The 57233-nt window shown below is 70.1% G+C and carries 51 protein-coding genes and 2 tRNA genes (2 of these 53 running past the window's edge); 17 read left to right on the top strand and 36 right to left on the bottom strand.

Features of this window, described 5'->3' with window-relative positions; translation table 11 throughout:
* Positions 1-405, top strand: the 3' end of a protein-coding gene (locus tag A3CE_RS0132155) for a helix-turn-helix transcriptional regulator (RefSeq protein WP_020644216.1). 594 nt of this gene lie to the left of the window's left edge; only the last 405 of its 999 coding nucleotides appear in the window; its start codon lies beyond the left edge, outside the window; its stop codon occupies positions 403-405.
* Between the two features lie 310 nt (positions 406-715).
* On the opposite strand, the gene A3CE_RS0132150 is transcribed toward A3CE_RS0132155, so the two are convergent.
* From A3CE_RS0132150 to A3CE_RS0132140, 3 genes are all read right to left on the bottom strand, one after another.
* A tRNA-Glu gene (locus A3CE_RS0132150) sits at positions 716-788 on the bottom strand.
* A 101-nt stretch (positions 789-889) separates the two neighbouring features.
* A tRNA-Gln gene (locus A3CE_RS0132145) sits at positions 890-961 on the bottom strand.
* Positions 962-1010: 49 nt separating this feature from the next.
* The gene (locus A3CE_RS0132140) at positions 1011-1745 is read right to left on the bottom strand and encodes an HAD family hydrolase (protein WP_043792765.1); all 735 of its coding nucleotides are present in this window, start codon (positions 1743-1745) and stop codon (positions 1011-1013) included.
* Between the two features lie 566 nt (positions 1746-2311).
* Between A3CE_RS0132140 and A3CE_RS0132135 the strand changes: the two genes are divergently transcribed.
* On the top strand, positions 2312-3550 hold the full coding sequence (locus A3CE_RS0132135) for an FAD-dependent oxidoreductase (RefSeq protein WP_043792763.1): 1239 nt from the start codon (positions 2312-2314) through the stop codon (positions 3548-3550).
* A 62-nt stretch (positions 3551-3612) separates the two neighbouring features.
* Here A3CE_RS0132135 and A3CE_RS0132130 read toward each other — a convergent pair whose 3' ends face one another.
* The 6 genes from A3CE_RS0132130 to A3CE_RS0132105 form a co-directional block, all read right to left on the bottom strand.
* Positions 3613-4383 carry a fumarylacetoacetate hydrolase family protein gene (locus A3CE_RS0132130; protein ID WP_020644213.1) on the bottom strand — a complete coding sequence of 257 codons (771 nt, stop codon included), beginning with the start codon at positions 4381-4383 and terminating at the stop codon, positions 3613-3615.
* Positions 4384-4476: 93 nt separating this feature from the next.
* Positions 4477-6081, bottom strand: coding sequence for a citramalate synthase (gene cimA, locus A3CE_RS0132125; protein WP_020644212.1), 1605 nt, complete (start codon positions 6079-6081; stop codon positions 4477-4479).
* Between the two features lie 480 nt (positions 6082-6561).
* Entirely contained in the window at positions 6562-7599 is a 1038-nt protein-coding gene (locus A3CE_RS0132120) for a 3-isopropylmalate dehydrogenase (RefSeq protein WP_026469085.1), read from the bottom strand.
* A gap of 228 nt (positions 7600-7827) precedes the next feature.
* On the bottom strand, positions 7828-11181 hold the full coding sequence (locus A3CE_RS0132115; protein WP_020644210.1) for a S8 family serine peptidase: 3354 nt from the start codon (positions 11179-11181) through the stop codon (positions 7828-7830).
* A 237-nt stretch (positions 11182-11418) separates the two neighbouring features.
* Positions 11419-13017 carry a phosphoglycerate dehydrogenase gene (gene serA / locus A3CE_RS0132110; RefSeq protein ID WP_020644209.1) on the bottom strand — a complete coding sequence of 533 codons (1599 nt, stop codon included), beginning with the start codon at positions 13015-13017 and terminating at the stop codon, positions 11419-11421.
* A 127-nt stretch (positions 13018-13144) separates the two neighbouring features.
* Positions 13145-13708, bottom strand: a complete 564-nt coding sequence (locus A3CE_RS0132105; RefSeq protein ID WP_026469084.1) for a TetR/AcrR family transcriptional regulator — start codon at positions 13706-13708, stop codon at positions 13145-13147.
* 87 nt (positions 13709-13795) lie between these two features.
* Here A3CE_RS0132105 and A3CE_RS0132100 point away from each other — a divergent pair, with 87 nt between their 5' ends.
* From A3CE_RS0132100 to A3CE_RS0132085, 4 genes are all read left to right on the top strand, one after another.
* Positions 13796-14695: a TIGR03620 family F420-dependent LLM class oxidoreductase gene (locus tag A3CE_RS0132100; RefSeq protein WP_020644207.1), complete on the top strand. Its 900-nt coding sequence runs from the start codon at positions 13796-13798 to the stop codon at positions 14693-14695.
* Positions 14692-15504: a TIGR03620 family F420-dependent LLM class oxidoreductase gene (locus tag A3CE_RS0132095; RefSeq protein WP_020644206.1), complete on the top strand. Its 813-nt coding sequence runs from the start codon at positions 14692-14694 to the stop codon at positions 15502-15504. Before A3CE_RS0132100 ends, A3CE_RS0132095 begins: the two co-directional genes overlap by 4 nt.
* Before the next feature lie 354 nt (positions 15505-15858).
* Positions 15859-17112: an ankyrin repeat domain-containing protein gene (locus A3CE_RS51955; protein WP_020644205.1), complete on the top strand. Its 1254-nt coding sequence runs from the start codon at positions 15859-15861 to the stop codon at positions 17110-17112.
* A 69-nt stretch (positions 17113-17181) separates the two neighbouring features.
* The gene (locus A3CE_RS0132085) at positions 17182-18063 is read left to right on the top strand and encodes a nuclear transport factor 2 family protein (RefSeq protein WP_020644204.1); all 882 of its coding nucleotides are present in this window, start codon (positions 17182-17184) and stop codon (positions 18061-18063) included.
* Here the strand turns inward: A3CE_RS0132085 and A3CE_RS0132080 are convergent.
* The 4 genes from A3CE_RS0132080 to A3CE_RS0132065 form a co-directional block, all read right to left on the bottom strand.
* Positions 18060-18341: a DUF397 domain-containing protein gene (locus tag A3CE_RS0132080; RefSeq protein WP_020644203.1), complete on the bottom strand. Its 282-nt coding sequence runs from the start codon at positions 18339-18341 to the stop codon at positions 18060-18062. The two genes, A3CE_RS0132085 and A3CE_RS0132080, sit on opposite strands and share 4 nt — an antisense overlap.
* 109 nt (positions 18342-18450) lie before the next feature.
* Complete coding sequence (gene ilvC / locus A3CE_RS0132075) at positions 18451-19464, bottom strand: ketol-acid reductoisomerase (RefSeq protein ID WP_026469083.1); 1014 nt, start codon at positions 19462-19464, stop codon at positions 18451-18453.
* Positions 19465-19499: 35 nt separating this feature from the next.
* Entirely contained in the window at positions 19500-20006 is a 507-nt protein-coding gene (gene ilvN, locus A3CE_RS0132070) for an acetolactate synthase small subunit (protein ID WP_003080760.1), read from the bottom strand.
* A gap of 2 nt (positions 20007-20008) precedes the next feature.
* Positions 20009-21889: an acetolactate synthase large subunit gene (locus A3CE_RS0132065; protein WP_043791192.1), complete on the bottom strand. Its 1881-nt coding sequence runs from the start codon at positions 21887-21889 to the stop codon at positions 20009-20011.
* A gap of 334 nt (positions 21890-22223) precedes the next feature.
* On the opposite strand from A3CE_RS0132065, the gene A3CE_RS0132060 reads away from it, so the two are divergent.
* The gene (locus tag A3CE_RS0132060) at positions 22224-22673 is read left to right on the top strand and encodes a PH domain-containing protein (protein ID WP_020644200.1); all 450 of its coding nucleotides are present in this window, start codon (positions 22224-22226) and stop codon (positions 22671-22673) included.
* A gap of 102 nt (positions 22674-22775) precedes the next feature.
* Entirely contained in the window at positions 22776-24620 is a 1845-nt protein-coding gene (gene ilvD / locus A3CE_RS0132055; protein ID WP_020644199.1) for a dihydroxy-acid dehydratase, read from the top strand.
* A gap of 234 nt (positions 24621-24854) precedes the next feature.
* On the opposite strand, the gene A3CE_RS0132050 is transcribed toward ilvD, so the two are convergent.
* Positions 24855-25430, bottom strand: a complete 576-nt coding sequence (locus A3CE_RS0132050) for a DoxX family protein (RefSeq protein ID WP_020644198.1) — start codon at positions 25428-25430, stop codon at positions 24855-24857.
* Between the two features lie 44 nt (positions 25431-25474).
* The gene (locus A3CE_RS0132045) at positions 25475-26383 is read right to left on the bottom strand and encodes an NAD(P)-dependent oxidoreductase (protein WP_020644197.1); all 909 of its coding nucleotides are present in this window, start codon (positions 26381-26383) and stop codon (positions 25475-25477) included.
* A 65-nt stretch (positions 26384-26448) separates the two neighbouring features.
* On the opposite strand from A3CE_RS0132045, the gene A3CE_RS0132040 reads away from it, so the two are divergent.
* Positions 26449-27657 carry a PQQ-dependent sugar dehydrogenase gene (locus tag A3CE_RS0132040; RefSeq protein ID WP_020644196.1) on the top strand — a complete coding sequence of 403 codons (1209 nt, stop codon included), beginning with the start codon at positions 26449-26451 and terminating at the stop codon, positions 27655-27657.
* Positions 27658-27785: 128 nt separating this feature from the next.
* On the opposite strand, the gene A3CE_RS0132035 is transcribed toward A3CE_RS0132040, so the two are convergent.
* The 8 genes from A3CE_RS0132035 to gatC form a co-directional block, all read right to left on the bottom strand.
* On the bottom strand, positions 27786-28928 hold the full coding sequence (locus tag A3CE_RS0132035; protein ID WP_020644195.1) for a Gfo/Idh/MocA family protein: 1143 nt from the start codon (positions 28926-28928) through the stop codon (positions 27786-27788).
* Positions 28925-29680, bottom strand: coding sequence for a cupin domain-containing protein (locus A3CE_RS51950; RefSeq protein WP_020644194.1), 756 nt, complete (start codon positions 29678-29680; stop codon positions 28925-28927). The genes A3CE_RS0132035 and A3CE_RS51950 overlap by 4 nt, the downstream gene beginning before the upstream one ends.
* Positions 29677-30597: a DUF6807 domain-containing protein gene (locus A3CE_RS0132025; RefSeq protein ID WP_020644193.1), complete on the bottom strand. Its 921-nt coding sequence runs from the start codon at positions 30595-30597 to the stop codon at positions 29677-29679. The genes A3CE_RS51950 and A3CE_RS0132025 overlap by 4 nt, the downstream gene beginning before the upstream one ends.
* Positions 30594-31688, bottom strand: a complete 1095-nt coding sequence (locus tag A3CE_RS0132020; protein WP_020644192.1) for a Gfo/Idh/MocA family protein — start codon at positions 31686-31688, stop codon at positions 30594-30596. Before A3CE_RS0132020 ends, A3CE_RS0132025 begins: the two co-directional genes overlap by 4 nt.
* A gap of 294 nt (positions 31689-31982) precedes the next feature.
* Entirely contained in the window at positions 31983-32519 is a 537-nt protein-coding gene (locus A3CE_RS0132015; RefSeq protein ID WP_020644191.1) for a hypothetical protein, read from the bottom strand.
* An 8-nt stretch (positions 32520-32527) separates the two neighbouring features.
* Positions 32528-34033, bottom strand: a complete 1506-nt coding sequence (gene gatB, locus A3CE_RS0132010) for an Asp-tRNA(Asn)/Glu-tRNA(Gln) amidotransferase subunit GatB (protein WP_026469082.1) — start codon at positions 34031-34033, stop codon at positions 32528-32530.
* Complete coding sequence (gene gatA, locus A3CE_RS0132005) at positions 34030-35547, bottom strand: Asp-tRNA(Asn)/Glu-tRNA(Gln) amidotransferase subunit GatA (RefSeq protein WP_020644189.1); 1518 nt, start codon at positions 35545-35547, stop codon at positions 34030-34032. The genes gatB and gatA overlap by 4 nt, the downstream gene beginning before the upstream one ends.
* Positions 35544-35843: an Asp-tRNA(Asn)/Glu-tRNA(Gln) amidotransferase subunit GatC gene (gene gatC, locus A3CE_RS0132000; RefSeq protein ID WP_020644188.1), complete on the bottom strand. Its 300-nt coding sequence runs from the start codon at positions 35841-35843 to the stop codon at positions 35544-35546. Before gatC ends, gatA begins: the two co-directional genes overlap by 4 nt.
* A 236-nt stretch (positions 35844-36079) precedes the next feature.
* On the opposite strand from gatC, the gene A3CE_RS0131995 reads away from it, so the two are divergent.
* Positions 36080-36733, top strand: a complete 654-nt coding sequence (locus tag A3CE_RS0131995; protein ID WP_026469081.1) for an ACT domain-containing protein — start codon at positions 36080-36082, stop codon at positions 36731-36733.
* A 52-nt stretch (positions 36734-36785) separates the two neighbouring features.
* On the opposite strand, the gene A3CE_RS0131990 is transcribed toward A3CE_RS0131995, so the two are convergent.
* The 4 genes from A3CE_RS0131990 to A3CE_RS0131975 all read right to left on the bottom strand — a co-directional run bounded on the left by A3CE_RS0131990 (position 36786) and on the right by A3CE_RS0131975 (position 41291).
* Entirely contained in the window at positions 36786-37280 is a 495-nt protein-coding gene (locus A3CE_RS0131990; RefSeq protein ID WP_020644186.1) for a GNAT family N-acetyltransferase, read from the bottom strand.
* Entirely contained in the window at positions 37273-39453 is a 2181-nt protein-coding gene (gene ligA / locus A3CE_RS0131985; RefSeq protein ID WP_020644185.1) for an NAD-dependent DNA ligase LigA, read from the bottom strand. The genes A3CE_RS0131990 and ligA overlap by 8 nt, the downstream gene beginning before the upstream one ends.
* An 11-nt stretch (positions 39454-39464) precedes the next feature.
* On the bottom strand, positions 39465-40169 hold the full coding sequence (locus A3CE_RS0131980; protein WP_020644184.1) for a hypothetical protein: 705 nt from the start codon (positions 40167-40169) through the stop codon (positions 39465-39467).
* Between the two features lie 84 nt (positions 40170-40253).
* Complete coding sequence (locus A3CE_RS0131975; protein ID WP_026469080.1) at positions 40254-41291, bottom strand: methionine synthase; 1038 nt, start codon at positions 41289-41291, stop codon at positions 40254-40256.
* Between the two features lie 134 nt (positions 41292-41425).
* Here A3CE_RS0131975 and A3CE_RS0131970 point away from each other — a divergent pair, with 134 nt between their 5' ends.
* From A3CE_RS0131970 to A3CE_RS0131950, 5 genes are all read left to right on the top strand, one after another.
* Entirely contained in the window at positions 41426-42250 is an 825-nt protein-coding gene (locus tag A3CE_RS0131970; RefSeq protein WP_020644182.1) for an LURP-one-related family protein, read from the top strand.
* A gap of 104 nt (positions 42251-42354) precedes the next feature.
* Entirely contained in the window at positions 42355-43398 is a 1044-nt protein-coding gene (locus A3CE_RS0131965; RefSeq protein WP_020644181.1) for an MBL fold metallo-hydrolase, read from the top strand.
* A 78-nt stretch (positions 43399-43476) separates the two neighbouring features.
* On the top strand, positions 43477-43878 hold the full coding sequence (locus A3CE_RS0131960; protein ID WP_026469079.1) for a GNAT family N-acetyltransferase: 402 nt from the start codon (positions 43477-43479) through the stop codon (positions 43876-43878).
* A 10-nt stretch (positions 43879-43888) separates the two neighbouring features.
* Positions 43889-44341, top strand: coding sequence for a GNAT family N-acetyltransferase (locus A3CE_RS0131955; protein WP_020644179.1), 453 nt, complete (start codon positions 43889-43891; stop codon positions 44339-44341).
* Positions 44342-44636: 295 nt separating this feature from the next.
* The gene (locus A3CE_RS0131950) at positions 44637-45836 is read left to right on the top strand and encodes a DUF222 domain-containing protein (protein WP_020644178.1); all 1200 of its coding nucleotides are present in this window, start codon (positions 44637-44639) and stop codon (positions 45834-45836) included.
* Between the two features lie 7 nt (positions 45837-45843).
* On the opposite strand, the gene mnmA is transcribed toward A3CE_RS0131950, so the two are convergent.
* The 4 genes from mnmA to A3CE_RS59385 form a co-directional block, all read right to left on the bottom strand.
* Positions 45844-46935, bottom strand: a complete 1092-nt coding sequence (gene mnmA, locus A3CE_RS0131945; RefSeq protein WP_020644177.1) for a tRNA 2-thiouridine(34) synthase MnmA — start codon at positions 46933-46935, stop codon at positions 45844-45846.
* A 4-nt stretch (positions 46936-46939) separates the two neighbouring features.
* Positions 46940-48136 (bottom strand): cysteine desulfurase family protein, encoded by a 1197-nt coding sequence (locus tag A3CE_RS0131940; protein WP_020644176.1) that lies wholly within the window; start codon positions 48134-48136, stop codon positions 46940-46942.
* 64 nt (positions 48137-48200) lie between these two features.
* Positions 48201-49568, bottom strand: a complete 1368-nt coding sequence (locus A3CE_RS0131935; RefSeq protein WP_026469077.1) for an MFS transporter — start codon at positions 49566-49568, stop codon at positions 48201-48203.
* Between the two features lie 43 nt (positions 49569-49611).
* The gene (locus A3CE_RS59385; protein WP_020644174.1) at positions 49612-50895 is read right to left on the bottom strand and encodes a helix-turn-helix transcriptional regulator; all 1284 of its coding nucleotides are present in this window, start codon (positions 50893-50895) and stop codon (positions 49612-49614) included.
* Positions 50896-51051: 156 nt separating this feature from the next.
* Here A3CE_RS59385 and A3CE_RS0131925 point away from each other — a divergent pair, with 156 nt between their 5' ends.
* Positions 51052-51954 (top strand): NADP-dependent oxidoreductase, encoded by a 903-nt coding sequence (locus A3CE_RS0131925; protein ID WP_020644173.1) that lies wholly within the window; start codon positions 51052-51054, stop codon positions 51952-51954.
* 308 nt (positions 51955-52262) lie between these two features.
* On the opposite strand, the gene A3CE_RS0131920 is transcribed toward A3CE_RS0131925, so the two are convergent.
* The 4 genes from A3CE_RS0131920 to A3CE_RS0131905 form a co-directional block, all read right to left on the bottom strand.
* Positions 52263-53147 carry a lysophospholipid acyltransferase family protein gene (locus tag A3CE_RS0131920; protein ID WP_020644172.1) on the bottom strand — a complete coding sequence of 295 codons (885 nt, stop codon included), beginning with the start codon at positions 53145-53147 and terminating at the stop codon, positions 52263-52265.
* Complete coding sequence (locus A3CE_RS0131915) at positions 53144-53926, bottom strand: GNAT family N-acetyltransferase (protein WP_020644171.1); 783 nt, start codon at positions 53924-53926, stop codon at positions 53144-53146. Before A3CE_RS0131915 ends, A3CE_RS0131920 begins: the two co-directional genes overlap by 4 nt.
* A gap of 160 nt (positions 53927-54086) precedes the next feature.
* On the bottom strand, positions 54087-55046 hold the full coding sequence (locus A3CE_RS0131910; RefSeq protein ID WP_020644170.1) for an electron transfer flavoprotein subunit alpha/FixB family protein: 960 nt from the start codon (positions 55044-55046) through the stop codon (positions 54087-54089).
* Between the two features lie 30 nt (positions 55047-55076).
* The gene (locus A3CE_RS0131905; RefSeq protein ID WP_020644169.1) at positions 55077-55862 is read right to left on the bottom strand and encodes an electron transfer flavoprotein subunit beta/FixA family protein; all 786 of its coding nucleotides are present in this window, start codon (positions 55860-55862) and stop codon (positions 55077-55079) included.
* A gap of 244 nt (positions 55863-56106) precedes the next feature.
* Between A3CE_RS0131905 and A3CE_RS0131900 the strand changes: the two genes are divergently transcribed.
* Positions 56107-56952, top strand: coding sequence for a DegV family protein (locus tag A3CE_RS0131900; protein WP_020644168.1), 846 nt, complete (start codon positions 56107-56109; stop codon positions 56950-56952).
* Here the strand turns inward: A3CE_RS0131900 and A3CE_RS0131895 are convergent.
* On the bottom strand, positions 56930-57233 hold the 3' portion of the coding sequence (locus tag A3CE_RS0131895; RefSeq protein ID WP_020644167.1) for a hypothetical protein. 122 nt of this gene lie beyond the right edge of the window; 304 of the gene's 426 nt are visible here — the last part of the coding sequence; its start codon lies beyond the right edge, outside the window — the gene reads right to left on this strand; it ends in the stop codon at positions 56930-56932. The genes A3CE_RS0131900 and A3CE_RS0131895 overlap by 23 nt on opposite strands.

Genomic DNA, 57233 nt, shown 5'->3' with positions numbered 1-57233 from the left:
CGCACCTACCGGCTGTCGCGGGTGCTGGCCGCCGAAGACCTCCCCGAACCGGCCGAGCGGCCGAACCGGGTCGACCTGGCCCGGATCTGGCACCGGCGCTGCGCCCGGTTCCTCGCCGACGGCCACCTCACCGTGCTCGTCCGGGTGCACCCGGACCGGCGGGAGGACCTGCTGAACACCGCGGTGGCCGTCCGCGCCGAGGAACCGGACACCGGCGGCGGGCTGCGGCTGGAGGTGACGTTCCAGGATTCCCGGCACGCCGAGTGGGCACTGTGGCAGCTCGGCACGGACGCGGAAGCCCTGGCCCCGGCGTCGCTGCGGACCGCCCTGCGCGACCGCGCCGCCGCGATCGCCGCCCGCTACGGGGATTCGCCCCGGGAGTCCGTCGCCCGGGCAGCGGGCTGAGAACGCCCGCGACCAGAAGTGTCCACAAGGGACTGACAGGTCGGGTGGTCCACGGCCTTGGTCCGGCGGCGAGGCCTTGGCCGAAGTGTCCACAATGCGCTCTGGACGGCCTCCGTACCGAGAGGCGCTTCGGACGAAGAGCACCCGGCCCGGCTTGGCAGGCTCGTCTCCAGCCGGATCACGGTCGAACCGCCCGTTGATCACTTGTCCAAGACGGCTCAAGCCGCGGAAAGGATCTCCGACGCCGTGGCATCTGGACAGCAGAAAACGGGATCGACCTCGGTCAGTCCCGCTGGGGTGAGAGCTGTTGTACCCCCGATGGGATTCGAACCCACGCTACCGGCGTGAGAGGCCGGCGTCCTAGGCCGCTAGACGACGGGGGCTTAGGATCTTCCCTGGTTTCCCAGGGGCTTTTCTGTTTTTCTTGCTGGAGAGAACTTACCAGAGGCGATTTCTCGCCCCGCAGGGGGGTCACTCTCCGCAGCTGGGGTACCAGGACTCGAACCTAGACTAACTGGACCAGAACCAGTCGTGCTGCCAATTACACCATACCCCAGTGAGGTACCGCTCCGGCTGGCCGGTTCAGCACCGCACGAGGAGAAATACTAGAGCACGCCGTTCCGGACGGTGAACGCGGGGGTGCCCGTGCTGCGCTGGGCGGGGACCCCGATCGTGGCGTACTCCGAAACCAGCAGCTCAGGCAGCTCGGCGAGGCCGGCGACGGTGCGGACGCCTTCGGGCGCGCGCTCGCCGATGCCGTCGCGGTCGAGCCACACCGCGCCGAGGCCGGCGTCGCGGGCGCCGATCGCGTCGGTGTCCAGTTTGTCCCCCACGTGAACCGCCTGGTCAGGGGCGCAGCCCATGCCCAGGCAGACCGTGTGGAACATCACCGGGTCGGGTTTCGCCACTCCCAGCTCGCCGGCGATGGCGACGTGGTCGAAGAACGGGGCCAGGCCCAGGTCGGCAATCTTCTTCCGCTGGTGGGCGCCCGAGGCGTTCGTGACGGCGGCCAAGGTCAGCCCGGCCGCGCGCAGCCACTCCAGGCACGGGACGACGTCGTCGAACAGTTGCCAGGAGTGGTCGAGCAGCTCTCTTCGGCGGCGCTCGAAGGAGCTGACCTGCTCGGCGTCGGCGAGGATGCCGAGTTCGGCGAGGAAGCAGTCGGTGCGCCGCTGGTGCATGGTCGCGTAGTCGAGCTCACCGGCGACGACCAGGGCGACGTGCTCTTCGGTGATCAGGTCCCACAACGGCCACAGATCGCCGCGGCCGGTGAGGATGTGGAGGCTGCGGCGGATCGCGGCGGTGCAGTCGATCAAGGTGTCGTCGATGTCCAGGCACACCAGCCGGAGCTCGGGCGGTGCCCAGGGCTCGGACGCCGCCGCGGCGGGCGGGGCGATTCGCGAAGGGGTCCGGGGTGCCAGGGCGAAATCCACCCAGTGAGGCTAGGGCAACCGCCGCGTTCGCGACGCTGCCAAAGAGGTGATTGCCACTCGCCTGTTCCGGCGCATCGGCTCTACTCCCAGTTGGCGAACCGTCTTCTTTCGGTTATCCGGCCACGGCGCGGCTCCTTCGGCGCGCACCGCGGCAGAAGGTTCGGCGACGGCACGATCTGATCCGAAACCGTTGCGGCGAAAGGTCAATCCGTCTGTCCACATCGGTGGGTCGGCACCCCGGAGCCGACGCCCGCCCCCGAGGTCGAAGAGATCCGGCGAACGGTCGCGTTTGGACGGTTTCTCGCCACCGGCCCGCCGCGAAACGCGGACGAAACACACGAAACACGGACGGACCACCGGGCACCCCGTCCGTCGCCCGATCAGCGTATCTCTCGCCACATCGCTTGACGCCGCCCCAGCGGGGGTGCATTCTCAGCTTATTCAACAAGCGATGAATAAGGGAGATGGTCGAGATGACCGAGCGCACGAGCTGCGTCGTCATCGGTGGCGGGCCGGCCGGGATGGTCACGGGACTTCTGCTGGCCCGGGCCGGCGTCGAGGTGACGGTGCTGGAGAAGCACGCCGACTTCCTGCGTGACTTCCGCGGCGACACGGTCCACCCGTCGACGCTCACCCTGCTCGACGAGCTGGGCCTCGGCGAGAAGTTCCACGCGCTGCCGCACAGCGAGCTGAGCGCGGCGGGCTTCCCGATGGAGGACGGCGAGATGATGAAGCTCGCCGACTTCACCCGGCTGAAGGTCGCGCACCCCTACATCGCGATGGTGCCGCAGTGGGACTTCCTCGACCTGCTCGCCGAAAGCGCCCGGAAAGAGCCGACCTTCGTCCTGCGGACGGAGACCGAGTGCACCGGTCTGGTCCGCGAGCACGGCCGGGTGGCCGGTGTCACCTACCGCACGGTGGCCGGTGAGACCGGCGAAGTCCGCGCCGACCTGGTCATCGCCGCGGACGGCCGGTGGTCACTGGCACGGCGCGAAGCCGGTCTCGTACCGCGCGAGTACGACTGCCCGTTCGACGTCTGGTGGTTCCGGCTCTCGCGGGCCGACGGCAACGGAGGCGGCACGCTGATGCCGAGGATGCACGACCGCCGGTTCGCCGTGCCGCTCCCCCGGCCCGGCTTCTTCCAGGTCGCCTACCTCAGCCCGAAGGGCGACGACCTGCGCAAGCAGGGCATCGAGGCGTTCCGGCACAACGTCACGCAGATCTGCCCCGAGTTCGCCGACCGGGTGCACGAACTGGAGTCGATGGACGACGTCAAGTTCCTCGACGTGCGGCTCAACCTGCTGCGCCGGTGGCACGTCGACGGGCTGCTCTGCATCGGCGACGCGGCGCACGCGATGTCGCCGATCGGCGGGGTCGGCATCAACCTGGCGGTGCAGGACGCGGTCGCGGCGGCGACGCTGCTGGCCGAACCGCTGCGGCGGGGCCGTCCCTCGGAGGCGGACCTGGCGAAGGTGCGCTCGCGCCGGCTGGCGCCGACGCTCCTGGTGCAGGGCCTGCAGCGGCTGCTGCACCGGACCGTGATGCGCGCGGTGATGGCGGGCAAGCGCAACGGCCCGCCGGCACCGATGATCAAGCTGTTCGCGCGGTTCCCGAAGCTCTCGTACTTCCCCGCGCGGCTGCTGGGTCTCGGCCTGCGCCCCGAGCACGCGCCGGCGTTCGCCCGCCGCCCGATGGAGCCGGCGGGCCGCTGAAAGCCGTGAAGGCCACCTTCAGGAACTTGTAGTTCCTGAAGGTGGCCTTCACGAATTACGGGTCAGACGCTTTCGACCGGGTTGGTCAGGGTGCCGATGCCTTCGATGGTGATCGAGACGCTCTGGCCGCCCTCGATCGGGCCGACGCCCTCCGGGGTGCCGGTGAGGATGACGTCGCCGGGCAGCAGCGTCATGACCCCGGAGACGAACTCGACGAGCTCGGGGATCTTGTGGACGAGGTCCGAAGTGCGGCCGTCCTGCTTCAGTTCGCCGTCGACTTCGGACCTCAGCGTCAGGTCGGACGCGTCGAGCGACGTCTCGATCCACGGCCCGAGCGGGCAGAAGGTGTCGAAGCCCTTCGCGCGGCCCCACTGGCCGTCGGACTTCTGCAGGTCGCGGGCGCTGACGTCGTTGGCGACGGTGTAGCCGAGGATCGCGCTCGCGGCGCGGGCCGCGGGGACGTTCTTGACCGGCTGGCCGATGACGATGGCGAGCTCGCCCTCGAAGTCGACGCGGCCGACGCCGGACGGGCGGCGGATGGGCGCGTTCGGGCCGACGACCGTGGTCGACGGCTTGAGGAACAGCATCGGCGCGGCGGGCACCTCGTTGCCGAACTCGGCCGCGTGCTTGGCGTAGTTGCGGCCGACGGCGATCACCTTGGACGGCAGGATCGGCGCGAGCAGCCGGACGTCGGCCAGCGGCCACCGCTTGCCGGTGAAGTTGGGCTGGCCGAACGGGTGCTCGGCGATCTCCAGGACCTGGGCGTCGTCACCGTCCCCTTCGACCGAAGCGAACGCGACACCACCGGGATGAGCAATTCGGGCTAGGCGCACGCGGTCAGTCTACGTGCGCCCACCCAACGGCCTTCGGGGGTTCCGGGTGGCGGAGCCCCCGGCCCGGGCCGAAGGCCCGGATGTCACTGTGACTCAGGCCACGGTCGTGCTCTTGTGCACGAGCGCGTCGCACAGGGCGAGCCAGCTGGCCTCGACGATGTTCCCGTGGACCCCGACGGTGGTCCACTCGCGTTCGCCGTCGGTGCTTTCGACCAGCACGCGCGTCACCGCGTCGGTCCCCGGGTGCCCCTGGAGGATCCGGACCTTGTAGTCGGCCAGCTCCACACTGTCCAACCAGGACAAGTGCGGGCTCAGCGCCTTCCGCAGGGCGGCGTCGAGGGCGTGCACCGGGCCGATGCCCTCGGCGGTGGCGATGACGCGCTGCCCGCGGACGTGCACCTTGACCGTCGCCTCGGCCATGACCTCGCCGTCCGGGCGGTGGTCGAGCACCACGCGGTAGGACTCGAGCTCGAACGGCGATTCGACCGGGACATCGGCTTCCTGGCGCAGCAGGAGCTCGAGGGAGGCGTCGGCGGCTTCGAAGGACCAGCCTTCCGCCTCGAGCCGCTTGACCTTCGTGATCGCGCTCGTCAGCGCCTCGGGCCGGCCGGCCAGGTCGACCCCGAGCTCACGTCCCTTGAGCTCGAGGCTGGCCCGGCCGGCCATCTCGGTGACCAGTACCCGCATGTCGTTGCCGACGGAAGACGGATCGATGTGGTTGTACAACAACGGATCCACCTTGATCGCGCTCGCGTGCAGTCCCGCCTTGTGAGCGAAAGCCGACGCCCCTACGTAAGCCTGGTGGGAGTAGGGGGCGAGGTTGGCGATTTCGGCAAGGGCATGGGAGACCCGGGTGAGCTCGGCGCCGCCTCCGGTCGGGAGGACGTCCATGCCGAGCTTGGTCACCAGGTTTCCCGTCACGGCGAAGAGGTCGGCGTTGCCGGCCCGCTCCCCGTAACCGTTGGCGGTGCACTGGACGTGCGTCGCGCCGGCCTGCACCGCGGCGACGGAGTTCGCCACGGCGCAGGAAGTGTCGTCCTGACAGTGGATCCCGAGGCGGAACCCGGTCTTGTCCTTGATCGTCCGGACGGTCTCGGCGAGCCCGAGCGGCAGCTGGCCGCCGTTGGTGTCGCAGAGCACGAGGACATCGGCGCCGGCGTGGGCGGCCGCGTCGAGGACCTTGAGGGACGTCTCGGGAGAGTTGGCGTAACCGTCGAAGAAGTGCTCGGCGTCGAGGAAGACCCGCCGCCCTTCGTTCGTCAGGAACTCGACGGTGTCCCGGACCATGGCACAGGCCTCGTCGACGTCGACGCGGAGAGCGCGTTCGATGTGCCTGAGGTCGGACTTGGCGACGAGGGTGATGACCGGCGCCTCGCTGTCGAGCAGCGCCCGGACCTGCGGATCGGCGTCGGCGGTGGTGCCGGCCTTGCGAGTCGCCCCGAAAGCGACGAGGGCCGCGTGCTTCAGGTTGAGCTCGCCCTTCGCGGCGCGGGCGAAGAATTCGGTGTCCTTGGGAAGCGCCCCGGGCCAGCCGCCTTCGATGAACCCGACACCGAGCTCGTCCAGCAGCCGCGCGACGGCGAGCTTGTCCTGGACGGAGTAGGAGATGCCCTCCCGCTGCGCACCGTCGCGCAGGGTGGTGTCGTAGAGGTGGAAGGCGTCGCCGAGCGGGGTATCGGCGGGCTCCGTGCGGGTCACGGTCTTCTCCTAGCGTTTCAAGGCAACAAAAAAACCTCCCGCATGGGTGCGAGAGGTTGCGCGCCGGGGGCTCTTGTGGAGCTATCGTCCGGCGCGCTCGTCGATAATGATCGCGAAGCTGGTCACGGTCGCATCATGCCACAGCACCGGCGGCCACGTCCAGAACCTGGGCGAAGCTCCCACCATCCGGGAAACCCCCACCAACCATGCCCCACCGCTCCCTGGGGGCTGACCCCGGTCCAGTCTATCGGCGGCAACCGACAGAACCGGCCGAAAAGCCGTTCGGCAGCGAAGTTGTCCACATCGCGGCGGGGCTGTGGACAAGTCGGGCCGGCGGCACAGTTCCGAGGTCTTGAATGACTCATTCAGGTCTTCGGAGGTCCTGAATGAGTCATTCAAGACCTCCGGCCCAGCGGCACCCGGCACCCGGCACGAAAAAGCCCCGCACCCGAGCAACGGGTGCGGGGCTTCTCCGGAAAATCAGCCCGTGCGGACGTTGGACGAAACCAAAGCCGCCAGCCGGTCACCGATCGCCGTCGTGGCGCCCGGCGAAGACTGGTCCCGGGTGGCCAGGTCGAACGCCACCGACGCCTCGATCCGCCGGGCCGATTCCTTCTGGCCCAGGTGGTCCAGCAGCAGCGCCACGGACAGCACCGCCGCCGTCGGGTCCGCGAGCCCCTGGCCCGCGATGTCCGGCGCCGAGCCGTGGACCGGCTCGAACATGCTCGGGTTGCGGCGGGTCATGTCCAGGTTGCCGCTGGCCGCGAGGCCGATTCCGCCCGTCACCGCCGCCGCGAGGTCGGTGATGATGTCGCCGAACAGGTTGTCCGTCACGATCACGTCGAACCGGGACGGGTCCGTCACCAGGTGGATCGTCGCCGCGTCCACATGCGAATACGCGACCGTCACGTCCGGGTGCTCCAGCGAAACCTCTTCGACGATGCGCGACCACAGCGACCCGGCGAACGAGAGCACGTTGGTCTTGTGCACCAGCGTCAGGTGCTTGCGCGGCCGGGCCTCGGCGCGGCTGAACGCGTCCGCCACCACGCGCCGGACGCCGAACGCCGTGTTGACGCTGACCTCCGTCGCGATTTCGTGCTCGGTGTCCTTGCGGATCAGGCCACCAGTACCCGCGTACGGGCCTTCGGTGCCTTCGCGCACGACGACCATGTCGACGTCACCCGCGTCGGCCAGCGGTCCCCGGACACCCGGGTACAGCCGCGCCGGGCGCAGGTTGACGTGGTGGTCCATTTCGAACCGCAGGCGCAGCAGCAAGCCGCGCTCGAGGATTCCGCTCGGCACCGACGGGTCACCGACCGCGCCCAGCAGGATCGCGTCGTGCTGGCGGAGCTCGCCGAGGACCGACTCGGGGAGCAGCTCGCCGGTCGAGTGCCATCGCGCGGCGCCGAGGTCGTAGTTCGTGATCTCCGCCGTCGGTACTACCTCGCCGAGTACCTTCAGCGCCTCGGAGACCACCTCGGGCCCGATCCCGTCACCTGGGATCACCGCGAGCCGCATCCACACACCTCCGTCGACCGGACCATCGACCGCACCGATGGCCCACCGCAACAAAACGCCAGCAGCCGGAAGGTTACCGGCCGTAGACAAACGGCCGTAGCCGCACCACCCTTATGCCGCATCCTCCCGCAGGGTGAGACACCCGATCGGGGGAACGCGAGAGGGGCGCTCCCCGCGGAAATCCGCGGCGAGCGCCCCTGGTCCTGCGTCAATCGATCTTGCCGCCCGTCAGTGGTGACCTGCCCCGATCGGCTGACGGTCGTTCCCCGGCCGGGCGTCCTCCACCTTGACCACGTTCGCCCGGTTGCCCGCCGCGTTGTGGTGCTCGATGGCCAGCAGCCCGAGGGCGTTGTCGGCCGCGGCCGACGTCGCGTTCCGGGTCACGACCAGCGCCGTGCCCGGCTTCGCGACGTAGCCCAGGGCGGCGTCGCCACCACCCTGCACCGCGTAGCCCGGCGCGAGCGCGTCGAACGAGAGCGGCGTGCCGACGTAGTCGATCAGCCCGTTCGTCGTGCCCGGCGCGACGTAGAAGCCGCTGACGCCCACCGTGTAGGAGATGCGGTGGGTGTCGGCGTTCGCGTCGATGCCGAGTGCCGAGAGGGAAACCGGCAGCGTGATCACGTTCGTGTCGAACACGTTGGTGTCGACGTCGCCGAGCTGGCCGTTGACCGCCTGGACGTCGACGGTCGGGAAGCCCGGCTTCAGCGCGACCGTGTTGGCCAGGAGGACGTCGGTCGCCGTCGCCTTGGTCACGTAGGTCTCGAAGTCCGGCTGCCCGTCCCCGGTGGTGTCGATGTCGACGAACGGCGACGTGTTGCTGCCGATGTTCGCCCAGTCGCCCCAGGTGGACAGGCCGAACGCGAGCATCGCGTTCTCCGGCTCGCCCTGGGCCTTCGCCAGCGGAGCGGTCGACGCCGCACCGATGTAACGGAGGTCGCCGCCCTTGGCCGTCTTGTTCAGCGTGCAGTCGGTGACCACGTCCGCGTCGCACTCGGGCAGCTGCGGGGACTCCGCCTGCAGCTCGAGCACGCTGATCAGCGAGCGGTACCGCTGCGCGCCGGCGCCCTGGTCGACACCCTTGCCGCCGAGGTTCAGCACGGCCTGGGTGGCGTCGGACGGGAACTTCACCGACGGCGGCGTCGAAATCGTCGAAACCGGCTTGGGTGCGGCGTAGACCGAAACCCGCAGCGGCACCTTGGCCCCGCTGACCGGAGTGAAGGCGACGCGGCCGGAGGCGTCCGCGACGAACTGCCGGGCCAGGCCGGCCTGGGTGGCCGCCATGGTCGGGTCCATCACCTTGCGCAGCGCCTTCGGGTCGGTGATCTTCAGGGTCACCTTCACCTTGGCGGTGCCGCGCGCGCTCAGCTTCACCGACTGCTTGTCCACTGTGTACTCGACACCCGGCAGCGCGTTGACCGCCTGGTAGGCCACGGTGTACTCGGCGGGCGTGACACCCTTGTTGACCAGCTTGATCGTCTTGGACAGGGTCACCGGCCCGGCCGCCTCGACCGTGCCGAAGCTGACGCTCACCGCGCCCGGGTCGTCCACGACGTAGGCGAGCACCTGGTTGTCCAGCGCGGCCTTCGCGTCGATCCGGCCGCTGCCGACGCGCTGCGGCGCGTAGGTGTGGCCCTTGCCGTCGGAGACGTCGTGGCCGGCGGTGTCGATGACCGACGCCTTGACGTCCTCGACCGACCAGTCCGGGTGCGCCTGGCGGACCAGCGCGGTGATGCCCGCGGTGTGCGGAGCGGCCATCGACGTGCCCGAAAGCACGGTCCGGCCGTTGCCGCTGCCGCGGAACGCCGAGGTGATCGTGTCACCCGGCGCGGCGACGTCCGGCTTGAGCGCCGGGCCGCGGGTGCCGCGCGAGGTGAACGAGCTCGGGGTGTCCACGATCGTCTTGTCGGAGGTCTGGATCGAGGCGCGGCCGGTGCCGAAGAGCCGGACCTGCAGCGTGCCGGCGTTCAGGGCCGGGCGCAGCGGAGCCGTCGCGGAGCCGGTGAACTGGAACACCGGGATCGCCGCGTTGCCCGCGATGCCCGCACTGAAGTGCTCCAAAGTGGACGACAGCAGCGCGCCCTTCGCCCCGGCCGCCTGGGCGTTGTTCGACCGTGCCGCCGAACCGCAGGCGCGGGTCGAGTCGTTGTCGTCCCACTCCAGCCAGACGAACTTGCCGGCGGCCTTCGCCTTGTCCTCGGCGGAGTACGGCGCACAGCCCGCGGCGTTCGCCGCCGACAGCTTGACGACCGGCGCGGCGAGGTCGAGGGTGTCGTAGCCGGTGTAGTTCTGGCTGTACTGCCCGGTCTTCTGGCCCGCGACGCCCGCGGGCGCCTTGACCTCGGCGGCGTCGCGCAGGACGCCCGCGTCCCGCGTGCTGGCCACGGTCAGCGCCTCGGGGGTGTTGCCCGGGGAGCCGGCGATGTCGTTGATGTCGCCGCCGTTGCCCGCGGAGATCACCGGCAGCACGTTGTTCGCGGCGAGCTTGCGCACGAACAGCGAGTCCGGGTCGTCCGGCGCGCCGAAGTCGGAGCCGAGCGAGAGGTTGACGATGTCGAGGTGGTCGGTGAAGTCGCCGTCGCCGTCCGGGTCGAGCGCCCAGTCCAGTGCCTGCGAGGTGACGTTCGTCGACCCCGTGCAGCCGAACACCTTGATCGCGTAGAGCAGCGACTTCGGCGCCGTGCCCGGGCCGATCTGCATCGCGTCGACCTTCTTGGCGTCCAGCTTCTTGTAGTCGCCCTTGAAGGTCTTGCCGTCGGCGGTGATGCCGAAGCCGCCGATGGTGCCGGCGACGTGCGTGCCGTGCTCGCCGCAGGCCAGCGGGTTCGGGTCCGGCTTCGGGGTGGTCTTGCCGGCCGTCGCGGCGTCGTAGTCGTTGCCGACGAGGTCGGTGCCGCCGACCACCTTGGCGCTCGGGAACAGCGGCGTCGGCTTGGTGCTGTCGACGCTCTTGTAGGCGGCCTGCGTGCCCGGGCCGCCGAAGTCGGCGTGGGTGTAGTCGATGCCGTCGTCGATGACGCCGACGCGGACGCCGTCGCCGAACTTGCCGGTCTGCTGCCAGGCGGCGAGGGTGTTGGTCAGCTGCTCGGCGCTGGCGTTGGTCCGGGTCTTCGGCACGACCGTGCGCACCGCGACGACGTCCGCCCGCTTCGCGACTTCGCGCAGCTTCGCGGCGTCGGCGGTGACGACCACGCCGGGAACGGCGTTGGCGGTCTGGGTGACGACCTGCGGCTGGGCATCGGCCGCGCGCAGCTGGCCGAGGACGGAGTCCACCGCGGCGGCGGTGTCGGCCTTCGCGGCGCGGGCGGCCCGCTTCGCCTGGTCCTTGCCCTGCGGCTCCGCGGCGGTGAACGCGTCGACGGCCGGCTTCTTGGCCAGTTCGACGAACGCGGTGACCCGGCCCTGCGCGGCCCCCAGACGCGGCGACAGCTTGCCCTGCAGCCGCGCGTCGTCGATCTTGGCCGGTGCGACGCCGTCGGCGAGCGGCGCATCCGCCGCGCTCGCGACCGGCGCCCCGAGCGCGGCCGCCAGCACGACGGCGAAGGCCGCCGTCGTGGCGCGCGCGGGTAGGCGGGATCTGCTCATGAGTCGGCCCCTTACTCGAGGTCTGGACCCGAACCTGCCTGCCGCTCCTGACACCCCCGACGGTGAAGCGCGGCACAGCGCCGTGCCCTTCGACGACGCGTGGTTCGACCTCGCGCAAAGGAACCTAATGCCCCAAAACACCTACTTCCGTAGGCAAAGAAGTCCGTTATGTGAATGTGATTGCACGCGAAAGCCCCCTCTCCGAGGTGGCGAGGGGGCTTTCGCGTGCGAGAGGAATCAGGTGAAGTCCACCGCGCGGATCGTGTGCGCCCCGACCGAAGCGCCGATCGGGTCCAGCAGGTGGGCGTCGATGTGGCGGTCGACGCGCAGCAGCATCACCGCGTCGGAGCCGTCGGTGGTCTGGCTGATCTGCGCGGCCTCGATGTTGATGCCCGCCTCGCCGAGCAGCGTCCCGACGCGGCCCATCACGCCCGGGCGGTCCGCGTACTCGACCAGCAGCACGGTGCCTTCGGCGCGCAGGTCGAACCCGCGGCCGTTGACCTCGACCAGCTTCTCGGCCTCGTCCTTGCCGGTGACCGAGCCCGACACGGTGAGCGTCGCGCCGTCGGCGTACACCGCGCGCACGGTGACCAGGCTGCGGAACTTGGGGCTCTCGGGTTCGGTCACCAGCTCGACCTGCACGCCCAGCTTCTCCGCCAGCTGCGGCGCGTTGACGAACGTGACCTGGTCCTCGACCACGCCGGTGAACACCCCGCGCAGCGCGGCGAGCTGCAGCACGCTGGTGTCCTCGCTGGTCAGCTCGCCCTTGACCTGCACGGTCACCGACGTCGGCGCCTTCGGGTTCAGCGCGGTGAGCAGGGTGCCGAGCTTCTGGACCAGCGACAGGTACGGGCGGACGTGTTCGCCCACCGCGCCGCCGCCGGAGACGTTCACCGCGTCCGGCACGAACTCGCCGCGCAGGGCCAGCAGCACCGACTTCGCGACGTCGGTGCCCGCGCGGTCCTGCGCCTCGGCCGTCGAAGCGCCCAGGTGCGGCGTCACGACGACGTTCTCCAGCTCGAACAGCGGGCTGGACGTGGTCGGCTCGGAGACGAAGACGTCGACGCCGGCGCCGCCGACGTGACCCGAGCGCAGCGCGTCGGCCAGGTCCTGCTCGACGATCAGCCCGCCACGGGCGGCGTTCACGATGATGACGCCCGGCTTGGTCTTCTTCAGCGCCTCGGCGTCGATGAGGCCCTTGGTCTCCGGCGTCTTCGGCAGGTGGATGGAGATGGCGTCGGCGCGGCGCAGCAGCTCGTCGAGCGTGACGAGCTCGATGCCCAGCTGCGCGGCGCGCGCGGCCGAGACGTAGGGGTCGTAGGCGATGAGCTTGGTTTCGAAGGCGGCGAGACGCTGGGCGAACAGCTGCCCGATCTTGCCGAGGCCCACGACACCGATCGTCTTGCCCTGCAGCTCGACGCCGGAGAACGAGCTGCGCTTCCACTCGCCGCCGCGGAGGCTCTGGTCGGCGGCCGGGACCCGGCGCGCGACCGAAAGCAGCAGGGCGACGGCGTGCTCGGCGGCGGAGACGATGTTCGACGTCGGCGCGTTGACGACCAGGACGCCGCGCTCGGTGGCGGCGGGCACCACGACGTTGTCCAGCCCGACGCCGGCACGGGCGACGACCTTGAGCTGGGTGGTGGCGCCGAAGACCTCGGCGTCGACCTGGGTGGCGGAGCGGACCAGGAGCGCGTCGGCGCTCTTCACCGCCTCGAGCAGCGCGGACCGGTCCGTGCCGTCGACGTGCCGGACCTCCACCTCGTCACCGAAGACACTCAGCACGGAGGGGGCGAGCTTCTCCGCGATGAGGACGACGGGCTTATTGGGCTTGCTCACGATGCGGCTCCCACTATCTGGTCACTTCCAGAACGTTCCATGTGTCGACAGACGGTCTCAGCACGCCGTTGTGCCCCGGTCGAGCCGGAGTTTAACGCGCAGGAGCGCCCGGTGGCTTCCCCCCGTGTTAACTCGCCCGTAATCCCTCGAAAACAAGAGCCAGGAGGCGTTGCATGCCCCCGGGACCGGGCAGGTGGCCGCCCGCCCAGGATGCCGCGTGCAGCAACAAAAGCAGCTCCTGCGCGGTGACGTCGGCGCGAAGCTCACCGGCCTGTTTCGCACGTTCCACCAGATGGGAACCCCACTCGCGCATCGTGTGGCACGACGCGTACAAACGGGATGATTCGTCGTTCAGCGCGTCGGCGGTGAGCTCGACCAGGCCGCGGAACGTGCCGGTGGCGTCCCCGAGCCCGGCCAGCCAGGAGTGCAGGGCGTTCAGCGGCTCGGGATGGGTGAGCAGTTCGCGGGCCCGCTCGGCCTGCGCGTCGAAGCGAGCACGCAGGAGCGTCTCGAGCAGTGCGTCGCGCGTCGGGAAGTGCCGGTAGAGCGTGCCGATGCCGACTCCGGCGCGGCGCGCGATGTCTTCCAGTGACGCCTCGACGCCGTGCTCGGCGAAGGAGCGTTGCGCCTCTTCGAGGAGGCGTTCGTAGTTGCGGCGGGCGTCCGCGCGCATCGGTTTCACATCGGTCATCGCCACTCGAACCTTACCGGGTAGCCAATCGGAGGCTGCCTCCGTATATTGACCGGAGGCAGCCTCAGCTTACTGGAGGGATCGAGGATGACCCTGATCGAAGACACCCGCGCACGGCTCGGCGCGGTCGGCGCCTGGTTGCCGAGCGCACCCCTGGCCCCACCCCCGGACGTCGAACGCGCGGCGACGCGGCGGCTCGCCGAAGCCGGCTACCGCTCGGCCTGGAGCGGCGAAGGACCCGGCACCCGCGAGGTGTTCGCGCACTTCGGCGACCTGCTCGCGTCGGTGCCGGACGTCGTGCTCGGCACCGGCATCGCGAACCTGTGGGCCCGGCGCGGGACGACCGCGCACAAGGGCGGCGCGACGCTCGCCCATGCTCACCCCGGCCGGTTCGTGCTCGGCATCGGCGTCGGGCACGCGTTCCAGGCGGCGAAGCTGGGCGAGGACTACCGCCCGATCGACCGCATGCGGGACTATCTGTCCGAAATGGACACCTCCGCGGCCGAAAGCCCCGCGCCCGTGGCGTTTCCGCGCGTGCTGGCCGCGGTCGGCCCGAAGATGCTGGCCCTGTCCCGTGACCACGCCGACGGCGCGCATCCGTTCGCCCAGCCGGTCTCGCACACGCCGTACGCCCGGGAGATCCTCGGGCCGGACAAGCTGCTGATCCCGCAGCAGACGGTGCTGCTCGGCAGCCGCGAGGACGCTCGCGAGAGCGTGTGGCGCCGGGTGGCGCAGTCACGGCAGTACAGCGTCACGGTGTACCTGGCGGGCTGGAAACGGCTCGGCTACACCGAGGCCGACATCGCCGGGCCGAGCGACCGGTTCGTCGACGACCTCGTCCTCTGGGGTGACGCGGCGACCATCGCGAAGCGGCTCGACGAACTCCGGGACGCGGGCGCGGACCACGTGCTGCTGACGCCGTCGGCGGCCACGTTCGAATCCACTGTGGACATACTGGCCGAACTGGCCCCGGAGGTGACCCGATGAGCGTCGGGATCTGGCGGTTCTTCGACGGCGCCCCGATCGGCGCGGTCCGCGAAACGGCCGCGGAGGTGGAGGAACTGGGCTTCGACGCGCTCTGGTTCGGCGAATACGCCGGCCGGGACGCCTTCACGCAGGCGGCCCTGATCCTGGCGGCGACCTCCCGGCTCACCGTGGCCACGGGCATCGCGCGGTTCGACCGCCGCGCGCCGATCACGGCGGAGGCGGCGACCCGGGCGCTCGGCGAGGCGTACCCGGGCCGGTTCACCGTCGGCCTCGGCGGGCACTTCCCGGGCGCGCGGCCGATTTCGGCGATGCGCGAGTACCTCGAGGGGATGGACACGGCCGAACTGCCCGCCCTGCCACCGCCGTCGCCGCGGCCCCGGCGGCTGATCGCGGCGCTCGGGCCCCGGGCGCTCGACCTGGCGGCCGAACGGACGGACGGCGCGCACCCGTACTTCGTCCCGCCGGAGCACACGGCGATGGCCCGCGAACGGCTCGGCCCGGGCAAGTACCTGGCCGTCGAGCAAGCGGTGATCCTGGACGCTTCACCGGACGCCGCCCGCGAACACGTCGGCCTCTACGTCCGGCAGGCCCCGCACCACCAGGCGAACCTGCGCCGCCTCGGCTTCACCGACGACGACCTCGCCGACGGCGGCAGCGACCGCCTGGTCGACGCCATCGTCGCGACCGGCGAACAGGCGGCGGCCGACCGGATCCAGGCCCACCTCGACGCGGGCGCCGACCACGTCTGCGTCCAGGTCCTGGCCCGAACCCCGAAGTCCTACGGCCTCCTGGCCGACCTCCTCCCGTGACGAAACCCGGATCTCGCGTGACCAGACCCGTAACTCGTGTGATCGAGGCCGTAACTCGTGAGTTCCGGCTCCGATCACGTGAGTTCCGGCTTCGATCACGCGAGATCTGGCGGGAAGCACGCGAGATCCGGGTTCGGCGGTAGGGTGACGGGGCGCGGTTGAGGGCCGCGCCCCGTCCGCGGAAAGGGCCGAGCCCACCCCTGCAGTACCGCACCACCAGCTCCGCACCTTCTTTCCTGCCCGGTGCCGGCGGACCACGGGCGACGAGGGAAGGAGGCACCATGGGCACGCTGCCCGCGAAACCCAGCCTGGACCAGCTGCGCAAGCGCGCGAAGGACCTCGCGCGCCGAAGCCGTGAAGCTGTCCGAAGCACAGTACCGGATCGCCCGCGAGCACGGCTTCCCGAGCTGGCCGAAGCTGCAGGCGTACGTCCGGCGCGTCACCGAACACGGCGAACGCCTGCAGCACCCGTACCACCAGGACGTCGGTTACTACGCCGAGCGCGCGCTCGGACTGCTCGCCTCCGCCGAGGACGAGACGCCCGGCGCGCGCGAGCCGTTCGACCGCTGGGGACAGCCGCTCACCCGGGACGGCGCCCGCGCGGTCGTCGCCCGGGAGCACGGTTTCGGTTCCTGGAAAGGACTTCGCGACCACGTCAAGTCCCTTGTAGACAGTGGCGAGCCGTTCGCGCGTGCGTACCGGGCCGTCGAAGACCGGGATCCGGGGAAACTCGAGTTACTCCTCGACGAATTCCCCGGGCTGGTCACCGCCCGCGGCACCAACGGCAACGACCTGCTCGGCATGGCCGGCGCGACCTGCGACGAACGGCTCAGCCGGATCCTGCTCGACCACGGCGCCGACCCGTCGCGCGGCAACGTCCACGGCTGGACGCCCCTGCACCAGGCCGCCTACAGCAACCTGCCGCTCCTGCTCGACTTGCTCCTGGAAGCGGGCGCACCGGTCGACGTCCCGGCCCGGGGTGACGGCGGCACTCCCCTGGTCGTCGCCCTGTTCTGGGGCCACCGCGAAGCGGCGGAGAAACTGGCGGAATACAGCCGGGCCCCGGGGAACCTGCGCGTCGCGGCCGGGCTCGGCGACGCGGACCTCCTCGACGAGCTGCTCCGGCCGGGCCACCCGGCCACCGGTGCGCACCGGGGTTTCTACCGGCCGCACAGCGGTTTCCCGCGCCGGCAGCCGACGGACGACCCCGCCGAAGTCAAGAACGAAGCCCTGGCCTGGGCGGCACGCAACGACCGCGTCGACGCGCTGAGAACCCTCGTCGCCCGGGGCGCCGAGGTGAACGCCGACGTCTACCGCGGCACCGCGCTGGCGTGGGCGGCCGCGCAAGGCAAGCTCGACGCCGTCCGGACGCTCCTCGACCTCGGCGCCGACGTGAACCACCCCGGCACGTTCGGCGGCCCGAACCACGGCGAAGGCGCCACGGCGCTGCACCTGGCCGCGCAGTCCGGGCACCTCGACGTCATCCGCGCCCTCGTCGAAAGCGGTGCCGACCGCGAAGCCCGGGACGGGATCTTCCACAGCACCCCGGAGACGTGGGCCGACGTGTGCGGGCAGCCGGCCGCGCGAGACCTCTTGCAAACCTTGTAGACAACCGGAGTCTGTAGTCCGTATCGTCGCAGGCGGACTTCAGACTCCGTTTTGCCACTGGGAGGACCCATGACTTCACCCCGCGACGTGTTCGCCGCGCTGTCCGACGGCATCAGCGAAGGACGGTGGGACGAGCTTTCCGCGCTCTACGCCGAAGACGCCGTCGTCGAACACCCCCAGGCCGTGCCGCGGCCGGGCCGCATCACCGGCCGCGCCGCGGTCCACGAACGGTTCACCAGCGCCCTCGCCGGGGCCCTGCGGCTCAAGCGCAAGAACGTCGTCGTCCACGAGACGACCGACCCCGAGGTGATCGTCGCCGAATACGACTACGACGCCGAGTCGGTGGAGACCGGCCGGACCACGCCGACGGCCAACATCCAGGTGCTGCGCGTCCGCGACGGCCTGATCGTCCACACCCGCGACTACCACGACTACCTGCGGCTCGCCGCGATCCGCGACGGCGTCGACCAGCTGGTCAAGGCCTACGAGCAGGCGCCGCCGCGCGAGTTGTCGCCGATCGGACCACGAACGTCGAGCGACCCGAAGAGCCGGCGCGGGGTGTTCGAGCGGCTCGTCTACGGCGTGTGCGACAAGGCCGGCCCGCACCTGGCGGAGCTGTACGCCGAGCCCACCCACGTCACGCACCCGTTCCTGCCGGGTTCGGCCGTCGTGCGCACGCGCGAGGAGCTGCGGACGCACTTCGGGCAGGCCGCGGCCATGGGCGTCGACTTCGAGATCGCCGACCTCGTCACGTACGAGGGCACGGACCCGGAGATCCTGATCGCCGAGTTCGCCTACCAGGGCAGCTACGGCGGCCGCACGGTCCGGATCGCCAACATCTTCGCCATGCGGATCTCGGGCGGCCTGGTCGTCGAATCCCGCGACTACGGCGACCACCTCGGCATCGCCGGCGACCTCGGCAAGATCCCCGAGCTGGCGGCGAAGCTCTAAGCCTCCGCGGCGAGGTCCTCGGGCAGGTCGAACTCGCCGTCACGGACGCCCTTCACGAACGCGTCCCACTCCGCCGGGGTGAAGACCAGGACGACGCCGTCCGGCTTCGACGACTGCCGCATCGCGGTGTAGGTGACACCGTCGGTGTGCTCGATGAAGGCGTACTCGACGCAGTCGTCGAGCGTGACGCCCTCGGGCTCGGCCCGGATCCACTCGGCCTTGCTGAAGTCCAGGTGGTGCCGGATGTGCGCCTTGTCGTCGACCGGCTGATCAGTCATGTCACCAGCGTAGCGACCCGGGCACCGAACGCACTGAAGGGGACGCCGTGCGGCGTCCCCTTCAGCGTGTTACCGAACTGTGTTGCCGAACTGTGTTGTCGAAAAATGGTCAGGCGGTCTCGGTGATCGGCCGGTCCACCCACGACATCAGGTCGCGCAGCTTCTTGCCGGTCGCCTCGATCGGGTGCTGGTTGCCCTGCTCCTCGAGCTTGGTGAAGTTCGGCCGACCGGCCTCGTCCTCGGCGACCCATTCGCGGGCGAACGTGCCGTCCTGGATCTCGCCGAGGATCTTCTTCATTTCTTCCTTGACCGCCGGCGAGATGACGCGCGGGCCGCGGGTCAGGTCGCCGTACTCGGCGGTGTCGGAGATCGAGTAGCGCTGGCGCGCGATGCCGCCCTCGTACATGAGGTCGACGATCAGCTTCAGCTCGTGCAGCACCTCGAAGTAGGCGATCTCCGGGGCGTAGCCGGCCTCGGTGAGCACCTCGAAGCCGGTTTGCACCAACGCGGACGCGCCACCGCAGAGCACGGCCTGCTCGCCGAAGAGGTCGGTCTCGGTCTCCTCGGTGAACGTCGTCTTGATGACGCCGGCGCGGGCGCCACCGATGGCGGCCGCGTAGGAGAGGGCGAGCGCCTGGGCGTTGCCGGAGGCGTCCTGCTCCACGGCGATGAGCGCCGGGACGCCCTTGCCGTCGACGAACTGGCGGCGGACCAGGTGGCCCGGGCCCTTCGGTGCGACCATCGCGACGTCGACGTTCGCCGGCGGCTTGATCAGGTCGTAGCGGATGTTGAAGCCGTGCCCGAAGAAGAGGGCGTCGCCGTCCTTGAGGTTCGGCGCGATGTCCTGCTCGTAGATGTGACGCTGCTTGGTGTCCGGCGCCAGGATCATGATCAGGTCGGCTTCGGCCGACGCCTCGGCCGGGGTGAGCACGCGCAGGCCCTGCTCCTCGGCCTTCGCCCGCGACTTGGACCCCTCGGGCAGGCCGATGCGGACGTCGACGCCGGAGTCGCGCAGGCTCAGCGAGTGGGCGTGGCCCTGGCTGCCGTAGCCGATGACAGCGACCTTGCGCCCCTGGATGATCGAGAGGTCGGCGTCGTCGTCGTAAAAAATTTCCACTGCCATGGGGGTTACTGCTTCCTTTCCTGACTTACAAAGTTTTATCGCGGCGAAGTTGCGGTGATCGAGCGGGCGCCACGGCCCACCGCGACCATGCCCGACTGCACCAGCTCGCGGATGCCATACGGCTCCAGCATCCGCAGCAACGCACCGATCTTGTCGGACGTCCCGGTGGCCTCGACGGTGAGTGCCTCCGGAGAGACGTCCACCACCTTGGCCCGGAAGAGCTGGACGGTTTCGAGGACCTGGCTGCGCACGGTGTTGTCGGCGCGAACCTTCACGAGCAGCAGTTCACGCTGCACGGCGGTCGACTGTTCCAGCTCGACGATCTTGATCACGTTGACCAGCTTGTTGAGCTGCTTCGTCACCTGTTCGAGCGGTAGCTCTTCCACGGCGACCACGATCGTCATGCGGGACACCTCGGGGTTTTCCGTGGGCCCGACGGCGAGGGACTCGATGTTGAACCCGCGGCGGGAGAACAGGCCCGAGACGCGCGCGAGCACACCGGGCTTGTTCTCGACCAGGACACTCAGCGTGTGGACGCTCATCGTCAGCGCTCACCTTCCGCAGTGGAGTCGGCTGCTTCCACCGAAACCTCGTCGTCGTCGAACAGCGGCCGGATGCCCCGGACCGCCATGATCTCGTCGTTGCCGGTGCCGGCCGCGACCATCGGCCACACCTGGGCATCCTTCCCCACGACGAAGTCGATCACGACGGGGCGGTCGTTGATTTCCATCGCGCGGCGGATGGTGGCGTCGACGTCTTCCTTCGTTTCGCACCGCAGGCCGGCGCAGCCCAGCGCCTCGGCCAGCAGGACGAAGTCCGGGATGCGGTGCTTGTGCGTCCCGAGGTCGGTGTTGGAGTACCGCTCCGCGTAGAACAGGTTCTGCCACTGCCGGACCATGCCGAGGTTGCCGTTGTTGATCACAGCGACCTTGATCGGCGCGCCCTCGATGGCGCAGGTGGCCAGCTCCTGGTTGGTCATCTGGAAGCAGCCGTCGCCGTCGATCGCCCACACGGCCTTGTCCGGGACCCCGAACTGCGCGCCCATCGCGGCGGGCACCGCGTAGCCCATGGTGCCGAGGCCGCCGGAGTTGATCCAGGTGCGCGGGTTCTCGTACTTGACGAACTGCGCGGCCCACATCTGGTGCTGGCCGACGCCGGCGGCGTAGACGGCGTCCGGGCCGACGAGCCGGCCGATCCGCTCGATGACGTACTGCGGCGACAGCGAGCCGTCGTCGGGCCACTCGTACCCGGCCGGGTAGTTCGTGCGCCAGCCGTCGGCCTGGGTCCACCAGTCGGCGAGGTCGGGCTTTTCACCATGGTCGAACTCCGCCTTCACGGCGGTGATCAGCTCGCCGATGATCTCCTTGCAGTCGCCCACGATCGGGACGTCCGCCTTGCGGTTCTTGGAGATCTCGGCCGGGTCGATGTCGGCGTGCACGATCGCGGCGTCCGGCGCGAACGACTCCAGCTGGCCGGTGACCCGGTCGTCGAACCGGGCGCCGAGCGCGATCAGCAGGTCGGCGCGCTGCATCGCGGCGACCGCGGCGACCGAGCCGTGCATGCCCGGCATGCCGAGGTGCTGCGGGTGCGAGTCGGGGAACGCGCCGCGCGCCATCAGCGTGGTGACGACCGGGATGTTCGTCAGCTCGGCGAGCTGCTTCAGCTGCTCGTGCGCCTCGGCCTTGATCACGCCACCGCCGACGTAGAGCACCGGACGTCGCGACTTAGCGATCAGCTTCGCGGCTTCGCGGACCTGCTTGCCGTGCGGGCGCAGCGTGGGGCGGTAGCCCGGCAGCCGCAGCTCGGTCGGCCAGGAGAACGAGGTCATCTCCTGCAGCACGTCCTTGGGGATGTCCACCAGGACCGGGCCGGGTCGGCCCGTGGACGCCAGGTGGAACGCCTCGGCGATGGTCCGCGGGATGTCCGCGGGGTCCGTGACGAGGAAGTTGTGCTTCGTGATCGGCATGGTGATGCCGCAGATGTCGGCTTCCTGGAACGCGTCGGTGCCGATCAGCGCGCGCGACTGCTGGCCGGTGATGGCCACGACCGGGACGGAGTCCATGTTGGCGTCGGCGAGCGGGGTGACCAGGTTGGTCGCGCCCGGGCCCGACGTGGCCATGCAGACGCCGACCTTGCCGGTGGCCTGCGCGTAGCCGGTGGCCGCGTGGCCGGCGCCCTGCTCGTGGCGGACCAGGATGTGGCGGACCTTCGTCGAGTCGAGCAGGGGGTCGTAGGCGGGCAGGATGGTGCCGCCCGGAATGCCGAAGACCACCTCGGCGCCGACCGCCTCGAGCGAGCGCACGAGCGACTGGGCGCCGGTGACGCGCACCGGCGTTCCCGCCGGTGGCGTCGGCTTCGGACGTGCTCCGGGCGTTCCGGGCGTCGGCCCGGGTTTCGCGTCGCTGCGCGACGTGGCACTGGTCATCGGATCTGCCTCGTGGGTCTCGGTGTCACTCGTTCGGGTCGGTTTTGTGCGGTGGGGCCAGGAATCTCTTCCCTTGGGCAACAAAAAACCCTCGCCGACCGTAAGGTCGCACGAGGGTCGCGCGTCGACGCAGCGGAAAGTCTTCCCTAAGCGTCGACGCGCTTGGGAAGTACGAGGCCGGTCAGCGGTGTCACGGCGATGACGCTAGACCGAACGCCGCTCGGGTGTCAACTCTGCGGGACGGCGCGTCCGCATACTGGACACCTTCGCGGCGCACGTCACGCCCGCGCGACCCGGGTCCGAGCCGGTCCGCGCAGCGGTGCACCATTTCCGCGTGGCCGAAAAACAGCAGGACGAAGGCCGGAAGGCCGTCTTCCGCATCCCCCGCACGTCGTTCATGGCGATCGCCCTCCTGACGATCTGCGTGACGCCCATCGCGCTCGGGGAGATCCCGTACCTGGAGTGGCTCTACCTCTTCCCGATCGCGCTGGCGGTGTTCGTGGTCCGCACCCGGACCGTCGCCACCCGCGACGGGCTGGCGATCCGCACGATGTTCGGCAAGCGGGACGTGCCGTGGTCGGCGTTGAAGGGGCTCGCGATCACCAAGAAGGCCCGCGTGCAGGCGGTGCTGAAGGACGACACGAAGGTGCCGCTGCCGACCGTGCGGACCCGGCACCTGCCGGTGCTGTCGCTGGTGAGCGACGGGCTGGTAGCGGACCCGAGCGGGCAGCTGAGCGCCGAGGACATCCAGCCCGGGGCGTCCGAGACCTCGGCCGGCGAGTAACCCGGGCCCCGCCCCGCCACCACCCTCGGCGGACGGGCTTCGCCCGACAGCGTAAATTGGTAGGACCAGTTTCGCTGGCCACCCTTTGACCTGGGAGTTCCCGTGCCGCCTCTCCGTTCCCGGACCACGACCCACGGCCGCAACGCGGCGGGCGCGCGCTCGCTCTGGCGCGCCACCGGCATGACCGACAGCGACTTCGGCAAGCCGATCGTGGCGATCGCCAACTCCTACACCCAGTTCGTGCCCGGCCACGTGCACCTGAAGGACCTCGGCGAGATCGTCGCCGGCGCGGTCAAGGAAGCCGGCGGCGTCGCCCGCGAGTTCCACACGATCGCCGTCGACGACGGCATCGCCATGGGTCACTCCGGCATGCTCTACTCGCTGCCTTCGCGCGAGATCATCGCCGACTCGGTGGAGTACATGGTCAACGCGCACCAGGCCGACGCGCTGGTGTGCATCTCCAACTGCGACAAGATCACCCCGGGAATGCTCAACGCGGCGATGCGGCTGAACATCCCGGTGGTCTTCGTCTCCGGCGGCCCGATGGAGGCCGGCAAGGCGGTCGTCGTGGGCGGCGTCGCGCAGGCGCCGACCGACCTGATCACCGCGATCGCGGCGTCGGCGAGCCCGGAGGTCGACGAGGACGGGCTGGACATCGTCGAGCGCTCGGCGTGCCCGACCTGCGGTTCGTGCTCCGGCATGTTCACCGCGAACTCGATGAACTGCCTCACCGAGGCGCTGGGTCTCTCGCTGCCGGGCAACGGCTCCACGCTGGCGACGCACGCGGCGCGGCGGGCGCTGTTCGAGGAGGCCGGGCGCACGGTCGTCGAGCTGTGCAAGCGCTGGTACGAAAACGACGACGCCTCGGCCCTGCCGCGCTCGATCGCGTCGAAGGCGGCGTTCGAGAACGCGATGGCGCTGGACATGGCGATGGGCGGCTCGACGAACACGGTGCTGCACGTCCTCGCCGCGGCGCAGGAGGGCGAGGTCGACTTCACGATCGCGGACATCGACGCGATCGGCCGCCGCGTGCCGTGCCTGTCCAAGGTCGCGCCGAACTCCGACTACCACATGGAGGACGTCCACCGGGCCGGCGGCATCCCCGCCATCCTCGGCGAGCTGTACCGCGGCGGCCTGCTGAACACCGACGTGTGGTCGGTGCACTCTCCCGATCTGGAGTCGTGGCTCGCCACCTGGGACATCCGGGCTTCATCGCCTTCCGCCGTGGCTCTCGAGCTGTTCCACGCCGCACCCGGCGGAGTCCGCACGACAAAGGCGTTCTCGACGTCGAACCGCTGGTCCTCTTTGGACACCGACGCGGCGGGCGGCTGCATCCGCGACGTCGAGCACGCGTACACGAAGGACGGCGGCCTGGCGATCCTGCGCGGCAACCTCGCGGAGAACGGCGCGGTGATCAAGGCCGCGGGCATCGACGAGGACCTGTGGCACTTCGAGGGCCCGGCGCGGGTGCTGGAGAGCCAGGAGGAGGCGGTGTCGGCGATCCTCAAGAAGGAGATCCAGCCGGGCGAGGTGCTGGTGATCCGCTACGAGGGCCCGGCGGGCGGCCCGGGCATGCAGGAGATGCTGCACCCGACGGCGTTCCTCAAGGGTTCGGGCCTCGGCAAGAAGTGCGCCCTGATCACCGACGGCCGCTTTTCCGGCGGCTCGTCCGGAATCTCGGTGGGCCACATCTCCCCCGAGGCGGCGGCGGGCGGCCTGATCGCCCTGGTGGAGAACGGCGACAGGATTCTCTTGGACATCCACGAGCGACGCCTGGAACTGCTGGTCGACGAGCCGATCCTGGCCGAGCGCCGCGCGAAGACGGAGGCGTCCGAGCGGCCGTGGCAGCCGAAGGACCGCCAGCGCCCGGTGACGGCGGCACTGCGGGCCTACGCCCGGATGGCGACGTCGGCGGACACCGGTGCGGTCCGCGACGTGAACAAGTAGTCCTGGCTCAAGCCGAGAAGGCCGTCCCGGTCAGCGGGGCGGCCTTCCCGGCGTTCAGGACTTCGGCCGCGCAGGCCATCCCCCGGCTTCAGCGCGGCTTTCGGGCATCCCCGGACCCCCCAACCACGAGGGGGACCCCCGATTTCAACGTTACCGGAGGCCACCGACAATTCCGGATCCGCGCGAGCGACTTGTCCACAGGGCACGTCCGGACCGCGGTGTTGTCCCCAGGCCCTAACGCGTCAGGACGATGACCACCACCGCGGCCGCGGCGGCCAGCAGCAGCGAGACCAGCCCGAGCGGCAGCGGCCGCTTCCGCCACGGCGTGTTCCGCTCCAGCGAGATCGGCCCGGAGCCGGTGAACAGCAGGCTCAGCGCCGACGCCGCGAGCAGCAGCTCGAACTCGAAACCCTGCCCCTGCCCCTCGAAGAACCCGCCGTGGAACTTCGCGTACACGGCGTTGGCGGCGACCCCGAGCAAGCCCGCCGCCGCCAGCGGCGTGAACAGCCCGACGATCACCAGCACCCCACCGCCGAGCTCGGTGATGCCCGTGATCCATGACAGCAACGTCGTCTGCTTGTGGTAGCCGAACGTCTCCAGCATCCGCGCGAACCCGCCGATGCCCGGCCCGCCGAACAGGCCGAACAGGTGCTGGAGACCGTGTGCGCCCATGGTCGCGCCGAGCGCCAGTCGCAGGACCAGCAGCCCTAGGCCGAGCCCGCCCTGGCGCGGGGAGTCGTCCGACCGATCGTCCTCGACGCCCGACAGGAGGCTGGTGGGCTGCTGCGAAAAGTCGTCTCCACTGCTCACGGGCGAAGGTTAGGGGATATGGGCTGACCTGGCGAGCCGCCGCGCTAGTACTCCCCGCGCACCAGGTTGTCCGGCAGCTCGCCGCCGGCGTACCGGGCGATTTCCGCCGCCGCGACGGCGTACGAACGGCTTCGCGCCCCACGCACGGCCCCGCCGACATGTGGCGTCATGACCAGGCCCGGCACCGTCCACAGCGGGTGCCCGGGAGGCGGTGGTTCGGGATCGGTGACGTCGAGGGCGGCACGCAGCCGGCCCGTGGTCAGTTCGGCGACCAGGGCGTCGGTGACCACGACGGCGCCACGCGAAGCGTTGACCAGGACCGCGCCGTCGCGCATCTCGGCCAGGAACTCCGCGTCGACCATCCCGCGGGTGCGCGAGGTCAGCGGCACCATCAGCACCACGACGTCGTGCAGGCCCAGCAGCCCGGGCAGCTCGCGCACACCGTGCACGCCTTCCCGCGCGTTCATGGCCACCATCGTGCACCGCGCCTCGAACGGTTCGAGCCGGCGCCGCAGGTGCTGCCCGAGGTCGCCGGCGCCGATGACGAGCACCCGCTTGCCCTGCAGCGTGTCCGCCGTCTGCCGCTCCCACCGGCCTTCGCGCCGCGCCGCGGCGAAGACGTCCAGCTTCCGGTACGTCGACAGCAGCACCGCCACGACCCACTCGGCGGTGCTCCCGCCCTGCACGCCCCGGCAAATGGACAGCAGGACGCCGTCGGGCACCTTGCCGACCCAGTCGTCGGCACCGGCGGACAGCAGCTGGATCAGCCTGAGGTTCGGCAGGGCGCGCCACAGCTCGTCGCCCGGCGGGTGCTTGCCGGGGATGAGCACCTCGGCCTTCGCGGCCTCCACCGGCACCGGCTCGCCCCACTGGTAGCGCACCGGCAGGACCCGCGGGACCTCGGCGAGCACGGTCATGCCCTCGTCGTCGGGCACCAGCACGGTCAGCGTCATGATCCCCAACGTAATCGAGGAGTACTCACCCATGGTTCACGCACCGGCCCCTAGGCTGGGGGATCATGCGCACTCGGTACCGCTCGGCCCTGCTGGCGATCCTGGCCTGCGGCGTCCTGCTGCCCGCGGGGTGCGCGCGGTTCGACGACACCGCGGCGGGCCAGACGTTCAGTCCCGCGCCCGTGCCGAGCCCCGAGTCGCCGCCCGAGGTCCGGGGCCCCGGCGAGGACTCCGGCGGCGACGGCAAGCAGGTGCAGCCCGGGTCTCCGGCCACGACGGTGCCGCCGCCTCAGGGCTGCAAGGACTTCAACCAGTCGGTGATCGCGACCTGCCTGGACACCGTCGCGGCGGTGGCCGGCCTGCCGGGTGACGGCTCGACGCCGAGCGCGCTGGCCGGCGAGCGCAAGAGCGGCCGGGTCCTGCTCGCGACCGCGGGCAAGGACGCGACGGAGTTCGCGAAGCTCGACGTCCAGGCGGCCGGCGACGGCGGCCTGACGGGGCTCGCGCTTTCGCCGTCGTACGTCGAGGACCAGCTGGTGTTCGCGTACGTGACGACGGCGACGGACAACCGGGTCGTGCGGTTCGCCAAGGGCCAGCCCGCGAAGCCGGTGCTCACCGGCATCCCGAAGGGCGCGACCGGCAACCGCGGCACGATCAGCGCCGACAACCGCGGCGCGTTGCTCGTCGCGACCGGCGACGCGGGCAACCCGGACGCCGCCGCCGACCCGAACTCGCTCGCCGGGAAGGTGCTGCGGATCGACACGTCCGGCAAGGCCGCGGCGGGCAACCCGAACGGCGCGCTGGCGGTGGCGGCCGGGCTGCACGCCCCGGGCGGGCTGTGCGCGTCCGCCGACGGCGGCCGCGTCTGGGTCACCGACCGGCTCGCCGACAAGGACGCCCTTTACCGGGTGCAGGCGGGCCAGCCGCTGTCGACGCCGGCGTGGACGTGGCCGGACAAACCGGGCGTCGCGGGTTGCGCCGACTTCGTCGACGCGAACGGCTCGCTCTCGGTCGGCACGTCGCTGGCCGGCAACCTGCAGAACCTGCCGGTGACGGCGGAGGGCGCGATCAGCGGCAAGCCGACCGTGAGCCTCGACGGCAAGACGGGCAAGCCACCGTCGACGTTCGGGCGGCTCGCCGGGATGAGCATGATCAACCCGCAGATGGCGGTGGCGGGCACGGTCAACAAGGACGGCGGCACCCCGATCTCGAGCGACGACCGGGTGGTGCTGATCACCCCGGCCACCTCCGGCGGCGGAAACGGCAAGGACTGACCCGGCGGATACCTGGGTTGCCGGATAACGGCCACGCCGGGATCAGCCTGCTTCCACCAGCTCGGCCGCACCGAGCCTGACCAGGGGATGGTCAGAATCCGACCGACCATCCCCGGTCGCCGAGCCGGTCAGCTCAGCGGCTTCAGCTCCACCCGGCGCCCCTCCGCCGACGACGTCAACCCGGCCTCCGCGAGCTGCAGCCCCCGGGCGGCCGAGAAGAAGTCGTAGCGGTGTTGCCGTCCGGCGACCACGTCCCGCACGAACTCCTCCCACTGCGCCTTGAAGCCGTTGTCGAAGTCGGTGTTGTCCGGGACTTCCTGCCACTGGTCGCGGAACGGCTCGGTCGCCGGCAGGTCCGGGTTCCACACCGGCTTCGGCGTCGCCGAGCGGTGCTGGACCCGGCAGCGCCGCAGCCCGGCGACCGCGCTGCCTTCGGTGCCGTCGACCTGGAACTCGACCAGCTCGTCGCGGAAGACCCGCGTCGACCACGACGAGTTGATCTGCGCGATCGTCCCCGACTCCAGTTCGAAGATGCCGTACGCGGCGTCGTCCGCTGTCGCCGCGTACGCCTCGCCCTGTTCGTCCCAGCGGCGCGGGATGTGCGTCACCGCCTTCGCCGTCACCGCCGAAACGCGGCCGAAGAGGTTCTCGAGCACGTAGTTCCAGTGGCAGAACATGTCGAGCACGATCCCGCCGCCGTCCTCGGCGCGGTAGTTCCAGCTCGGGCGCTGTGCCTCCTGCCAGTCCCCCTCGAACACCCAGTAGCCGAACTCGCCGCGCACCGACAGGATCCGCCCGAAGAACCCGCCGTCGATCAGCCGTCGCAGCTTCCGCAGGCCGGGCAGGAACAGCTTGTCGTGCACGACGCCGTGGCAGATCCCGGCGTCCCGTGCGAGCCCAGCCAGCTCCAGCGCCGCCTGCAGCGTCTCGGAGAGGGGCTTCTCGGCGTAGACGTGCTTGCCCGCGGCGATCGCCGCCCGCACCGACGGCTCGCGCGCCGACGTCAGCTGCGCGTCGAAGTAGATCTGGACGTCGGGCAGCGCGGAGTCGGCGTCGGTGGTCCACGCCGTCAGGCCGTGCCGGTCGGCGAGGTCCTTGAGCTTCGCGGCGTTACGTCCGGCGAGGATCGGTTCGAGCTGCACGCGGCTGCCGTCGGGGAGGAGGACGCCCCCCTGCTCGCGGATCGCCAGGACCGACCGGAGCAGGTGCTGCCGGTAGCCCATCCGGCCCGTCACCCCGTTGAGCAACACCCCGATGCTGGACTGGTTCATCTCTGGCGGCCTTCCTGGTCGATGGTTCGTGCCTCGCCGGGTGGTGAGACCACACCCGGTATGTCGTATTCCGCGCGGCGTCCGCACATGCCGTAGCCGTCCGGGTTCGACGGCGTCGCGACCCGGACCCCGGACTGCTCGAGATGGCTCCCGTCGCCGCCGGCGAGCGCCTTCAGATGCGCGCCGGTGAGCTCCGCGGCCTTCAGCGCCCCGGCCCGCCAGCGCGGTACCCACTCTGCAACCTTCGGCGCGACGAGCGCGACGGCCGCGCGGTGGAACGCCCGCAACGGTTCGGGATCGCCGTCGCGCAAGGCGTCGCGCAGCGGCAGATAGCCGCGAACGGCCAGGTCACGGCGTTGCCGCGCGGCCTCGTCGGTTTTCGGCAACGCCGCGGCCTCGGCGTAGGCGGCCGCGTCGGCGAGCACGTCGGGCGGGAACGTGAACACGGCGTCCCCCGCCTCCGGCAGCCCGCTGTTCTGCATCAGGACCGTGACGCGCAGGCCGTCGTCCTGCACCATCCGGTGCACGGTGCCCGGCGCGAACCACGCGATCACGCCGGCTTCCAGGGGCGTCTCCGCGTAGCCGCCGACGCTCAGCGTCTGGACGGCACCCCGGCCGCCGGTCACGACATAGGCCTCGGTGCAGGCGAGGTGGACGTGCGGGCTGCCGCCGCAGACGCCGTCCTCCGCCGCCCAGTCGTAGGCGCGCAGGTGCGAGACGCCGATGCCACCCGGGAGCGGGAATTCGTTCATGACCATCCGTGCCCGTCGAGGTAGCGGGTCACCCGGTCGCGGTCCCAGGCCCCGTCGGCGACGACGATCCGATAGCGGTAGGTGAAGCTCTCCCCCGGCGGCAGGGCGAACTCTTCGAAGAACGCCCACGAGAAGGCGACCATGGGCGTGTCCTGGGAACGGACGAACCAGTGCGACTCGTGGATCGCCTTGTCGTTCTCGGGCGCGTGCGCGAAGACGAGCGTCGAATGCGCGTCGACGTCGTCGTGCTCGCCGACGAACGCGAGCCACGGCGCCTGCGCGCCCATCATCTCCTCGCCCTCGATGTCACCGGGCCCGAGCACCCGGCCACCGCCGAAGTCCCGGGGCCCCCGCCAGTGCAGGCCGGTGTAGCCGGCGAGTTCGCGGCCGGCGGTGGTCGGGCTGCCGAACTCGAGCGGGGTGTCACGGATGTTGGTCAGCTCGATCCCCCAGTCGAGCGTCCAGGCCCCGTGGTCCGGATCGGCCGAGTGGACGGCGACGTCGCGCCGCTCCCGCGCCCACTCGTCGCCGCCGTTGGCGACCCAGGTCAGCTGTTCGGTGAAGCCCAGCCGGTCGCGGCCGACGGCGAAGTGGACGAACTCGTCGTGCCGCATCGAGCCGATGCGGTCGGGCAGCTCCTGGTACCAGTCGCCGGGGACGTAGGTGTGGCCGCCCCAGAAGTTCTGGCCAGACAGGTGGCTCGACGTCATCTGCAGACCCTTGTGCCACCGGTGATCGGAAGGCCGGTAGCCGCTGACATTCCGCCCGCCGAGCGTGCGAAGGGGGTGGACGTAGGGCTTGCGGGACTCGAAGGCCACCGGATCGGGCTTGTACACATAGGACATCAGCCGGACGCCGCCCGCCTCGACGGCGACGTATTCGCCGTGCCGGTGGGTCACCGTGATCTCCGCGCTCACGCTCCTGCTCCCGTCTCGGCACCGGCCATGGACCGGTAGAAGGCATCGCCCGGGCCGATCTCCCCGCGGTGCACACCGACCCCGGTGGACGCGGACTTGTAGAGCGCGGCGACGAACTCCAGCACCCGCCGCCCGTCGTCCCCGCTGCACGGCGGCCGTTGCCCGGCCCGGTAGGCGGCGAGGACCGGCGTGAAGGCGGCAGCGTGCGAGCTGGGAACGTCGTCCGCCGGTGTGTGCCAGCGCGCCGCCGCACCTTCGGCGACGTGCGGCGCCGGGGTGTAGCGCCAGTCCTTGACGCCGTACCCGTAGAGGTGGGTCAGCTCGGCGGTGGCGTGCTCGCAGTCGATCCGGATCCGGCTCACCTCGTCCGGCGACAGGACACTGTTGACGACGGTCGCGAGCGCGCCCGACTCGAACCGGACGACCGCGGTGGAGACGTCCTCGGTCTCGACGTCGTGCACCAGCCGCGCGGTCATAGCGCGCACCTCGGCCCACTCGCCGATCAAGTGGAACAGCAGGTCCATCTGGTGGATGCCGTGGCCCATGGCCGGCCCGCCGCCCTCGGTCTCCCACCGCCCCCGCCACGGGACCGCGTAGTAGGCGGCATCGCGGTACCAGGTGGTCTGGCAGTGCGCGACGAGCGGACGGCCGAGTTCCCCGTCCGCGAGCAGGGTCCGGAAGTGTGTGGCGGAGGACCCGAACCTCTGCTGGAACACGAAGGACGCGTACGGCCCACCGTCTCGTTCGGCGGCGACCATCTCGTCGTATTCGGCGAGTGACCGGCACGGCGGCTTCTCGCACCAGACCCAGGCGCCGCTCTCGAGCACCTTCTTGGTCTGCTCGACGTGCAGGCCCGGCGGCGTGCAGATCGAGACGAGGTCCGGTTCCTGCTCGGCAAGCAGGGTGTCGAGATCGCGGTAGGGCTTGGCCTGCCCGGTCTCGGCGCAGAAGGCCCGGACGCGGGTCTCGTCGACATCCGCGGCGGCCACGATGTCGACATCCTCGTGGTGGGCCTGGTAGGCGGCCCGGTGACTGTCCGCGATAGCCCCGGTTCCGACGACGGCGACCCGCAGACGCTTTCCCTGAGCCAACCCGGCTCTCCTTCCTCGGCGACAACGCCCCCGCAGCGGCGATCGACGCCCTCCTCCACCTCGCACGACGGCGATCCACGCGGCGAGCTGCGCCCCTCCGACCGTTCCAGAAAGCGCTTTCTCATGCAACGGCCGACCGCGATGTCAACGTTGTCAACGGCGTCGATCAACCGGACGGACGACTCAGCCGCCCCGCTGACGGACACAACGGGGAGTCACCATCCCCGCACCGAAACTCACGATCGGTAAGCCCTTACCGAACTCACCGAGCACACTGGCCCACGGGCCCGGCGGTCAGCGGCTCTTGCTGCGGGGTGCCCGTTTCCGCGGCTGCCGGCTTTCGGCGCGCATCGTCCGCATGTCCAGGAAAGCGGCAACGCCCGAAACGACGGCGGCGAACAACCCGAGGAACCGGCCGAAGCCGGGCTCGACGGCGATGCCGGCGGCCTCGAAGATGCCGCGCTGGTCGGCGTCGAACTCCCAGTCGAGGGTGACCCAGCCCAGCGCCATCAGCAGCAGCGACGCCGCGGCGACCACCAGCCACAGGTGCGGCAGGCCGCTGACCCGCAGGTTACGGATTCGCCCGAAGACGACCACGGCCAGCCCGGCCAGCAGCAACGGCAGCGGCGGGCACCACGCGAAGAAGCTCGAGTGCCACGCGTCACGGACGACGTCGCTGTGCGGCAACGTCGAGAGGACGACCTCGATGTCCGGTTTGTTGGTGCTCAGCGTGGTCCACGGCAGGAACGTCGAACCCAGCGCGAGCAGCCCGGCCGCCAGGCCGAGCCACTCGCGCCAGGTGACGCTTTTGACGGAGAACGGCTGTGTCATGGAAACGGTCAGGACCCGACGCGCTCGATGATCAGCTCGCGGACCCGCTTGGCGTCGGCCTGCCCCTTGGTCGCCTTCATGACCGCGCCGACGATGGCGCCGGCCGCGGCCACCTTGCCACCGCGGATCTTGTCCGCGACGTCCGGCTGCGCCGCCAGGGCCTCGTCGATCGCCGCGAGCAGCGCCGAGTCGTCCGAGACGACCTTGAGCCCCCGCTTCTCGACGACCTCGCGCGGCTCGCCCTCGCCAGCGAGCACTCCCTGGACGACTTCCTTCGCCAGCTTGTTCGTCAGCTCACCGGACGTGACCAGCCCGATCACCTCGGCCACCTGGGCCGGGGTGATCGTCAGCTCGGCCAGCTCGACCTCGCGGGCGTTGGCCTCCTGGGCGAGGGTGTTGACCCACCAGCCACGGGCCTCGTCCGGCGACGCGCCGGCCTCGACGGTGGCCGCGACGAGGTCGACAGCGCCGACGTTCAGCAGGTCACGCAGGGCTTCGTCGGAAAGCGACCACTCCTGCTGGATCCGCTTCCGCCGCTCCGAAGGCATCTCCGGCAGCGTCCCGCGCAGCTCCTCGACCCATTCGCGCGACGGCGCGATCGGGACCAGGTCGGGCTCCGGGAAGTACCGGTAGTCCTCCGCGGTCTCCTTCGTGCGGCCGGCCGACGTGGTGCCGTCGGTCTCCTGGAAGTGCCGCGTCTCCTGCTTGATCGAGCCGCCCTCGGCGAGGATCGCCGCCTGCCGCGTCATCTCGTAGCGAACGGCGCGCTCGACGCTGCGCAGCGAGTTGACGTTCTTCGTCTCGGTGCGGGTGCCGAACTCGGTCGCGTCCTTCGCCATCAGCGAAACGTTCGCGTCGCACCGCAGCGAGCCCTGGTCCATCCGGACATCGGACACATCGAGCGCGCGAAGCAGGTCACGCAGCGCGCTCACGTACGCCCGCGCGACCTCGGGAGCCCGCGAGCCGGTGCCTTCGATCGGCTTGGTGACGATCTCGATCAGCGGCACGCCGGCCCGGTTGTAGTCGAGCAGCGAGTGCTCGGCGCCGTGGATCCGGCCGGTGGCGCCACCGACGTGCAGCGACTTGCCGGTGTCCTCCTCCATGTGCGCGCGCTCGATCTCCACGCGCACGACCTCGCCGTCGTCGAGCGTGACGTCGAGGTAGCCGTTGAAGGCGATCGGCTCGTCGTACTGCGACGTCTGGAAGTTCTTCGGCATGTCCGGGTAGAAGTAGTTCTTCCGGGCGAACCGGCACCACTCGGCGATCTCGCAGTGCAGCGCGAGCCCGATCCGGATCGCACCCTCGACGGCCTTGCCGTTGAGAGCCGGCAGCGCCCCGGGCAGGCCGAGGCAGGTCGGGCAGACCTTCGTGTTGGGTTCGCCGCCGAACTCGTTCGCGCAGCCGCAGAACATCTTCGTGTTCGTGTTCAGCTCGACGTGCACCTCGAGCCCGAGCACGGGGTCGAACCGCTCGATGACGTCGGCGTAGTCCATCAACTCGGCCACGGCAGTCACTTCGTTCCTCCCAGCTCCGGGACCTTGTGGATGAGCGCCCCGCCGGCGGCGGCGTCGCGGGCGGCCTCGTAGGCGGCGCCGACCCGGTAGAGCCGGTCGTCGGCGAGCGCCGGGGTCATGATCTGCAGGCCGACCGGCAGCCCGTCCTCGTCGGACAAGCCGCTCGGCACGCTCATGGCGGCGTTGCCGGCCAGGTTCGACGGGATCGTGCACAGGTCGGCGAGGTACATCGCCATCGGGTCGTCGACGCGTTCGCCGATCTTGAACGCCGTCGTGGGCGTCGTCGGCGACACGAGGACGTCGACCTGCTGGAAGGCGGCGTCGAAGTCGCGCGTGATGAGCGTGCGCACCTTCTGCGCCGAGCCGTAGTAGGCGTCGTAGTAGCCGGACGACAACGCGTACGTGCCGAGCATGATGCGCCGCTTGACCTCGGCGCCGAAGCCCTTCTCACGCGTCAGCGACATGACCTCTTCGGCGCTGTGCGTGCCGTCGTCGGCGACGCGCAGGCCGTAGCGCATGGCGTCGAACCGCGCGAGGTTCGACGAGCACTCGCTCGGCGCGATCAGGTAGTACGCGGGCAGCGCGTAGACGAAATGCGGACACGAGACCTCGACGACCTCGGCGCCGAGGGCACGCAGCTGCTCGACCGCGGCCTGGAAGGACCGCTCCACGCCGGCCTGGTAGCCGTCGCCGCCGAACTCCTTGACGACGCCGACCTTGACGCCCTTCAGGTCACCCGTCATGCCCTGCCGGGCCGCGGCGACCACCGGCGGCACCGGCGCGTCGATGGAGGTCGAGTCCCGCGGGTCGTACCCGGCGATGACCTCGTGCAGGAGTGCGGCGTCGAGCACCGTCCGCGCGCAGGGCCCGGCCTGGTCGAGCGAAGACGAAAAAGCGACAAGGCCGTAGCGCGAGACGCCACCGTAGGTCGGCTTCACGCCGACGGTGCCGGTGACGGAGCCGGGCTGCCGGATCGAACCGCCGGTGTCGGTCCCGATGGCAATGGCGGCCTCGAACGCCGCGATCGACGCCGACGAGCCACCGCCCGACCCGCCCGGGATGCGGGCGTGGTCCCACGGGTTGTGCGTCGGGCCATACGCCGAGTTCTCGGTCGACGAGCCCATGGCGAACTCGTCCATGTTCGTCTTGCCGAGGATGACGACACCGGCCTCGCGCAGCTTGCGCGTCACGGTCGCGTCGTACGGCGGGATCCAGCCTTCGAGCGTTTTCGAACCACAGGTCGTCGGCACGCCCTCGGTGGTCAGGACGTCCTTGAGCGCGAGCGGCACGCCGGCCAGCGCCGACGCGGGCGCGTTGCCGCCGGCGAGGCCCTCGTCGACGGCCTTGGCCGCGGCCAGCGCACCCTCGGTGTCGACGTGCAGGAACGCGTGGATGTGATCGTCGACCTCGGCAATCCGGTCCAGGTGCGCCTGCGTGACCTCGACCGCGGAGACCTCGCGCGTGTGGATCTTCTCCGCCAGCTCCGCGGCGGTCAGCTTGATGAGCTCGGTCACTGCTCTTCCCCCAGAATCCGCGGCACCCGGAACCGCCCGTCCTCAGCGGCCGGCGCACCGGCCAGCGCCTGCCGCTGCGAGAGCCCGGGGACGACGACGTCCTGTCGGAAGACGTTCGTCAGCGGCACGGCGTGCGACGTCGGCGGCACCTCGTCGGCGGCGACCTCGCTCACCTTGGCCACCGAATCCAGGATCTGGTCGAGCTGGCCGGCGAAGACGTCGATTTCGTCGTCGGTCACGGCCAGCCTGGCCAGCTTCGCGAGGTGCGCGACCTCGTCTCGGGAAATGTTGGGCACGCGGGTGACTCCCGGGTTGTGCTGTGCGGGTTGTCTCGGAAGCTGCAAGTCTATGGTGGCGACGCGGGCGGACTCGACTGGGTTACGCCCGGCGCAGGTCGGCTGCCGTCCGGCGACGCTCGCATCCCGCCCGGCGGACAGTGGGTCCCGCGAGCCGGGTGGGTCTGTCACAATCGGCGACCGGCATCAAGCGTCCCACGGCAAGGCTGGGACGCCAGAGGTGAGAGGGGCGCGTGGTGTCGTTCCTGATCCGGGTCATCCTTCCGGACAGCCCGGGGACCCTCGGCGCGGTCGCCACGGCCCTCGGCACGGTAGGCGCCGACATCCTCAGCGTGGACGTCGTCGAACGCGGCACGGGCGTCGCCGTCGACGACCTGGTGGTCGAGCTGCCGTCGGGCCGGCTGCCCGACGCGCTGATCACGGCAGCGGAGAGCGTCGAAGGCGTCGAAGTGGACGCGGTCCGTCCCTACGCGGGCGTGCTCGACACGCACCGTGAACTAGAACTCGTCGAAGAGATCGCCGCGCAGCCGAAGAGCGGTCTCGGCATCCTGGCGGAGGGCGTCCCGCGGATCGTGCGGGCCGGTTGGGCGATGATCGTCGAACACGCCGAAACCGGCGCGGTCCGGCTGGCGTCGTCCAGCGCGGCGCCGGAGACGCCGATCACCGATCTGCCCTGGCTGCCGCTCGAACGCGCGACGGTCCTCGACGGCGAGGAAGACTGGATCCCGGAGACGTGGAAAGAGCTCGGCACGGAGCTGGCCGCGACCCCGCTCGGCAAACCGGGCAAAGCGCTCCTGGTGGCCCGTCCCGGCGGCCCGGCCTTCCGCGCGGCCGAGGTTGCCCGGCTCACCCACCTGGCCGGGATCGTCGCGGTCGTCCTTGACGGCTGACACGTAGTCGGACTAAGGGAGAAGCTTGTCCCTTAGTCCGACAAATCCCAGGTCAGACGTCGATCTGATAGGCGATCAGGGTGATGTGCGGAAGCACCTGCCAGTCCCGCTCGGCCAGGCGCGTGAAGCCGAGCCGCTCGTAGAGCCGGTGCGCGCTGCGCATCCCTTCCTGGCTGCTCAGCACGACCCTGCGCGCGCCCAGCGCCCGCGCGCGGTCGAGCACGGCCCTGGTCAAGGCCTCACCGATGCCACGGCCGCGCGCCGACGGTGCCACCGCGAGCATCCGGAACTCCAGCTCGCCCGGTCGCGAAACCTCGGCGTAGTCGGATTCCGGACGCACGACGGTCACGGTGCCGAGTACCTCCCCCGTCTCGTCGACGGCCACGAGCACCTCGGCCTGCTGGACCCGCCGCGCGACATCACGCAGCTCTACGTCGTATCCGATGCCGGCAACCAAGTGACCGTCGGCGTCGTAGGCCTGCACCGTGACCTCACCCGCCGCGGCATACTCCTCGGGCCGGGGCGGCCGGATCTCGACATCACTCATCCGCTCCCCCAGGTTCTTCGTCGGCAGTCTCGTCGTCGGCCGGCAGCGCCGCCTCCCGCGCCGCCTCGGGACCCTGCTCCAAGAGGACGCGGAAGCCGGCTTCGTCGAGCACCGGCACCTTGAGCTGCATCGCCTTGTCGTACTTCGAACCAGGCGAATCGCCGACGACGACGAAAGCGGTTTTCTTCGAGACCGACCCGGCGGCCTTGCCTCCGCGGGCCATGATGACCTCCTTGGCTTCGTCGCGGGAGAAGCCGTCGAGCGAGCCCGTCACCACGATCGAGAGGCCTTCGAGGTTGCGCGGGATCGACTCGTCACGCTCATCTTCCATCCGCACGCCGGCGCGTCGCCACTTTTCGACGATCTCGCGGTGCCAGCCCACCTCGAACCATTCCTGCGTCGCGCGGGCAATGGTCGGGCCGACGCCGTCGACGTCCGCCAGCTCCTCCTCGGTGGCCTGCTCGATCCGCTCGATCGAGCCGAACTCCCTGGCCAGCGCCTGCGCCGCGGTCGGCCCGACGTGCCGGATCGACAGGGCGACCAGCACCTTCCACAACGGCCGGTCCTTGGCCGCATCGAGGTTGGCGAGCAGCTTTCGCGCGTTCGCCGACAACTCGCCCGCCTTGGTGCGGAACAGCTCGACCTCGGCGAGGCTGTCCTCGTTCAGGTCGAAGACGTCGCCCTCGTCGGCGACCACCCGCGCGTCGAGCAGGGCGACAGCCGCCTCGTACCCGAGGACTTCGATGTCGAAGGCGCCACGCCCGGCCAGGTGGAAGAGCCGCTCCCGCAGCTGCGCGGGACAGAACCGGGTGTTCGGGCAGCGGATGTCCTTGTCGCCTTCCTTCTGGTAGGCGAGTTCGGTGCCGCATTCCGGGCAGTGGGTGGGCATGACGAACTCGCGTTCGTCGCCGGTGCGCGCGTCGACCACCGGTCCGAGGACTTCGGGGATGACGTCGCCGGCCTTCCGGATGACGATCCGATCGCCGATGAGCACGCCCTTGCGCTTGACCTCCTCCTGGTTGTGGAGGGTGGCCCTGGCCACGGTCGATCCGGCGACCGTGACCGGCTCGGTGACCGCGAACGGCGTCACCCGCCCGGTCCGCCCGACACCGACCTGGATGTCCAGCAGCGTGGTGATCGCCTCTTCCGGCGGGTACTTGTACGCGATCGCCCACCGCGGCGCGCGCGACGTCGTGCCCAGCCGCCGCTGCAACGCCACCTGATCGACCTTGATGACCACGCCGTCGATCTCGTGCTCGGCGTCGTGCCGGTGCTCACCCCAGTAGGCGATGTGGCCGGTGAGCTCGTCGGCCGACGTCAGGACCTTGCTGTGCGGCGACACCGGCAGCCCCCACGCGGCCAGCGCGTCATAGGCCTCCGACTGGCGCTGCGGCTCGAAGCCCTCGCGCTTGCCGAGGCCATGGCAGATCAGCCGCAGCCGCCGCTCGCGAGTGATCTTGGGATCCTTCTGCCGCAGCGAGCCGGCCGCGGTGTTGCGCGGGTTCGCATACGGCGGCTTTCCGGCTTCGACCATCTTGGCATTCAGCTCGAGGAAGTCCTCGACGCGGAAGAAGACCTCGCCGCGCACCTCGACCAGGGCGGGCACCGGGAACTGGTCGGTGCCGGTCAGCGTCAGCGGTACCTGGTCGAGCGTGCGGACGTTGAGCGTGACGTCCTCGCCCGTCCGGCCGTCACCCCGGGTGAGCGCCCGGGTGAGATGACCGTTCTCGTAGAGGAGGTTGATCGCCAAGCCGTCGATCTTCAGCTCGGCGAGGAACTCGGTCCGCCCGACCTCCTTCTCGACACGCTCCACCCAGGCCAGGAACTCGTCCTGGTCGAACACGTTGTCCAGGCTGAGCATGCGCTCGAGGTGGTCGTGCGCGGTGAATTCGGTCGAGAAGGTGCCCCCGACGCGCTGGGTCGGCGAATCGGGGGTGACCAGCGCCGGATGCGCTTCCTCGATGCGTTGCAGCTCGCCGAGCAGCTCGTCGAACTGCCCGTCGGAGATGATCGGCGAGTCCAGGACGTAGTAGCGGAACTGGTGGTCACGCAGTTCCTCGGCAAGGGCGCCGTGCCGCTCACGCACGCCGGCCGGGACGTCGGTGACGTCCTCGGCCGCGACCGGGGCATCGACCGCCGCAACCTGGTCCTGGGGAAGTTCGGTGCTGCTCACGGTTGGTAACCCTAGCCGGAGGCACCGACATTTTCGTCCGGTCCGCTGCCCAGTCCGCGGACCAGTTCACGGAGCTCCAGAAGAGTGATCGCACCGGCCGGCTCGGCCTCCGCGGTCTCGACGCGCCGTAGCCGTTCGGCGGCGAGCCGTTCACCCAGTGTCGCGTCGAGAGGCAAGAACGTCATGGTTTGCCGGGTGGCTTCGTCGAGGTCGCCGAACCCCGGGTGGAAGACGGCGACGTCGACCACGTGCTCGTCGTCGTCCACCTGGACGACGACCCGGACATCGGCCAGCGCGATCCGGTGCTCGCCGAGGTTGACCGTGACCTCGGTCGGATCGGGCACCGGCGGGACCGAGTCGTGGTACTCCCAGATAGCGTCGTCCGGCGGGCCGGCGGCCCGCCACGCGTCGGTGAACGGCCGCAGGTCCGGGTCCTCCTGACCGGTCACGACCAGGGCGTAGATCGCCTGGTGGCCACGCTCGAGCGAGAAGTGCAACCGCGGGTGCAGCGCCTCGACGAGCTGGCAGAGCTCATGCTCGACGCGATGCGGCTCGCCCTCGCCCAGCGCCGCGCTGACCATCGGGAGCAGATCGAACCAGCTGTGCCAGAACGCCTCCGCGGCGGCCGCCGGGTTCTCCGGCACCTGCTGCTCGGGCCAGGCGGTCCGCGGGTCAGGCGGGTCGGCGACGGTGTTCTTGCGGCGGAACAGGCGCATGGTCAGGAAAGGTCCTCGTTCGGTCGGCTACCCGACACGCTACTGGCCGGCCGGAACGGACGTAGACCTGTTGCCGGATTTCGGTCACCAGCCTTCCGGCGGCTCCACGAAGGCCTTGCCGAGATCACGGGTCAACGCGAGCGCACGACGCATCCATTCCGGCGTCGCACCGGCGAGGCCGCAGGCGGGTGTGGGCACGGCCCGTTCGGCGAGGACGCTGCGGTTGAAGCCGAGCCGGTCGGCCAGCCGGAACACCGGCTCACCGATGTCCTTCAAGGTCGGCGGAGACCCGGGAGCCGTTGCCGGAACCGCGCCCAGGAACAGCGTCGCCCCGCCGTCCCATACTTCGCCGATCTCGTCAAGGAATGCGGCGGACGCACCACCGAGCGCGGCGAGATCGAACGCCACGGCATCCGCGCCGGCCTCGCGCAGCAGGCCGAGTGGCGGTTTCGCGGCGCAACAATGCAGGACTACCGGATGGCCGGTGATCCGCCGGGCGCCCTCGATCACGGTGGTGAGCAGCTGACGGGCCTCAGGCGCCGGAACCGCCGGGACGGTCCCGTAGCCGGACGGCGTCGACAGATCACCGGCCAGCACCGCAGGCAACGACGGCTCGTCGAACTGGACGACGACCGGCGCTCCGGTCCTCGCCTGCACTTCCGCGACGTGTTCGGCGAGGCCGTCCAACAGGGACGACGTGAAGTCTCGCAGCGCGCCGCGATCGGTCATCACCCGATGGCCACGGGGCAGCTCGATCCCGGCACCGAGCGTCCACGGCCCCGCCAGCTGAACCTTGAAGACCGGAGGGGTGACCCCAGCTTTTTCCCGCGCTTCTTGCACCGCGTCGAGATCCCAGCGAAGCAGGTCGACGGCCCGGCGGTGCTCGTGCCCGGGCCGATCCACGACGCGATAACCGCTGGGCACGACGTCGACGGCCAGGTCGACCAGCAGCGCGGCGGTCCGGCCGAGCATGTCCGCCCCGACGCCGCGGCCCGGCAGTTCGGGCAGATGGGGGAAGTCGGGCAGCTCGCCGAACACGACTGCCGCCGCCTCCGCGGGATCGGTATCCGGCATCGAGCCGATCGCTGTCGCGGCACCACTGGGCCAAAGTCGCTCACTCACGACCCCCGATTCTGGTCGACCGGCCACCGACGGCGGCGACCGGGCTGCCGCACCAGGCCACCGGGATGCGGACATTCACCGCATTTCCGTTTGGAGGCACCACGAACAGGTCTCCGCGGATAGGCTGATCCGCCATGACGAGTTCGCCACCACAACCGGGCTGGTATCCCGACGCGCGGGATCCCCGTCTGCACCGATGGTGGGACGGCCAGGGCTGGACCGACAACACCCGGCCGGCCTACCAGTCCGCACCACCGAGCGACTCCGAGCCGATCGAGCTGGACATCGAGCGCCCCCACGACCCGGCCCGGATCCAGGACCAGGTCAACCGCGCGACACGCGGCCGCGGAGGGGCGCGCAACGGCGGCGGAACTCTGTTCACCGAACCGGTCCTGGTGGTCAACCAGCGCGCCAAGCTGATCGAGATGGCCAACGAGTTCGGCGTCTTCGACCAGCACGGGAACCGGCTGGGCGGGGTCGTCGAGGTCGGCCAGAGCACGCTGAAGAAGGCGATCCGGCTCCTCACCAGCTACGACCAGTTCCTGACCCACAAGTTCGAGGTCCGCGACGCCAACCACAGCACCGTCCTCAAGGTCACCCGGCCCGCGAAGGTGTTCAAGTCGCGGTTCCTCGTCACGAGGGCCGACGAGACCCCGATCGGCGAAATCGTCCAGGAGAACGTCTTCGGGAAGATCCGGTTCGGCTTCGTCGTCGACGGCCGCCCGGTCGGCGGGATCTTCGCCGAGAACTGGCGTGCCTGGAACTTCTCGATTCGCGACCACGCCGGCACCGAGGTCGCCCGGGTGACCAAGACGTGGGGCGGATTCCTCAAAGCCGCCTTCACCACGGCGGACAACTACGTCGTGGAGATCCCCAACCCGCTTCCGGATCCGCTCGCCAGCATGGTGGTCGCCGCGGCCCTCACGATCGACACCGCCCTGAAACAGGACACCGACTGATCGAGTGACCGGCGTCTCATCTTCTCCAGGTGGACAGCGGGCCCGGCACGGCTCAGGGTGAAGAAAGGCCGGGACGCCGCAGTCTCGCCGGGACGGAGGTCACCGTGGAACCGTTGCCGGAAAGCAGCGACAGGAACTGGACCGAGCCCGGGATCTACGAGGTCTCCGCCGGTGTCTACCGGATTCCGTTGCCCTTGCCCAACGACGCCCTGCGTGCGGTCAACGTCTACGCGGTCACCGACGGCGAGAAGCTGGTCTTGGTCGACTCCGGCTGGGCACTGGCGGTGGCCCGGCAGCAGCTCGCGAACGCCCTCGGCGGGATCGGCGCCGAGCTCGCCGACGTCAGCGAGTTCCTGGTCACCCACGTGCACCGTGACCACTATTCGCAAGCTGTGGTCCTCCGCCGCGAATTCGGCTCGAAGATCGCCCTGGGCCAGGACGAAGAGCCGTCGCTCAAAGCCTCGGGCAATCCCGACCGCCTGCCCATGGAGGCACAGGTCGATCTGTTGTTCCAGGCCGGCGCCGGCGACGTCGTCGAAGCGCTGGCTCGCGAGTTCGGCACGAACCGGCGGCACACGGAAGCCGACCTCTGGGAAGCGCCCGACGAATGGCTGACATCGGGCCGGCGGCCGATCCTGCCCGGACGCGAGTTCGAGGTCGTCGCCACGCCCGGGCACACCGCGGGACATGTCGTCTTCGTCGATGCCACCGCCGACCTGTTGTTCTCCGGTGACCACGTGCTGCCGCACATCACGCCTTCGATCGGATTCCAGCCCGTGCCGGCTGAGTTGCCGCTCAACGACTTCATCGGCTCGCTGCGCCTGGTGCGCGCAATGCCGGATCGCCGCCTGCTTCCCGCGCACGGACCAGTGGCCGAAAGTGTGCATACCCGGGTCGACGAGCTGCTGGAACATCATCGGCAACGACTCGAGACGACGGGCTCCCAGATCGCGGCCGGCGCGAGCACCGCGTACGAAGTCGCGCACCGGATCGGCTGGACCCGCCGCAACCGCAAGCTGTCCGAAATGGACTCGTTCAACCAGATGCTGGCGGTGCTGGAAACCGCGGCCCACCTCGACCTGCTGGTATCGCAAGGGAAACTGAACGCCCAGGTCGTCGACAGGGTTCGGCATTACACGATGGTCTGAAGGACACACAGCGAGCCACCGTGGGCAGCAGCTCGCGGCAGTTACGATCGTCGCCCCGCTTCCTGCATACTGGGCGCAATGGATGTCATCAGACGTGCCCGGGCAACGGACATCGAGGCGCTCGTACGCCTGTTCGGCGCACCGGGGGAGCCGCTGGCAGCCGCGCTCGGCGAACTCATGAATACCCCTCACGTGACGCTCGTCGTAGCCGAGGACGACAACGGTGTCGCCGGCACCGCACAACTGACCGTGTTGCGGGGCCTCGCATGGGAAGGCGCCACCCGTGGACTGCTGGAGGGCATCCGCGCCGCCCGGCGCGGCGTGACGAGCGCGCTCCTGACGTGGGGCATCGACGAAGCCCGCCGGCGAGGTTGCACCCGCCTGCACTTGGATTCCGGCCTCGCCCGCGGTGACCTGCAAGACTTCTACGCACGCTTCGGCTTCGAACACAGCTACCAAGGATTCACCCGAGCCCTGTGATACTGGCGCCGTGACCGGCTACACCATTCGCAGGGCACGACGTCACGACATCGGCGCGATCGTGCACATGCTGGCAGACGACCAACTCGGCGCGACCCGGGACGATCCCGGCAACCTCGATCCGTACTTGCGCGCCTTCGACCAAATCGACTCGGACCCGAATCAGCTCCTGGTGGTTGCCGTCTCCGAGGACGAGCCAGTCGGAACCTTGCAGCTGACGATCATTCCCGGCCTGGCCCGACGTGGCTCGCTTCGCGGGCAGATCGAGGCCGTGCGAATCCGCGCCGATCACCGGGGCTCCGGGCTCGGCACCGGCATCATGGAGTGGGCGATCGACGAGTCGCGACGACGCGGGTGCTCCCTCGTGCAACTCACGTCGGACATCTCCAGGACGGAAGCGCACCGATTCTACGAGCGCCTCGGATTCGCACCGAGCCACACGGGATTCAAGCTCAAGCTCTGAGCACCGATGTCGCCGGCTCACCGCCGGATCAAGTCTGTCCATTTCGGACACTTCTCTTGCCAAACCTCCTCCCGGGACAGCAACGTGGACGCCCACGCACGCGAACAATTCCCAATGAATGGGGGCACGTCAAGTCCCGATGGGCGCGAACGGACCGTTCGCTCCCTTCTACCACCCTTTCCATCGAATCCCGGTGACTTTCCTCGTGGGCCGCCGTACGGTCGGACTCATGGCACCTTCACAACCAGCCCACAAGCTTGTCCCTGCAACTGACACCGACTACAACCTCCCATTCATGCTGCAATCGGTCCGGGCCGAGCCGGACACGTTGCAGCGCATGAAAGACGACCAGGTCATCGATCTCATCCGCGACACCGACGCCGAGATTTCCAAGCTGCAAGCCCTTCAGCTGAGAGCGATCGCCGACCTGAGCGTGCGTCGGAGACGGGCGCCCAGCGCGTCTTCGGAAGTAGCGTTGGCCTTGTCGATAACGGAACACCGTGCCAGCGCGATCGTTTCCGCGGCCAACGCCTTGATCGCGCGTCTCCCGCGCATGCTCAATCTCATGGACGACGGCAGACTCGACCTCTATCGCGCCATGAAGGTCACGGATGCGACGGCATGGCTGTCAGGAGATCATGTAAGCGTCGTCGATGCGGCGCTCGAGGACCGGGTTTCGGGCCGGAACGCCACCCAGGTCCGCCGGGCCGCGGCTTACGCAGCGGCGAAGGTCGATCCGGAAGGTGCCGCGCTCCGCACTGAGCGAAAGTTCGTCGAGCGGCGATTCACCTTGCACCACCAGGACACCGGCGTGACCCATTTGTCGGTTAACAACGCACCCACCGAGAAGGCGACCGCCGCCTACGCCCGCATCGACCGGGCCGCTCGAGCGTTGAAGACGCCGGACGAGCCGCGAACACTGGACCAGCTCCGGGCGGACGTGGCCATGGATCTGCTGCTCAGCGGGACGGGTGGACCGAACGAACGCACCGAGGTGTTCCTGCACATCGATCTGGCCACCTACCTCAACCTCAACGAATCCCCTGCAGCCCTGGCCGGTCGCGGCCCCATCGCGGCCGCAGTCGCCCGCCACATCATCGGCGGACCCGACACGACGCTGCGACGGGTCCTCACCGACCCACGCACTGGCCAGGCGATCGAGCTTTCTCCGACGCGCTACCCGCTCAAGGCGGACGAGTTCATCCGGGTCCGAGACCAGGAGTGCCGGCAACCCGGTTGCACGCGGCCCGCACAGAATTGCGGGATCGAAGCGACTCGAACGAAGGGCGCGGCCGAAGGAACCGAAGATCAGCCGGTCACCTACTGCTCGCGGCACCGCAGGCTGAAGGGGCAGCCTGGCTGGGACTACGAGGTCACCTCAGACGGCACTGTGAACGTCGCGACGCCTGCCGGACAGGTGCATTCGACAGCGCCACCGTCGCTGAACCCGGCTCGCCGGCGGCCTAACCGAATCCTCAAGACGCCACGAAATTGACCGGTGGTCAGCGGGTACCGGAGATCTTCGCACTGCCCAAGACGACGTCCCCAGCTTCGGGATCCGGGCGATAGAGCACGACGACCTGGCCCGGGGCGACGCCCCGCAGCGGCTCACGCAGGTGCACTGTCATGGTGTCGGAGTCCACGTCGGCGACCGCATCGACGATGCCGCCGTGGGCCCTGACCTGCACGATGCACTCGGTCGGCTCGGTCAGGGGCCGGCCGCTGGGCCAGATCGCGCGATCAGCATCGATCACCTTGACGCCGAGCCCGGACGCGGAACCGACCTTTACCGAGCCCGACACCGGTTCGAGCGACAAGACGTACCGGGGACGGCCGTCCGGCGCCGGGGCGTGGATCCCCAGGCCCTTGCGCTGACCGACCGTGAACCCGTGCACCCCGGTGTGCTGTCCGAGGACCGCACCAGTCTCGGCGTCCACGAGCTCGCCGGGACGCTGTCCCAGCCGGTTCTCCAGGAACTTTTTGGTGTCGCCGTCAGGAATGAAGCAGATGTCGTGACTGTCCGGCTTGTTGGCGACGGACAGGCCTCGCCGCTCCGCCTCGGCTCGCACGTCGGTCTTCCACGAGTCGCCGAGGGGGAACATGGCGTGGCTGAGCTGCTCCGCCGTGAGGGAGGCGAGGACGTACGACTGGTCCTTGCCGCTGTCCGCACTGCGACGCAGCTCAGGCACACCGTCTACCACCGAGAGGCGCGCATAGTGACCTGTCGCGACGGCGTCGAATCCGAGCGCCATCGCCTTTTCGAGAAGTGCTTCGAACTTGATCTTCTCGTTGCACGTGACGCACGGATTAGGGGTGCGTCCGGCGGCGTACTCGCCGACGAAGGTCTCGACGACCTCTTCGGTGAAGCGCTCGGCGAAATCCCAGATGTAGAAAGGAATCCCGAGGATGTCAGCGACCCGCCGGGCGTCGTGGGAGTCTTCGATCGTGCAACATCCGCGCGAGCCGGTCCGCAAGGTCCCCGGTTTGGCCGACAGCGCCAGATGCACGCCGACGACATCGTGCCCGGCGTCGACCGCACGTGCCGCGGCGACCGCCGAGTCGACTCCTCCGCTCATCGCGGCCAAAACCCGCATTGCCTCACACCTCTTGCTTCTGGGTCTGCTTGCGCATTCCGGCGAGTCCGGCCTGCCGGGCTCGCATGACGACGCCACCGATCTCGGCAGCCACTGCCGCAATGTCCGCGGCGGTGGACGTGTGGCCGAGAGAGAAACGAAGGGAGCCACGGGCGGCTGCCGGGTCGGCGCCCATGGCGAGCAGTACGTGGCTCGGCTCGGCGACACCTGCCGTGCAGGCGGACCCGGTCGAACACTCGATGCCCTTGGCGTCAAGCAGCATCAGTAGGCTGTCGCCGGCACACCCGGGGAATGTGAAGTGGGCGTGGCTGGGCAGCCGCTCGCCGTCTCCGCCGTTGAGAACGGCGTCGGGTACTTCGCGCTGGATAACCTCGATCAGCCCATCGCGGAGATCCTCGACGCGCTTCGCGTATTCATCACGGGCCGCGACGCTGGTTCTGACAGCAGCCGCGAAACCCACGATCGCGGGGACGTCCAGGGTGCCAGAACGGACGTTGCGTTCCTGACCTCCGCCATGCAAAAGGGGCACGCAGGTCACATCGCGTCCCAGCAAAAGTGCGCCCACGCCGAATGGGCCGCCGAGCTTGTGTCCGGTGAGGGTGAGCGCAGCGGCGCCGCTGGCCGCGAAGTCGACCGGGATGGCACCGACAGCCTGAACCGCGTCGGTGTGGAAAGGGACATCGAACTCCGCACAGACCGCAGCGAGGTCAGCGATCGGATTGATCGTGCCGACCTCGTTGTTCGCCCACATCACGGTCGCCATCGCCACGGTTTCGGGATCCGCGGCGATGGCGGCACGGAGGACCTCAGGCGAGACCCGCCCCGCACCGTCCACGTCGAGGAGAACGACCTCGGCACCGCAGTGAGCTTCGAGCCATTCGACGGTGTCGAGCACAGCGTGGTGCTCCGCGGCCCCGCACAGAATGCGACGACGCTGCTCCTGCTCCTCCTGGCGGGCCCAGTAGATGCCCTTGATCGCGAGATTGTCACTCTCGGTGCCACCGCCAGTGAAGATCACTTCGGAGGGACGAGCGCCAAGAGCTTCAGCGATGGTTTCGCGGGCTTCCTCGACCATCCGCCGGGCCCGGCGGCCCGAAGAATGCAGGGCGGAGGCGTTGCCCACGGTGGACAGCGCCTCGGTCATCGCCGCTATGGCTTCCGGCAACATCGGAGTGGTCGCCGCGTGGTCGAGATAGGTCATCGCCTCTTCAGGGTAGTCCGCTCCGGCGCGTGACGAAGCCCACCCTGGTCCTCGAAGTGGGCTGTCACACCTTTGACGGCCATCGTCCGGTCAGCCGGACGCCCAGCATCGCGAGCGCGACCAAGGCCATCGTGAGCAGGGCCATCGCCGGCGAGGGGTCGAGAACCGAACCGACCACACCGAGCAGGACACCGCCCAAGCCGATGAGCAGCGCTGAGCCCACCCAGTCCGCGAGCTGCATTGCCGAGGTGTTGAACCCGCGCTCACCTTCCGGCGAGTAGCGGAGCAGCAGGACGGAGATCGCGGGCATCGCGATGCCCATGCCGGCACCGCCCATGGCGCAGGCCACGAACGCCGGCCAGCCGGGGAACCACGGTTGCGACACCAGGCCGAAGCCGGCGAGACCGACCGCGACCAGCCAGAACCCGGTGCGCAGGGATGCCTCCCTTGACCAGCTGAGGTAGCGGCCTTGCGCTGCCGAGGCCGCGGACCAGCCCAAGGCCGTGATCGTCAGCGGCAGGCCGGCAAGAGCCGGGCTGTAGCCGTGGACCGCGCTCATCGTCAGAGGCAAGTACGCCTCCATCCCCGCGTAAGCCCCGGCAATCAGGGCGCGAGCGGCTACGACCGTCGGCAGGCCGGGGCGGGAGGTCAACGTCCCGACCGGCAGCAGCGTCCGCAGGGCGTACCCCAGGGCCACGAGCCCCACCGTGCCGTAGCCGAGAGCCAGGAGCGACTGGTGCTGGGCCGCCCAGGTCAATGCCGCGACTCCCAGCGCGACGATGATCGCTTGGGGGACGCTCGCGCGGCGACCGCCCGTGGCTGGCGTGTGAGCCGGCAAGCGCCGGACGACCACGACCAGCATGATCACGCCGACCACCACCAGCGGGACCAGGCCGAGGAAGACCCAACGCCAGCCGGCACTGACAGTCACGACTCCGGCGACCGAAGGCCCGATGACCGCGGGCAGGACCCAGGCGGCGGCGTTCGCGGCGTAGATCACCGGGCGTTCGTGGTCGGTGAACGTCAGTGCGATCAGGAGCGAGACCGAAACCAGGAGCAGCCCGGAGCCGAAGCCCTGCAGTGCGCGGCCGAAGAGGAAGACCGGCATTCCACCCGCCGTCCCGGCGACGATCAGACCAGCCGCGAACAGCGCTGGTCCCGTGAGCAATGCCGGCGCAGGGCCGCGGCGGTCGCCGATCCGGCCGGACAGCACCGTCGCGACCACACTCGAAATCAGAAAGATCGTGAACGGCCACGAATAGAGTGACAGTCCGTGGAGGTCGGCGACCAGGGTCGGCATCGCCGTCGCGACGCCCATGTTCTCGAACGCGACCAACGTGACCACGAGCAGCAGCGCGACCGTGGTCAGCCGGTGTTCCGGACTCCAGAGCACACTTCGGCGACGAGGTGCCGAGTCGATCGTCGATGCCATGATCAGCAGCCTGCACTCTCCAGCACAGTGGAGGTCAAGCTGGTCAGGCCGAGCGGCGCGCCACCGGCTCGAGTGGCAGGTCGCGGACCAGCGCGGCGGCCTCGCCGCATGAGCTGACGTCCAGCTTGTCCAGGATGTTGCGGACGTGGAACTTGACCGTATGCTCGCTGAGCTGCAGATGTTCGGCGATCTGCCGGTTGCGCAGGCCTTGGGCGATGCCTGACAGGACCTCGAGCTCGCGCGGGTTGAGCCGGTCGAGAGGACGCAGCTCCGGCGGTTCGGCCACGCCGAGCGGGAGGACGGCGGTGATCGTCGTGCCCCAGCCGGGGACCGCGTCGACCTCCCAGTGGCCGCCGAGCGTCGTGAGCCGGTCGGTCAGGCCTCTGGCCGGGATCGCGTCGGCGACCTCGGGGCTGTCGTCGCGGACCGTGATCCGCAGGACCGATCCGTCCAGCCGCCAGGAGGCCCGCAGTCGCGTGGTCGCCGGACGGCCCACGGCGGCGAGCACGAGGCCGCGAGTCAGGGTCCGCGCGGTGTGCGCGATGTCCTGCGGCAGGGACGCGTCGCCGACCGGGTCGACGAGGTCGACGTCGACCTCGGTGTGCCGTACCAGGTCCGCGAGCTGGGTCTTGAGTACTGCGAAGGCCGCCTCCGCCTGTTCTGAGGACACGGCGTGGTCGCGGTCGACGACACCTTTGAGGTCGAGCAGCGCGCCGGCGGCGAGGTCGACCGCGGTACGGCGGGCGCCGACGTCGGAGAGCCGTCCGGAGCGCAGCACAGCCAGGATCGTGGCCAGGGTCGTCGCGTGAGCCTGGCCGAGGTCGGTGATCACCTGGGCTCGCGCCGAAGCCGCGGCGAGGCTCCCGGCCAGGATGTCCGGGCTCGGGTCCGTCGCGCGCCGGCCGGCGTCCGTGCTGAGGATGTGCCACAGCTGAGCGGCCAGCTCCAGCTCGGCCGACGGCGGCTCCGCGTCCTCGGGCACCACCGCGAGCACGGCGCCCCTGCCGACGACCGGCGCCGACGCCAGCAGGACGAGACGGCGCTCGACGCCGCCGAGCACGCCGTCCACCACCAGAGCCTTGCCCGGCTCGCTGCGGTCGCCCAGGTGCTGGAGCTCGATGCTCGTCACGGCGCGGGCGATCGCCTCGTCCCCGACGACCTTGAGCGGGCTGCGGGGGCAGTCCCCTGTCTGCATCGCGGCAGCGCGGTGCGGGATCAGCTTTCCCAGCTCGGCGGAGAACCGGCTGAGCAGCTGGGGCCGCGGCGCCGACAGCGTCCGCTCGACGACGTCCAGCACGTGTCGCGGATCCGACCAGGAAGCGTCCATGGCGTCCAACGTAGGCGGGTCCACGATCCGGCGGCCTGCTCGTCCGGCTAGTGAACACTGCTCGTCCGGGCGGTTCGGCGGGGCCGCCGGGCGAGTTGACTCGCCGGGGAGGACATTCGACCATGCAAGTCCCCCACGAAGGAGCGCAGAGAAATCATGCGAGCGATCACCTTCTCCGCTTACGGCGGACCGGACGTCCTGCAGCTGTCCGAGGTGCCGGTCCCGGAGCCCGGCCCCGGGCAGGTGCGGCTGAGCGTCCGGGTCGCCGGGGTGAACCCGATCGACTGGAAGATCCGCAGCGGCGCCATGCAGCAGAACCTCCAGGCCCCCTTCCAGCAAATCCCCGGTCTGGAGGTCGCCGGGGTCGTCGACGCCGTCGGTGAGGGCGCGGACTTCGCCGTGGGCGACGACGTGTTCGGCTGGTCCGAAACCGGCGCCTACGCCGAGTACGCGTTGGCGAAGACGGTCGCGCCGAAGCCGGCGGCCCTTTCCTGGGCGGACGCGGCGGCGGTGCCGGTCGCCGGAGAGACGGCGCTTCGCGCTCTCGGACTACTCGGTGTCCGCGAGGGCGAAACGCTGCTGATCCACGGCGCCAGCGGCACCGTGGGCCGGTTCGCCGCTCAACTCGCCGTCGCGCGGGGCCTGACCGTCATCGGCACCGGCGGGAGCCGGAGCCTCAACGACCTGAAGTCGCTGGGCGTCGTTCCCGTGCTCTACGGCGACGGCTGGCTGGAGCGCGTCCGCGAGGTCGTGTCCGGGCCGGTCGACGCCGTTTTCGACGCCGCCGGCCGCGGTGTGCTGCCGGCGTCGGTCGAGCTGCGGGGCACGAAGGACCGGATCATCACCATCGCCGACGGCGCCGCTTTCGAGCTGGGCATCCCGTTCACCAGCATGGGTGAGCAGACGCGCGAAGTGCTGACCGAAATCGCCGGCTGGGTCACCGAGCGCGGGGTCCGCGTCGCGCAGGGCAGGAGCTATCCGCTCGCCGAGGCGGCCGCGGCGCAGGTCGAAAGCGAGGGTGGGCACCCCGGCGGGAAGCTGACGATCGCCGTCGGCTGAGCGTCGCGGATGTCCGCGGGACGCGGGCCGCTGCGCCGTTCAGTCTGGGCGAGCGCAGCGGGTTGCGTGCACTTTCTTCGGCTGGTTGATCTGAGGCCGAGCGGTCTTGGTGGCTCCTCGAAGGGCTGACCGGCACCGAACGCTCTCGGGCGGGCAGCTGCCCGAACACGTCGTGACCACGTCGAACAGCTCGACTCGCTCGGTAGACGTTCGGCAAGGCCTCGGCTGAACGGGACCCGACCCCCCGCCCGGAGAGCAAGCCGAAGTCAACCCGGGCCTGTCGCCGGATCGCGGCGACAGGGCCCGGATCACTTCGCGGGAGGCGAAGCCAGTGGCGCCTTCTGCCCTCGTGGGGCCCGGCGTCGTTGCTGGACCGGGATCTGCACCGTGCCCAGTGCGGAGTGGACGGCCGCTTCGGCGAGGGCAGCCAGTTCGCGGCGGTTCTCCGCGCGGCCCGGGGCGATCTCCGGGCAGACGTGGATCTCCAGCACCAGGCCGCGCAAAGCCGCGACCCGGCGCAGCGAAGCGATCAACGACTCCGGGCCGATGAACGCCGGACGGCTGGTCTCGCGGCCGTCGGCGAGGCGATACCTCAGTGCGATCGGGCGTACGGGGACGCCGCCGTCGATGGCCGCCTGGAACGTCGCCGTCGTGAAGCGGCCAGACGCCAAGCCGCACCACGTGGTGCCCTCCGGCGTCACGCTCACCAGCGAACCCGTGCGCAGCGCCGCAGCCAGCTCGGCCATCGTGGCGGGCAGCGTCGTCAGACGCTCCCGGTCCAGGAAGATGCTGCCGCCGCGGCGGACCAGGCCGCCCAGCACCGGCCAGCCCGCGATCTCCTTCTTGGCCAGCGCGCGCATCGGGCGGAGCGCGTTGATCGCCACGATGTCCAGCCACGAGATGTGGTTGTTGACCACCAGGGCACCACGGCCGGCCGGGGCGGTCAGGAAATCGGCGCCACCCCGGATGTCCAGCCGGACGCCGAACGCGCGCAGGGCGCCGCGGAAGATCAGCCGGAGCAGCCGCTCCCGGCCCGGCGTCACCAGCAGCAACGGCGTCGACAGCAGCGCCGCGAGAACGGCGAAGACCGCCGCTGTGAAACGCAGGATCCTGCGTGGGAGGCCGACAACCGGGTCGTCGGCGGTGAGGCAGCCGTCGCCGCACGGCGAGGACGGCATCCAGGCGTGGCTCATAGCTGGACCCCGAGGAAGAACCTCAGGTACCGCTCGTCGACGTTGTGCAGGTCCAGCACGACGAAGAAGTCCGCGACGCCGAAGTCGGCGTCGAGCGCCGGCGGCCCGTAGGCCTTGGCGCCGAGCCGGACATAGCCCTTGATCAGCGGCGGCAAGGTGGCCCGTGCCGGACGCTCGATGCCGGACGACTCCCAGGGGATCAGGGGCGAGACGCGGGTGGCCTCGTCCGAATAGTGCTTGGTGCGCAGGACGTCCCACACACCGGCGGCGAAGGAGCCGCCTTCCACCAGGGGGACGGAGGCGCAGCCGGCGAGGTAGCGGTGGCCGGAGAGCAGCATGTAGCGGGCGATACCGGCCCAGACCAGGCTGACGACAGCGCCGCTGCGGTGGTCCGGGTGCACGCACGACCGGCCGGTTTCGACCAGGGACGGCCGGAGCCCATCCAAAGCGCTCAGGTCGAATTCGCTGTCGGCGTACAGCTTCCCGGCCTGGGCGGCGCGCTCCGGTGGCAGCATCCGGTAGCAGCCGACGATGTCGCCGGTGTTGTCGTCGCGGACCACCAGGTGATCGCAGAACTCGTCGAACTCGTCGACGTCGAGACCGGCGATCGGCGAGTGCAGCCGCGCGCCCATCTCCTCGGCGAAAACCCGGTGACGCAGTTTTTGCGCGGCGACCACTTCTTCGTTCGCGTGGGCGACGAGAAGGGAGTACCGGGGAGCGTCCGCGGCGAGCTCGGCACCCGCCTGATCAGTGCTGACGAGGAGCTGTGACGTCGTCATGGTCAAGGTTTACCTGCGCGGAGGAAGCCGCGGAGAGTGCCATCCGATGACCGATTAGTGCACGTTCAGTTAATTGCGGGTTCTCAGGCTCCTCTCAGGTCCGGAGAACGCACGAAGGGCCTTCCGGGAGGTCCCGGAAGGCCCTTCTGAAGGCTGGGAATCAGCCCTTGCGCTTCGCGACCGCTTCGGTCAGCTGCGGCGCGACGTTGAACAGGTCGCCGACGATGCCGAAGTCGGCGATCTCGAAGATCGGCGCCTCCGCGTCCTTGTTGACGGCGATGATCGTCTTCGACGTCTGCATGCCGGCGCGGTGCTGGATCGCCCCGGAGATGCCGAGCGCGATGTACAGCTGCGGCGACACGGTCTTGCCGGTCTGGCCCACCTGGAACTGCGCCGGGTAGTAGCCGGAGTCGACGGCGGCGCGCGAGGCGCCGACGGCCGCGCCGAGCGAGTCGGCCAGCTTCTCGACGACGTCGAACTTCTCCGCCGAACCCACGCCGCGGCCACCGGAGACCACGATCGAGGCCTCGGTCAGCTCGGGACGGTCACCGCCGGTGACCGGCTCGACGCCGGTGATGCGCGTCGCCTTCGCCGCGTCGACGGCGGGGAGCTCGACGGTCTCCTCGGCCGCCGCGCCCTCGGCAGGCTCGGCCTCGACCGCGCCCGGGCGGATGGAGACGACCGGCGCGCCCTTCGCGGACTTGGACTTGACCGAGAACGCGCCACCGAAGATGGACTGGTCGATGATGCCGTCGCTGTTGACGCCCACGGCGTCGTAGATCAGGCCGGAGCCCAGGCGCACGGCCAGGCGGGCCGCCACCTCCTTGCCCTCGCCGCTGGCGGTGACCAGGACGGCGGCCGGGGACGCCTGCTGCGCCAGCGCGGCGAGCACGTCGACCTTGGGCGTGACCAGGTAGTTCGCGGCGTCGTCGCCTTCCGCGACATACACCTTGGCGGCGCCGTGCGAGGCCAGCGCCTGCTTCGCCTTGGCGGCGGTGCCGGTCGGGCCGACGACGACGGCCGACGGCTCACCGAGCGCGCGGGCGGCGGTCAGCAGCTCGAGCGTGACCTTCTTGACCTCACCGTCGACGTGGTCGACGAGGACGAGTACTTCAGCCATGGTTCTAACTTCCTCCTCGAAGAGCCGTTGTCAGATGAGCTTCTGGCCGACCAGGTACTCGGCGACCTTGGTGCCGCCGTCGCCCTCGTCTTCGACCTTCTCGCCGGCGGTGCGCGGCGGCTTGGGCGAGGATTCGGTCACGGTCGACCACGCGTTGGCGAGGCCGACCTCGCCCGCGTCGATGCCCAGGTCGGCGATGGTGAACGTCTCGACCGGCTTCTTCTTCGCGGCCATGATGCCCTTGAACGACGGGTAGCGCGGCTCGTTGATCTTCTCGCCGACGCTCACCACCGCGGGCAGGGTCGCCTCGAGACGGGTGAGGCCGTCCTCGGTCTCGCGGACGGCCTTGATGGTCGTGCCCTCGACCGTGACCTCGCGCGCGTAGGTGACCTGCGGCAGTCCGAGCAGTTCGGCGAGGATCGCCGGGATGGCGCCGCCGCGGCCGTCGGAGGACTCGTTGCCGGCGATGATCAGGTCGAAGCCTTCGACCTTCGAGATCGCGGCGGCGAGCACCTTGGCGGTGGCGATCGCGTCGGAGCCGTGCAGTGCCGCGTCGGACACGTGGATGGCCTTGTCGGCGCCCATGGACAGGGCCTTGCGGATGGCGTCGGTCGCGCGGTCCGGGCCGACCGAGATCACGGTGACCTCGCCCTCGCCGGCTTCCTTGATCTTCAGCGCCTCTTCGACGGCCTTCTCGTTGATCTCGTCGAGCACGGCGTCGGCGGATTCGCGGTCAAGGGTGTGGTCGGACCCGTTGAGCTTCCGCTCCGAGTAGGTGTCCGGTACCTGCTTGACCAGGACGACGATGTTGGTCATGGGTCTGCTTCGACCTCCCGGTTCGTGGCCCGCGGACGACCACGGGACAGTGCTCTACTGGCCGGTAGATTAGGGCCAATCGGGGCGCAGGACCCGTCGAGGTGACGCCATTCACCTGGATGAGCAATTTACCGGAACGATCGTCCCAGTAGTTGACCGGTTACCTCACCCGAAACACCGTTCGTCCGATCGGACCAACCACGGCCTACTACCGGTAGGTCGATAAGGGTTAGCCTCCGGCACCATGCCCGCGCGCATCGCCGTCATCACCGACTCGAGCTCCTGCCTTCCCGGCCCCGTCGCCGCCCGCTGGGCCATCGGGGTCGTCCAGATCCAGCTGAACCTGGGCAGCCACTTCGACGACGAAAACCGGTTCGACCGCGGCGAGGTGATCGACGCGATGAGAGCGGGGCAGACGATCACCACCGCGCCCCCGGACCCGGGGGCGTTCTTCTGGACCTACCAGGAAGCGGCGGCCTCGGGCGCGACCGCCATCGTCAGCATCCACATCTCCGGCCGCATGTCCGACACCGTCCGGGCGGCGCGGGAGGCCGCCCAGCAGGTCCGCATCCCGGTGCACATCCTGGACAGCCGCACCACCGGGATGAGCCTGGGCTTCGCCGCGGTGTCCGCGGCACGCGCGGCCGCGGCCGGCGCGGACGCCGGGCGCGTCATCGAAGCCGCCGAACGCCGGTGCACCACGAGCACCGAGTTCATCTACGTCGACACGCTGGAGTACCTCCGCCGGGGCGGCCGGATCGGCGCCGCGCAGGCGATGCTCGGCAGCGCGTTTTCGATCAAGCCGCTGCTCACGGTCAAGGACGGCGAGGTCGCGCCGCTGGCCCGCGTCCCCGGCACGCGGCGGGCGCTGGCCAAGATGGTGGACCTCGCGGTGAAGAAGTCCGGCGGTTTCCGCGCCGACATCGCCGTCACCCGGTTCGGCGCCAGCGACCACGACCTCGAGATCGGCAGGCAGATCGAACGCCGGGTGCCCGCCATGGCCGAGAGCATGGTCGTCGAAGCGAGCACGGTCATCGGTGCGCACCTCGGGCCCGGTTCGCTCGGCATCACGGTATCGCCGGTGGGCTGACCCGCCGTCCGGGAAGCAGCAGGAGCGCCAGCGGCAGCACTACTCCGAGCCCGGTCGACGCGACGATGAGGATCTGGTCGATCCGCTCGAAGTGCGAGACGTGGCCGAGGTGGTAGCCGAAGTGCGGCACGCCGAACAGCAGTGCCGAGACGGCGGCGAGCCGCGCGACCGCTGTGGTGCCGATCACGGCGGCTCCGATCAGCAGGGCCGCGAGCCCCAGGTTGAGGCCGCCGAAGTCGCGCAGAAGGTGCTCGTTGAACGCGCCGTCCATCGACACCCAG

The sequence above is a fragment of the Amycolatopsis balhimycina FH 1894 genome, assembly GCF_000384295.1.
Lineage (GTDB): Bacteria > Actinomycetota > Actinomycetes > Mycobacteriales > Pseudonocardiaceae > Amycolatopsis > Amycolatopsis balhimycina.
Note: the sequence above shows the minus strand (reverse complement) of the source record. Positions and strands in the feature narration are given on the sequence as shown.

Coding starts and splice junctions, on each gene's coding strand:
- A3CE_RS0132100 (WP_020644207.1), top strand. CDS start 13,796: ATGACCCTGATCGAAGACACCCGCGCACGGCTCGGCGCGGTCGGCGCC.
- mnmA (WP_020644177.1), bottom strand. CDS start 46,935: ATGCGGGTTTTGGCCGCGATGAGCGGAGGAGTCGACTCGGCGGTCGCC.
- A3CE_RS0132135 (WP_043792763.1), top strand. CDS start 2,312: ATGACCGAGCGCACGAGCTGCGTCGTCATCGGTGGCGGGCCGGCCGGG.
- A3CE_RS0132045 (WP_020644197.1), bottom strand. CDS start 26,383: ATGACGCTGACCGTGCTGGTGCCCGACGACGAGGGCATGACCGTGCTC.
- A3CE_RS0132085 (WP_020644204.1), top strand. CDS start 17,182: ATGACTTCACCCCGCGACGTGTTCGCCGCGCTGTCCGACGGCATCAGC.
- A3CE_RS0132080 (WP_020644203.1), bottom strand. CDS start 18,341: ATGACTGATCAGCCGGTCGACGACAAGGCGCACATCCGGCACCACCTG.
- A3CE_RS0132120 (WP_026469085.1), bottom strand. CDS start 7,599: ATGCGGCTCGCGGTGATCCCAGGTGACGGGATCGGGCCCGAGGTGGTC.
- A3CE_RS0131940 (WP_020644176.1), bottom strand. CDS start 48,136: ATGACCTATCTCGACCACGCGGCGACCACTCCGATGTTGCCGGAAGCC.
- A3CE_RS0131910 (WP_020644170.1), bottom strand. CDS start 55,046: ATGGCTGAAGTACTCGTCCTCGTCGACCACGTCGACGGTGAGGTCAAG.
- A3CE_RS0131925 (WP_020644173.1), top strand. CDS start 51,052: ATGCGAGCGATCACCTTCTCCGCTTACGGCGGACCGGACGTCCTGCAG.
- A3CE_RS0132095 (WP_020644206.1), top strand. CDS start 14,692: ATGAGCGTCGGGATCTGGCGGTTCTTCGACGGCGCCCCGATCGGCGCG.
- A3CE_RS0131920 (WP_020644172.1), bottom strand. CDS start 53,147: ATGAGCCACGCCTGGATGCCGTCCTCGCCGTGCGGCGACGGCTGCCTC.
- A3CE_RS0132035 (WP_020644195.1), bottom strand. CDS start 28,928: ATGAACCAGTCCAGCATCGGGGTGTTGCTCAACGGGGTGACGGGCCGG.
- A3CE_RS0132065 (WP_043791192.1), bottom strand. CDS start 21,889: ATGACCAGTGCCACGTCGCGCAGCGACGCGAAACCCGGGCCGACGCCC.
- A3CE_RS0131970 (WP_020644182.1), top strand. CDS start 41,426: ATGACGAGTTCGCCACCACAACCGGGCTGGTATCCCGACGCGCGGGAT.
- A3CE_RS0132115 (WP_020644210.1), bottom strand. CDS start 11,181: ATGAGCAGATCCCGCCTACCCGCGCGCGCCACGACGGCGGCCTTCGCC.
- A3CE_RS0131900 (WP_020644168.1), top strand. CDS start 56,107: ATGCCCGCGCGCATCGCCGTCATCACCGACTCGAGCTCCTGCCTTCCC.
- A3CE_RS0131915 (WP_020644171.1), bottom strand. CDS start 53,926: ATGACGACGTCACAGCTCCTCGTCAGCACTGATCAGGCGGGTGCCGAG.
- A3CE_RS0132015 (WP_020644191.1), bottom strand. CDS start 32,519: ATGACACAGCCGTTCTCCGTCAAAAGCGTCACCTGGCGCGAGTGGCTC.
- A3CE_RS0131990 (WP_020644186.1), bottom strand. CDS start 37,280: ATGAGTGATGTCGAGATCCGGCCGCCCCGGCCCGAGGAGTATGCCGCG.
- ilvN (WP_003080760.1), bottom strand. CDS start 20,006: ATGAGCGTCCACACGCTGAGTGTCCTGGTCGAGAACAAGCCCGGTGTG.
- A3CE_RS59385 (WP_020644174.1), bottom strand. CDS start 50,895: ATGGACGCTTCCTGGTCGGATCCGCGACACGTGCTGGACGTCGTCGAG.
- A3CE_RS0131935 (WP_026469077.1), bottom strand. CDS start 49,568: ATGGCATCGACGATCGACTCGGCACCTCGTCGCCGAAGTGTGCTCTGG.
- A3CE_RS0132040 (WP_020644196.1), top strand. CDS start 26,449: ATGCGCACTCGGTACCGCTCGGCCCTGCTGGCGATCCTGGCCTGCGGC.
- A3CE_RS0131960 (WP_026469079.1), top strand. CDS start 43,477: ATGGATGTCATCAGACGTGCCCGGGCAACGGACATCGAGGCGCTCGTA.
- A3CE_RS0131950 (WP_020644178.1), top strand. CDS start 44,637: ATGCTGCAATCGGTCCGGGCCGAGCCGGACACGTTGCAGCGCATGAAA.
- A3CE_RS0131905 (WP_020644169.1), bottom strand. CDS start 55,862: ATGACCAACATCGTCGTCCTGGTCAAGCAGGTACCGGACACCTACTCG.
- ilvC (WP_026469083.1), bottom strand. CDS start 19,464: ATGGCAGTGGAAATTTTTTACGACGACGACGCCGACCTCTCGATCATC.
- A3CE_RS51950 (WP_020644194.1), bottom strand. CDS start 29,680: ATGAACGAATTCCCGCTCCCGGGTGGCATCGGCGTCTCGCACCTGCGC.
- A3CE_RS0131980 (WP_020644184.1), bottom strand. CDS start 40,169: ATGCGCCTGTTCCGCCGCAAGAACACCGTCGCCGACCCGCCTGACCCG.
- A3CE_RS0132105 (WP_026469084.1), bottom strand. CDS start 13,708: ATGACCGATGTGAAACCGATGCGCGCGGACGCCCGCCGCAACTACGAA.